This is a genomic window from Leptotrichia sp. OH3620_COT-345, assembly GCF_003932895.1.
GTDB lineage: Bacteria > Fusobacteriota > Fusobacteriia > Fusobacteriales > Leptotrichiaceae > Pseudoleptotrichia.
Window position 1 is genome coordinate 1 of sequence record NZ_RQYW01000005.1, and the last position, 57,671, is coordinate 57,671.

Here is a 57,671-nt window from a genome sequence, read left to right on the forward strand (position 1 = left end):
AAACAGAAGAAAATATCAGTCTGTAAATATAAGGTGATAAAAATGAAATATATTAATATTATAGAGTCATTTTATCCTTCTTTAAGTAAACAGGAAAAAAAAGTGGCTGACTACATTTTTGAAAAAAAAGGTCAAATAAGTTATCAATCTTTACAGGAAATTGCAAAACAGATAAAAGTAGGAGAAGCTACCATTGTAAGATTTGTAAAAAAAATAGGATTTAACGGATTTCAAGATTTAAAACTGCATATTGCAAAAGAAGATTTTCCTATAATAGAAACAGGATATGAGGATTATATTGACAATATTCAGGCTAATATAAATAATACAATAACAAATACAAAATCTCTGATTAACAGAAAACAATTGGATAAATCAATATCTGTCATAGGGAAATGTGAAAGATTATTTTTTTACGGAGTGGGAGCTTCAGGAATTGTTGCAAGAGAATTACAGAATAAATTTTTAAGATTCGGAAAAGCCGGAACAGCTTATACGGATAGTCATTTTCAAATAATGAATGCAGCGATAACTACATCGAAAGATGTAATAATAGCAATCAGCTTATCAGGTTCAACAAATGATATTATAGAATCTCTGGAAATAGCTAAAAAAAATAAGGTGAAAATAATTGCAATTACAAACCATATTCTATCTCCAATAGCTCAACTTGCAGATTATGTTCTTCTTACTGCAGGAAGGGAAACATTGTTGGACGGGGGTTCTCTTATTGCTAAAATATCACAGCTTTATGTTGCTGATATACTTTGTACAGGTTATGCTTTGAAAAATAAGGAAGAAGCTTTAAAAATGAAGCATAATACCGCACAGGCAGTATTGTCAAAAAATAAATAAGGGAATGTCTCCAATCTTTTTTGTAAAAAAGCGGTTAGATAAAAAAATTTAACTTAAATTTTATATATATATTCAAAAAACATCTATTTATTGTAAAAATAAAAAGAATGTTTTTTCGGTATTTATTTTTGTATTTTTTCATATTGAAAAATTTGAATGTCGAAAGTCAGATAGAAAAATTGTAATAATTAATTGAAATAATTCTTTATGGGAAAAAATAAACTGAATCAAACAGTTTTATTAAATTAATAAATTCGGATTAAGTAAATAATAAAATTATGAGGGTAATATAAGCCCTCATAAATTTTTATAAAATTTTTTATTTTCCTCTCACTCTTTTAAAAAAAGAAAAGAAGTTTTTATAAGCTATGTTTTCGATTTCTTCTTTTGAATATCCACGCTTTTCCAAAGCAGATTTTACATTTTTAATTTGAGTTACATCGTAGATTCCATTTAATCCTTCATCTTCGTCATCAGGGGTATTGTAGTATTCGGCGAAATCAAAACCGAATCCAACTTTATCGAGACCTATTTTCTCTGCAATATATTCCATATGATTTAAAAGCATATCCAGATTTTTTTCATTTTCATTTTTACTGACAAATCCATGATAACTGTTTAATCCAATCATTCCGTTTCTTTCTCCGATACATAAAATCTGCTCATCATTTAAATTTCTCATCGAAGAACAAAGAGTTCTGGAATTGGAATGGGAAGCAAAAAATGGTTTTTTTGAGTATTTTGCAATGTCCCAGAAAGTTTTATCATTAGCATGAGAGACATCAAGTAGAATACCTAAGTTCTCAATAATTTCAACAGCTTTTATTCCTAAGTTTGTCAATCCTCTATTTTCATCGCCGCGCTGACCTGTAGCAAAAGCGTTTTGTTCATTCCATGTCATACCGATATGTCTTACACCTAATCTTTCCAAAAGATATAAATAATCAAGATTTGAACCTATACCGGGCAGTCCTTCTATTCCTAAAATAATTCCGAATTTATTTAAAGTTTGGGCTTTTTCAAAATCTTCTGTATTTTTTATAATATGAACAATATCCTTTGAATAATAAAGTTCTTCACTCATTGAACATAGGTTTTGAAAAAAAAGTTCTTCAGGATCAGAGGTTTTAAAGACATCTATATAAATAACGAAAATTCCGCCTGAGAGACCTCCTTTTATAAATCTGTTCTTATATTTTTTTCTTATTATGTCCTTATTTCCTTTTATATATTCCCGATGATTATCAGTCCATACATCAGCGTGCATATCAAAAAACATTGTATATCACCTTTCTTTTTTAAATTTTTTCAAAAAATATTTCTTTAGTTTGAGTATTTATAGTACATACAGAGCCTAAAGGTAATGTCGCCATAAAAGGCTTACCGTGTCCTGACTCTATTCCGTAAATAACAGGTTTGTCATAATCTTTAAAAAAATCATTAAATAATTCATTCAGTTCGTATATTTCATCATTTGAAGTTTTGTAGGTATTGCTACAGTCAGCAAAATTTCCGAGTATAATTCCATGGCAATCGTCTAATTTTCCGGAATATTTCAAATGTGTCAACATCCTATCAATAGAGCCTGTTTTTTCATCAACATCTTCAAGAAAGAGAATTTTCCCTTTAGTATCTATCTCATACGGGGTTCCTAAAGTGGAAACGGAAATAGCCAAATTTCCTCCAATAAGTGGACCTTTTACTGTTAATGATGAATTAGTCAGATTGTTTTCATTCAGTAAATGAAGTTTTTTGTTTTCAGGTTCTTTATATTTCCACTTTTCTTTTTCTAAGGCTTCAAAAAGAGAAATTTCAGTGTAACTGTTAAAATCATTGAACATATTTGATTTTACCATAGGGCCGTGGTATGTCCCCAAGTTGCATTTCTGATTAAAAACAATATGTAAATTTGTAATATCGCTGTATCCTACAAATACTTTCGGATTGTTTTTTATAAGATTGTAATCAATTTTATCTAAAAGCTGTGAAGCTGAATAGCCGCCTTTTACACAAAAAATACCTTTAATATCGTTTCTTGAAAATGCTTCATGTAAATCTTGTACACGAACTTCAGGATTTCCGGCCATATAGCCTCCATAATTTTCATAGAGACTTTTTCCCATTATAGGAAAAAATCCTAATTTTTCGATTACTTTACAGCATTTTTTTATATCTTCATCAGCAATTATAGGTGAAGAAGGGCAAAGTAGGAATACTTTATCTCCTTTTTTTAAAGAATTCGGGAAATTCATATGTTTTTTCTCCTTTTTGTACATTTTCAGTAATCATAATAAATCATTTTATTATACATTATTTTAAGTGAGTTTTAAATATGTAAAATATTTTTCTTTTATAAAAATTATTACTGTACCTAGAATCTTATTATCAATTGTAAAATTTTTTTTTAAAAAAAATATAAAAAATGAAATTTTTTTCTGTTTTTCTATTTACAAAATCAAAAAATGAGGTAAAATAATGGTATATAAAGTGAAAGGTGTAAAAGGTGCGAAATGAGTAAAAAAGAAATATTTCAAAAAATAAAAAGAAAATTGATAGTTTCCTGTCAAGCATTACCTGAAGAACCGTTATATATTGAAAATGGAACAATTATGCCTTTAATGGCACTTGCAGCAAAACAGGCGGGAGCGGCAGGAATAAGGACAAATGGAAAAAGAGATGTGGAAGAAATAAAAAAACTTGTAGATTTACCAATTATAGGATTGATAAAAAAGAAATATGAGGGATTTGAACAATATATAACCGTTACAATGAAAGAAATAGAAGATTTAATAGAAGCTAAATCCGATATAATTGCTTTAGATTGTACTATGAGAAAGAGAGTTGACCGAAAAACGATAAATGAATTTATAGCGGAAATAAAAGAAAAGTATCCTGAAATAATATTAATGGCTGATATATCCACTTTTGAAGAAGGGATAAACGCTGAAAAAGCGGGAGCTGACTTAATCGGAACTACATTGAGCGGGTATACTCCATATAGTAAAAAAATTGAGGGACCGGATTTTGAACTGGTGGAAAGATTAGTAAAGGAAGTAAAAATCCCTGTGATAGCGGAAGGAAGAATACATGAACCAAAACAGGCAAAGCAAATGCTAGATATAGGGGCTTATGCAGTAGTAGTAGGAGGAGCTATAACGAGACCTTTTGAAATAGCATCAAGATTTGTTGCGGAAATAGAAAAATAAAAAATTTCTGAAAATATCTCATAAATTATAAAATAGATTTATTTTATAATTATACTTTTAAAAAAATTTCAATGTAGGAAAATAATAAAATGATAAATAAGCGAAATAAATACAAAATTAAAATATTGAATAAAAATCTGATATTAAAATTATTTTAATAGAAAAGACACAAAAGAAGCATTAAAAAATTGTTGCCCGGATGAAAAAAATCTTTGATTTTTTAACTAAGTAAAATATTTTTAAGTATAAGACAGTTTATATTGAATAGTGAAAAATAAAGAAAATAATAAAATTTCATAAAAATTAAAAATAAGTTTGCAAAGAAAGGAGAAAAGATTATTTTATAAAAATTGTAAAAAATAAGTACAATAAAAGTTTTTAAAAATAATCTTAAATGTAGGAAATTATGAAAAATAATTTTTTTTCAGTATTACAGAAGATAGGGAGAGCTTTTATGTTGCCTATAGCTGTATTACCAATGGCGGGAATACTTTTAGGGGTGGGAGGTTCATTCACAAATCCTGTACTGATACAGACATATAATCTTACTTTTTTAAAAGAAGGAACCATTTTAAACTATATAATGCAATTATTTTCCAATACGGGATTATTTGTATTTGCAAATCTTCCTTTGCTGTTTGCAGTGGGCGTAGCTATAGGTCTTGCCAACAAAAACAAAGAAACAGCGGCTTTATCAGCAGTTCTCGGATTTTTACTTTTCCATACAATAATAGGAACTATTTTAACATTTCAGGGAATAACTCCTGAAGCAATGACTTATGAGACCCTTATATCTAAAGGACTTAGTGAAGCTGCAGCAAGAGGAACGGCGGCACTTTATTCAAGAGAACTGGGAATATTTACATTACAGACGGGAGTATTTGGAGGAATAATCTGCGGTATAGTTGCAGCAGGAATTACAAATAAATTTTCAGGTAAAGTATTACCCGACTATTTGGCATTTTTTAGCGGAAACAGACTTGTTCCTGTTATGACAATCATACTATTTATACCTGTGGCGGCAATATTTCCGTTTATATGGCCGACTGTATTTATGGGAATTGTAAAAGCCGGAGAAATATTTGCGGCAACAGGAGCTGTAGGAACATTCTTTTACGGATTTACAATGAGAATACTCAATGTATTCGGATTACATCATGCCATATATCCATTATTCTGGTATACACAGCTTGGAGGATATGAGGAAGTTGCAGGTAAAATGGTTGCAGGAGGACAGAATATATTTTTTGCCCAACTTGCCGATCCTACAATAAAACACTTCAGTGCAGCAGCCACAAAAACAATGACGGGAGGATTTTTACCTATGATGTTCGGACTGCCTGCTGCAGCTCTGGCAATGTACAAAACAGCAGAAAATAAAAATAAGGCTGCAATAAAAGGTATACTTATATCAGCAGCATTAACATCATTTCTGACAGGTATAACAGAACCTATAGAATTCACATTTTTATTTGTTGCTCCGATATTATATGTGATTCATGCATTACTTGAAGGATTGGCATATATGCTGATGTATGTGTTGAACGTTGCTGTGGGAATTACATTTTCAAGGGGAATAATAGACTTTACGTTTTTTGGGCTTTTGCAGGGGACTGCTAAGACCTCTTATTACTGGATTCTTATATTAGGTCCTGTGTATGCGGTTATTTATTATTTTGTATTTAAAGTTTTAATATTGAAATTTAATATTTCGACTCCCGGAAGAGGCGAAGGAGAAAATAAGCTTTATACAAGAAAAGATTATGATGCTTCCAAAGAAAAAAATGAATTTATAGATGAGATTGTACTATCACTGGGAGGAGTCGAAAATATAGAAAATATAGATGCCTGTATTACAAGACTGAGGGTTACTGTAAAGGATTCTGATAAAGTGTCGGAGGATATCAGATGGAAAGAGTTGAATGCCAAAGGAGTTATAAGATCAGGGAATGGAATACAGATAGTATATGGAACACAGGCTGAAATATATAAAAATAAAATAAGGGAGAAATATAAAATATGATTTTTACAAATTTAAAAGACAGTCTTCAAAATGAAAGTCTTTCAAAAGAAATAAAAAAATGTATTGAATTTACAAATAAAAATAAAATTGAAGAGTATGAAGCAGGAGTTTATGAGGTTCCCGGAACTGATATGAAAATGAATGTAGGACATTATACTACAAAAGCGGAAAGTGAATGTTTTTGGGAAACTCATCTGAAATATATTGATGTTCAGGTCATGCTTAAAGGAGAAGAATATATAGCCTTTAATAATGTCCATAATCTCAAAAAAATTAAGACGGATGAGAAAAATGACCTTATAGAACACGAAGGAGATGAACTATTCAGAGTTTTAATGAAGGAAGGAGATGTTCTTATTCTTTATCCTGAAGATGCACATATGCCCGGAGTAAAAGTCAATGAGCCTATTTCTGTTAAAAAAGTTGTATTTAAAATAAAAGCGGAAAAAATTTAAGATTTAAAAAAGTTATTTCATTAAAAATAAAAATAGAAATATAAAAAGAGGCAATTTTTTGATAAGTTAAATTATCATTTTAAAATTGTCTCTTTCTTTCTTGAATGTTTTTATAAAAAATATTATTTTTAGTCTTGACTTTTTGAAATTTTAGGGTATAATCTAATTAAATATAAATTTTCAAAAAAATGAAAATTAAAAAAAATAAGGAAAAGGTGGAATTATGAAAAAAGAAAAAGAGAAAAAAGAAAAAAAAATGAGCAAAAATAATCGCGCCATTTTATCAATCGCAAGAGAACTTTTATTTTCCAAAGTAGGGGAAAGAATTCCGTCAGTAATTGATTATTCACAAAAGTATGAAATTTCTGTGGGACTTATTCAGAAAGCATTTGTCTATTTACAGGATGAAGGAGCTGTAGAATTTGAAAAAAGAGGGGTTCTAGGTTCATTTGTAAAAAAAATAAACAATGATATTCTTTTAGAAAAGAGTGACCTTGATATCCTTGTAGGAGTTATGCCGTTACCTTATTCAAAAAGATATGAAGGGCTTGCAACAGGTATAAAGAATAATTTCCAGAACAATAATCTGGATTATTACTTTGCATATATGAGCGGTTCAAAAATAAGAATGGATTTACTTAGAAAAGGAGTTTATGATTTTGCTGTAGTATCTAAACTTGCATACAAGCTTGAAAGAGAGAAAAATAAGGATATTGAAGCTATATTTGAATTCGGAGAAAACAGCTATGCTTCAAAACATGTTCTTTTTAAAGCACCGGGCGTAAAAAAAATACAAAAAGTGGGAATAGATAGAAACTCTGAGGATCAGAAATATTTAACTAAAAAATGTCTTGAAGGTTCTGACTACATTTATGTAGAAATAGATTATAATGAAACTGCAAAATTACTTAAAAATAAAGTTGTAGATGCAATTATATGGAATTTTGACAAAATTGAAGAAAAACAGATTGACATAGACTATGAAGAACTCCCTCAAAATAAAATGTTAAGACATGCAAGTGAAGCGGTACTCATAGTAAACAGCAATAATGAAAATCTGAAAAGATTGGCAAAAAAAATAATAGACATGAACTATATTAAAGAAATACAGAAAAGTGTAATGGATAATAGAATGTTACCTACTTACTAATTTTTAGTACTTTTAAAAATTTAGAAAAACGTATAAAGAGGTTTCATAGAGAATGGAAAAATTAAAATTTAGACTGGAAATATTGAAAAATTCCGGTGTAATAGATGAAGAAATATACAGAACAGTGACAGATTTAATAATATATTTGAATGAAAAATGGGGAATCATACTAACTGAAGATAATGGGGCAATGTTTATAACTCACTTGTCAATGGCGTTAAAAAGAATAAAGAAAGGTGAAAGTGTAAATAATGTTGATTATGAAGTGTTTCAGGAAATATTAATGTCAGATAAAATTACGGAAATTGAAAAAATTTATGAAGATATTGAAAAAAATATTTTTAATAAAAAATTACCTGAAGAAGAGAAAAAATATATTCTGATAAATTTGCTGCTGATTGAAGAGAATAAATAACTTAAGTCAGGAGGAATAAATGAAAATAACAGTAGGAGGGCAAATAGATAAGGAAAATGTTGCGGAATTGCTGAAAAAGTATTTTCCCGAAGGGGAAATAACTATAAAAAGTGATATCGATGCAGCAATGGATATAAAACTGGGAAATGCTGATTATTACTTTGGAGCATGTAATACAGGAGGGGGAGGAGCACTGGCAATGGCTATTGCACTTATAGGAGCAGATAAGTGTGCGACTCTTGCAATGCCCGGAAATGTACTGTCCGAAGAAAAAATAAAAGAAGAAGTGGACAAAGGAAAAATTGCTTTTGGATTTACTCCTCAATCAGCGGAAGAAATTATAAAAACTGTTGCAAGTTTTTTAAAAATAAAAAGCTGATAAATATTCAAAAATGAAGGAGGATAAAAATGGAGAGATTTTTAATAAGTGGAATATTGAGCGGTTTTGCTTCAGTATTGGCGAATTTGGGGGTAGCAGTATTTAACGACGGGCTTAGACCTATGGTTCCGGAATTTTTAGAAGGCAGAATAGACAGAAAAGCATTGGCTGCAACAAGCTTTGCATTGTCATTCGGTCTTGTAATTGGATTTGGGATTCCTTTTTCAATAGGTTCTGCAATTATACTTATACACAGTATTTTACTTGGAACTGATATAATAGGCGTATCTACTCCAAGAAATAAAACAGGCACGGTAATGGCGGGGATAATAGGTGCTTTATACGGAATAGGATTAGTATTCGGACTTGAGAAAATAGTGGAACTGTTCAGTAAAATGCCTATTGATTTTTTGCCGAGTCTGGCTAAAGTAGGAGCTCCGATAATAGTCGGATTTTCCGTATTCCCTGCATTAGTAGTAGGATATCAGTACGGAGCTAAAAAGGGAGCATTTACACTTATAACTGCATTACTTGTAAGACAGATTACAACAGTTTTCGGTAAAATACCTGTTTCTCAAAATGTGAATATTACTTTAAATTCTGACGGAATGGCTCTTCTTATAAGTGTCATTATAATGCTTGTTTTTGCAATAAGTGATAAAGAAACTGAAAAAACGGATTCTAATAAAATGTTAGTTGGGATTTTTTCAGCAAGAGTCGCCAGAGTCAAAAAAAATATAATTCCTCTTTCAATAATGGGTGGACTTATAGCAGCTGCATGTAGTCTGAGAATTGTCGCAGGAGATCCCATATCTCTAAAACTATTAACGGAAACATTGAAAGGTATGGCAGCAGGAGATATCCGGAACTTTGAAGCAGGTCTTGTAGCTTTAGCAAGGAGTATAGGATTTGTACCGTTAGTGGCTACTACTGCGATAACGACAGGAGTATATGGGCCGGCAGGAATGACCCTTGTTTTTGCAGTAGGAATATTTATTAAAAATCCGATTATTGCTTTTTTTGTAGGAACATTAATTCTTGCATTGGAAATATTTCTTCTTGAGTTTATAGCTAAAACTCTTGATAAATTTCCGGGAGTAAAAGCTTGTGGAGACCATATAAGAACATCAATGACGAAAGTTCTCGAAATTTCTTTATTGGTGGGAGGAATGATTGCTGCAAATGAAATGGCAGGAGGAAACGGATTAGGTTTTCTTTTTGTCAGCGGATTCTATTTATTAAACAAAACTTCAAAAAAACCTCTTGTAGATATGGCTGTAGGTCCTGTTGCTACTATACTTTTCGGAATAATATTAAATATACTGTATGTGCTTCAGTTATACGTACCTGTTGCAGTGAAATAGTAAATATAAAAATATTGACAAAAGGAGCGGAAATATGTTGAAAGACGGTTATACTCTGATGCATGAACATATTTTTATAGATTTGTCGGGGATAAAAAAACTTGATGATTGCAGATTGGACTGTAAAAATGAGACAATAGACGAATTTAAAGAGCTATATAAAAACGGAGTAAGAAATATAGTAGATGTGACTAATATAGGAATGGGAAGAAATATAGATTATATAAAAGAAGTTTCTGAAAAGTCTGGGATAAACATAATATGTGCAACAGGATTTTATAAAGAGCCTTTTTATCCTGATTTTGTTTATGAAAAAAGTGAGAAAGAACTGTCTGAGATAATGAAAAAGGAAATTTTGGAAGGAATAGATGAAACAGACGTTAAAGCGGGAATAATCGGGGAAATAGGTTCAAGTAAAGATAAAATAACAGATACGGAATTAAAAGTTTTTAAAGCTGCGATAATTACTCATTTGGAAACGGGAATCCCAATAACTACTCATACTTCTTTAGGTACAATGGGACATGAACAGATTAAATTGTTTAAAGAATACAATGTAAATCTTGATAAAGTTGTAATAGGACATACAGATTTGAGCGGAAATATCGAATATGTTTTAAAAATGTTATATGAAGGAGCATATATAGAATTTGACACAATAGGTAAAAATAATTATATGTCTGATGATATGCGGGTTGAAATTTTAAAAGAAATAGAAAAAAGAGATTTGGAAGATAGAGTTTTCTTATCGTTGGATATTACAAGAAAGTCGAATATGAAGTATAATGGAGGAATAGGTTATAATTATATATTTGATGTATTTATTCCTAAACTGAAAAAAAATGGAATAAAAGACAATTCTATTGAAAAAATGCTGAAAACTAATCCGGAAAAATTTTTTGAATAAATTTAAAATCTAAAAAAGAAATTATAAATTAAGAAAAGTTTATAAAAATCGGACTATAAAAACAATCAGGAGAAAATAAAATGAAAATGTATCCGTTAAATTCTCTTTCAGTTTTAGAAGCTCAAGAAAAGCAGTTCAGATTAGTAGATATTATTACCAAACATATGACAGGAAGTGAATTTCTGGAATTAGGGGATTTAGGGCTGAACAAAGAAATAAATAAACCTGTGAAAACGGAAAAAGTGGAAAAAATCATTGCTAGCTTTTTTAATGCTGAAGATTGTATACTTACAAGAGGGGCAGGAACTCAGGCAATAAGGTGGGGAATTTTATCATCTGTTAAACCGAATGGAAAAATTTTGGTCCATGATGCTCCGATTTATCCCACAACTGAAGTAAATATAAAAAGTATGAACTTAAGTATTATAAAATATAACTTTAATAATTTAAAAGGACTTTCAGAAATTTTAGATGATAAAGAACTGACATTTTGTCTTTTACAACATACTAGACAGAAGCCGGATGACAGCTATGATTTAGGAGAAATTATAAAAAAAATAAAAGAAATAAGAAAAAATATAATAATTCTTACAGATGACAATTATGCAGTAATGAAAGTGGATAAAATAGGCTGTGAGTTAGGAGCAGATCTTTCAGCTTTTTCAACTTTTAAGTTATTAGGTCCTGTAGGGATAGGATGCTTGACAGGAAAAAAAGAGTTTATTGAAAAAGTAAAAAAGATGAATTATTCAGGAGGAGTACAGGTACAAGGATACGAAGCTATGGAAGTACTGAGAGGACTTGTGTATGCACCTGTAAGCCTGGCAATACAGGCACAGGAAAATGAGACATTAGTTAAAGAACTCACTGATAGGAAAAAATATCCTTATATAAAAAATGTATTTCTGGGAAATGCACAATCAAAAGTAGTGTTAGTGGAATTTAAAGAAAATATAGCTGAAAAACTGATAAAATATGCTGAAGAGTTAGGAGCATTACCGAATCCTGTAGGAGCAGAGTCAAAATATGAAATTCCTCCTTTATTTTACAAGGTTTCAGGCACATTCTTAAAAAATGATCCGACTTTAAAAGAAAAAATGATAAGAATAAATCCAAATAGAAGCGGTTCAAAAACTGTTATAAGAATATTGGAACAAGCATACACTAAAATAATGAAGGAGTGATACAACTTGTTTTTGGATGTATTAAGTGAGAAGAATGAGAAACTTATAAATGCGGCATTTGAATTGCATCAGAAAGGATATGTTATGCCTGATAGCTATATAATTGATGTGGATGTATTTTTGGAAAATGCCGGAAAAATACTTAGAGAAGCTGAAAAGTATGATATTAAACTTTATTATATGACAAAACAGATAGGAAGAAATCCTTATCTGGCACGTAAGCTTGAAGAAATGGGATATGCGGGAGCAGTTGTTGTTGATTTTAAAGAAGCTGAATTGTTTATAAATAACGGCTTAAAAATAGGGAATGTCGGACATTTGGTACAGATACCTAAAAGTATGATGAGAAAAATTGTCGAAAATAATCCTGAAATAATAACAGTGTACTCTTATGAAAAAATAAGAGAAGTTTCTGAAACTGCTTTAGAATTGGGAAAAGTTCAGGATGTTATGCTGAGAGTGATAGATAGCAATTCTAAAATTTATCCGGGACAGGAAGCAGGTTTTGAAATAAACGATATAGAGAAAAGTATAGAAAAAATACAAAAATTGAAAGGAATAAATATAAATGGATTGACTTCATTTCCATGCTTTCTCTATGATAATGAAAGTAAAAAAATAAAATATACTGAAAATTTAAAAACAGTAATGAAAGTAAAAAATATTTTAAAGGAGAAATTTAATCAGGAAGTAAAGGAAATTAATATTCCGTCAGCCACATCAATAGAGAATATAAAGCTGATTGCTGAAGCGGGGGGAACACACGGAGAACCCGGACATGCACTGACAGGAACGATTCCTATGGGAGAAAATGGACAAACTATTGAAATACCCGCTTATGTCTATGTATCTGAAATTTCTCATAATTTCAGAGGAAAGGGATATTTTTATGGAGGAGGATACTATAGGCGTTCCAATATAAAGAATGTTTTAGTAGGTAGGAATTTTTCAGAAAGTCATAAAATAGGTGTAAATAAAATAGAACCCGACAATATCGACTATTATTTGGAAATGGAAAAAGAAGGAATCATAAATGATACTGTTTTGAGTTGTTTCAGAACTCAAATGTTTGTGACAAGGTCAACAGTAGTTCTTGTTAACGGTATTCAGAACGGAAAAATTGAAATTATAGGGAAATATACATCTCTCGGAGAAAAAATACAATAATTACAATGTATACAGATAAAGAGTAAAGAGGTGGAAAAATGGAACAGGGACGATTTATAGTAATAGTATTGGACAGTTACGGGATTGGATATATGGAGGATGTATCTGAAGTAAGACCGGCAGATTTAGGTGCAAATACTTGTAAACACATAATAGATAGTATACCTGAGCTGAAACTTGAAAATCTTGAAAAATTAGGTCTGATGAATGCACTTGGAGAAAACTATGGAAAAATGAAGATAAATCCCAAAGCTGTGTTTGGAAAATCTGAACTTATGCACTATGGAGGAGATACTTTTTTAGGTCATCAGGAAATAATGGGGACATATCCTGTGAAACCGTTAACAGCCCCTTTCAGTTATTATATAGATACTGTTTATGAAGCCCTTGTAAAGGAAGATTATAAAGTTGAAAAAATAGGAGAAAAACTTCAATACTTATGGGTGAATGACTGTGTAGCTATTGGGGATAATCTGGAAACGGATTTAGGTCAAGTTTATAATGTGACAGCAACTTTTCAGAATATTTCTTTTGAAGAAGAGCTGAAAATAGGTCAAATTGTAAGAAAAATTGTAGAAACTGAAAGAGTGATAGTGTTTGGAGGAACTGAGGCTACAGTGGAAAGCATAAAAGCTGCAAAAGAGGAAAAAAAAGGAAAGTATATAGGAATAAATGCTCCAAAATCAAAAGTTTATGAAAAAGGATATATGGTTCGGCATTTAGGTTATGGAATAAACCCTGAAACACAGGTTCCAACAATTCTAGGAAAAGAAAATATACCTGTAATACTTGTAGGAAAAGTTGCCGACATTGTATTCAATGAGCAGGGGAAAAATTTTATGAACCTTGTAGATACTGATGAAATATTTAGTATTACCCTTTCGGAAATAGATAAACTTAAAAAAGGTTTTATATGTGTCAATATTCAGGAAACAGACCTTGCAGGACATGCTGAAAATCCCCGAAAATATGCCGAAGTACTTAAAATAAGTGACGAATATATAGGAAAAATAATTGAAAAATTAAATGAAAATGATATATTGATAATCACAGCAGATCACGGAAATGATCCGACAATAGGTCATTCCCAACATACAAGGGAAAATGTACCTATACTTATTTATAAAAAAGGTTTGGAAAATGTGAATATCGGTCATAGGAAAACTATGTCCGATATAGGAGCAACAGTAGCGGAATATTTTAAAACGGAAAATCCTGAAAATGGAAAAAGCTTTTTGAATATATTAAAATAAATGGTAAAATAGAATTAAAAATCAAATCTGTCCTTAGTTATTGTTAAATAAGGACAGATTTTTATTTATTAAAGAAATAAATCTGAAGTTAATAATAAATATAATTAAAATTCCATAAAAATTTTAGAATTTATTACAAACAAGAAAAATAAATTAATTTATAAATATTGGGACTATTATTTTAAATTTAATGTATACTTTACATATTCCTATGCACTTTTTTTAATTTCTTTATCACTTAATTCGTATTCCGCTCTGAACAAAGCAAAGTGAGGAAGTAGTTTGAAATGTGCTAAAGTTACGGAAGGTCCCAAAATTTTTTTCTATTTTCTTAGAACAGATATTCTTTTTTTAATATTATTGCCTTTTTCGATTTCATCAAGCATAGCTGAAGCATAATCATTATAGCTTATCTGGCTTTCGCCTTTGTCGTTAACAGTAAATTCTTCTCCTGCTATAATATATTTTCCTGTTTTTTTACCATTTTCGTTAAAATCAGCTGCAGGGCTTATATATGTCCACTGAACGTTATTTCTTTTTCTTAGTTCTGCCAGTCCCTCTGCCATGGCATTTGCTACAGGCTTGTACTCTTCAGGGAAATCAGGAGTATTCAATAATTGGAGTTTATGTTCCTTGTCCATGTATAGACTTCCTGCTCCACCTACTACCAGTAAACGTGTATTTTTTCCTGACAGAAGATTACTTAAATGTTGTAGAGATGTAGTGTGCTGAACCAGCATTTCAAGAGTCCATGCTGAAAATGCCGTAATTACTATATCAAAATTTTCTAAATCCTTTTCTGTAAGGTGAAATAAATCTTTAAGAATAGCATCTCCTGCCACACTTTTATTTTCGTTACGAACTATTGCCGTTACTTTATGTCCTCTATTTACCGCTTCTTTAACAATACGGCTTCCTACTTTTCCATTAGCACCTATAACTGCTATTTTCATATAATTTTATCCTCTCTATTTTTTTATATAAATAAATTATATATTGTTCAGTTTCAAATGTAAAGTATGCACTTTTTAGTAGTATAGTTTCATTTAAGAAACTTTTAAGTAAAAATAGTATTTATAGAGAAAAAATATTTATTATAGTATTTATATTTATAATTTATTTAGAAAATTTATTATTTATAAAGTTAAAAAATATAGTATAATATCTATAAGTATCTTTTTGTAAGTTAGTATATTTATAAAAGATACAGAAATTTTAAAATAGAAAGAAGGAATATATATGGATAAAAAAGCATTCCCTTTATGCCCTGTTGAAATAACACTGATGATGATTTCAAATAAATGGAAAGCACTTATTATAAGAGAGTTGCTTGGAGGGACAAAGAGATTCAATGAACTGAAAAAAAATATAAATAATATTTCTCAGAAAGTTTTGACTTCAAATTTAAGGGAAATGGAAAAAAGCGGATTACTGACAAGAAAAGTATATCCTGAAGTACCTCCGAAAGTGGAATATACATTGACGGAAATAGGAAAAAGTCTAAACTCCGTGTTGGGAGAAATGTACAAATGGGGAGAGAATTATAAAAGTGACCAAAGTCAGTGAAAATGACTAAAATACTTTGAAATGTATAAACGAAATAAAAACGGCAAGTAGTATTGAAAAAGTAGAAATAATGTAGTATACAATAGTAATTAATATAAATAGGGAGGAGATTTTAATGGAAAAAGGAAAAATTTCTGAAGAAGTACAAAGATTTGGAAGATTACTGTTACTGCCTATTGCGGTCATGGCACCTGTAGGGATGTTACTGGGAATTGTCAATGTTTTTACTCAATCTTACCTGATTTCCAAGATCCCCATATTAGGAACTCTCGGAATCAAACTGTTTCTATCATCTATAAAAGATTCTCTGGGAATAATTTTCAGTAATATCCCTGTCCTGTTTGCAATGGGAGCGACTTACGGTGTTTCAAGAAAAGAAAAAGGAATAGCTGTATTTTCTATGGTAATTTCTTATTTTGTATTAATTGCAAGAACAAATGTATACTTGAAAGTCAGCGGAACTTTAGTCGAAGATAAGAGTTTAATGGAAAGAGCGGGTCAGACAATAGTGTTAGGGATACAGGCAGTCAGAATGGATGTTTTCGGAGGAATCCTGAGCGGACTTACCGCAGCCATACTTACTGACAGATTTTATAAAACTCAGTTGCCTACTGCCTTTGCTTTTTTTCCGGGAAAAAATTAGTACCGATATTATCAATATTCATATCTGCAATATTATCACTCATAATAACTCCTGTTTGGGGACTGTTCAATAAACTTCTGGCAGGAATGTCAGTCGTTCTGCTTAATCCTTTAGGTTCTTTTATAAATATAATAATGGTAAGACTGATGATTCCGTTCAGTCTACATCATACATGGAGTTCTCTCCTCAGACTTACCGAGGCGGGGGGGAGTATATGAAATTGGAGGAAAAACATATATCGGAGTACTTCCTGCCGCAAATAAAATCATATTCAAACTGGGACCTAACAGTGCTGAATGGGCAATGATGCCTCAATTGTCAAGATTTTTGGCACAGAATCAGATGATAGTCACATTATTTATGTTTCCGGGGATAGCTTATGCAATGTATAAGACAGCCTATGTAAAAAACCGGCCTTTTGTGAAAGGAATATTGACAACAATGGTATTGACGGCTTTTTTAGGAAATATCACCGAACCAATGGAATTTTCATTTTTATTTATATCGCCTGTTTTATATATAATATATATTCTGATAGGAGCGACAGGCTCATTAGCTCTATACTTTATGGGGACGGCAGTAGGATATATAAGAGGAACCACATTTGACTTTATAATATTTGGAGTTATGTATGAAAATAGCAAATTTTACAATGTCATAATAGTCGGTTTGATAACAATGTTTTTAAGCTACTTCATCTTTAAATGGTATATAGAAAAAAGAAATCTTGCAACTCTGGGAAGAGAAGAGGAAATAAGTGACAGTAAACTTTTGAGTGAAAAAAAATATAAGGAAATAGCGGAAATAGTAATTGAAGCATTGGGGGGAAGAGATAACATAGTACATGTGGATAACTGTATATCAAGATTAAGAATAGATTTGAAAAGTATGGATGTGATAAATAGAGAAAAGTTGAAAAAAAGTGGAACTTTAGGAATATTTTCTCCAAGTAAGAATCACATACATGTAGTATTTGGATCACATGTGGAATTTGTAAGAAATGAAATAGATGAATTAATATAAGAGATTAAAAATGAATAATGTATTCAGAAATTATGACAAACTGAATGCAACTGATATAAAAATTTTGCAATACATAATTAAAAATACTGAGGAAATTCAAAAAACGACCGTTAAGGAGCTGTCATAGAAATTATATGTTTCAAAAATTACAATAATAAATCTTGCAAAAAAAATTAGGATACGAAGGTTATTCCGAATTAAGGTTCTCCTTAAAGAGAATTTCAGAAAAAATTATTGAAAGGGAAGAAAGAGAGTGTAAAACAGATGAGAACAATGACCCTTTTGAAGAAATTTCTCACGAAGTAAACAGGACATTGATGATACAAGACAGAGAGAAAATCAGAGAAGTTGTAAATAAAATATTGAAATCAAAAATTGTTTATGTAGTCTCAAGAGTTTCGTCAATACATGCTGGAGAATATTTAACTTCAAGATTAAGAATTTGTAAAATAAAAACTATATTCATTTCTGATGTAAATTTATTGGATACGATAATTGAACATATGACTTCAGAAGAAGTAATAATTTTTCTGTCCCAATCAGGGGGGAGACGAAAATAATAGTCAAAACGGCTAAGAAAGCTAATCTGTTAAGTCTTGAAACAATAGCCGTTACTTCATTCGGAGAAAACGAACTTCATAAACATTGTGTAAACAACTTGTATTTTATGCCAATAAAATTAACACGAAAAATGACGACTTAGTTTGAGAATAGGAATGAATATAGTAACTTAGCTTTTAATTGAATATATTAAAAAGGAAGTGTTTAAAAATGGATAGAAAATCTATGAAAGTGGTTATTGTAGGGGCAGGAAGTACAAGAACACCCGCACTGATAGGAAGTATCATAAAATTGAAAGATAGATTTCCGTTGAAAAAGCTTGGATTTTATGATATTGATATGAACAGGGTAGAGAAAATACGAGTTTATATGGAGCTAATGATGAAAACTTACTCTCCTGAAACAGAACTTTTATTTACAGTAAATAAAGCTGAAGCATATTAAAGATATTGATTTTGTATTTTGTCAGATAAGGTCGGGAGGAAGCGAATATAGAAGCTACGATGAAAAGATACCTTTAAAATACGGAGTTATAGGTCAGGAAACTTGCGGACCGGGAGGATTTGCTTATGGAATGAGGTCCATAAACGATATGATAGAAATGGTAAAAGATGTGAGAAAACATTCTGAAAAGGCATGGATTCTGGACTATACCAATCCCGCCGCAATAGTGGGTCTTGCTTTGCAAACTGTTTTTCCCGATGACACAAGAATGATGAGTATATGTGATCAACCTTATTCCATGCTGAAAACTTTTGCCAAAATTTTAGAAGTACCTCAGAAAGAGCTGAAGCCCAGATACTTCGGACTTAATCATTTTGGATGGTTTACAAATCTTTATTACAGGGAAAAGGACTTACTGCCTAAATTGAAGGAGGATATAAAAGTTCACAATTTTAAGCCTTATAATGCTGAATAGAGAGATAAATCATGGCTTGAGACTTATCTGAATGTAAATAAAATGATGAAGTATTTTGATGATTATATCCCGAATACATATTTACAATATTATTTTTTCGGAAATGAACTTGCAAAAAAAGAAAATCCTGAATATACAAGAGTAGACGAAGCTAAAAACGGACGTGAAAAGAAAGTTTATGAAATATGCAGAAAAGCTGAAGAACAGGGAACATTGGGAAATCTCCCGTTTTTAATAGGTGAAATTCATGGAAATATGATGGTAGAAATAGCTGAAAGCATTGCTTATGATTTAAATAACGAATTTGTACTTATGATGAAAAACGAAGGAATAATAAAAAATCTTGACAGAAATATGCTTGTAGAAGTGGGAGCGAAGCTTGGAAAAGACGGAGCAGCTCCTTATGGCTATGATAAAATCGGAGATTTTTACAAAGCTCTTATAGACAATCAGTATATGTATGAAAAACTTACAGTTGAGGCATGTTTTGAAAATAACTATAAAAAAGCTTTGCAGGCACTTACATTAAACAGAACTGTCATAAATCCCGAAACAGCAGAGCTGATACTAAATGATTTAACGGAAGTCAATAAAAAATACTGGAATTTAAAATAGAAAAGTATTCTGTAGGAAATATTAATTTAAGGAGACGAACTTATAATGTTTATATATTCTGAAAATATTTATACTCCTGAAGGAATAAGAAAAGGGTATATTAAGATAAAAGATAAAAAGATTACGAGTATTCAGGAAAAAATAAACATAAACGAAAATATCGGTGAAGAAATCCTTGATTATAAAGACTGTTATGTTATTCCCGGCTTTATAGACAATCATATACACGGCTGGGGAACCGGTTCGTTCTGGAAAGACGGAACGGTAGAAGCAATCTATAATATGAAAAAGGATCTTGTAAAAGAAGGAACGACTTCCTTTTTAGGAACAACGGGAGCCAGTTCCATTCAAAAAATAAGTAACACACTGAGAGCGGCTAAGGAAGTTTTGGACAGGGAAAATTTGAAAATAATCGGAGCGGAACTCATAGGAGTTCATCTTAAAGGGCCTTTTATAGGAAAAGAGTACAAAGGAATGCAGAAAGAGGAATGTTGCATAGAGCCGGATATTAATATTTTAAAGGAATTTTCAGATATTATAGGAGAAGAAAATATAAGACTTATTACCCTTGCACCTGAATTAAAAGGTGCTGAAGAAATGATAAGATATTGTAGGAGAAAAAATATTGCCTTGCAGGCAGGACATACTTCAGCTACTTTTGATGATATGAATAAAGCGGTAGAGGCGGGGATTAACGGTGTTACCCATACATATTCGGCAATGAGGGGATTTCATCATAGGGAGTTTGGAGTGGTCGGAGCAGCTATGTATTTTGATGAACTGTATACGGAATTTTCAAAGTAGACAGGATTGACAGTAAAGCCCGAAGCTTTTGATATTATGTATAAATTAAAAGGTGCTGATAAAATGTTGCTTACGACAGATGCAGTAGGGCTTTCAAGAGGTGAAAAGGAATTTTACCATTATATAAGAAAGGTCAAATTCATACCCGAAAGAGAAAATATAAGAATAATGTATGATGACGGCTGGGAAGAAGTAAGAAGCAGAACCGATTATGAAAGTATAAAAGACTTGGAATTGGGATTTTTAGGTTCAGTAAAAAATATTTTGAAAAGAAAAAAGTATTCCCTTGAAGAAATAGTCAAAATGTCTTCCTACAATGCTTCAAAATATATAGGAATATATGACAGAAAAGGAAGTATAGAAATAGGAAAAGATGTAGACATTGTAGTTTTGGATGAAAATTATGATTTGGAATGTACTGTATGCAGAGGAAAAATAGAATTCAAAAAGTAAATGTTATTATTAAATTTTGTAAAAATAACAAAGGTCATTGGAGAAATCCGTATGACCTTTTGTTGAATTTTTGTCTTTTATTTTTATGACTTATAAAAAGTGTATCATAAGTTACATTTTTCAATTGAAAAATATGGTATAATTAGATTAAAATAAAACTTTTATAATCAAATAATTTTATTGTTAAATGATATTGTTGATTATAAAAAAATAATAAAGGCGGTGCATTTTAAATGGCAAGGGATATGAAAGAACATTTGAATATTGATTTTGAAATGATCAAAAAAATGACTGAAATAAAAAAAAATTATATTGAAGGAAAAACTGATTATGAAACAACAAAAAGACTTATAAAACAGAATTTTACAAAAATTACTCCTGAAGAGTTTGCTTATTCTGAACAGAAGATAAAAGATCTTGGATTTGATGATAATACCGTGCATGATAAAATGAATGATGTTCTAGGTTTATTTGAAGAAGTAATGGTAAGGGAAACTCCGGACTTACCTGAAGGTCATCCGATAAATACTTATCTTATGGAAAATTTTGTCATAAAAGAACTAATTGCTGAAATGAAAGATGAAGCCGATAATAAATTTATAAAAAATAAATGGCTTGAATTTTATGAAAAGCTTTACGAATTCAATAAACATCTTTCAAGAAAACAACACCAGCTATTTTCAATGCTTGAAAAAAAAGGATTTGATAGACCGTCAAGAATAATGTGGAGCTTTGATAATGCAGTAAGAGATAGCATAAGTGAAGCGAGAAGGCTTTTAAATGAAGACAGAGTGGAAGAGTTTATGGAGCAACAGAAACTTGTATGGGAACTCACACTTGATATAATGAATAAAGAAGAGGAAGTTCTTTACCCGACATCATTAAAGCTGATTACTGAAGATGAGTTTAAGGAAATGAGGATAGGTGACGATGAGATCGGATATTGTTTAATTGATAAGCCCAAAGGATTTTATCCTGAAAGTAAAGAAATCAAAATTGAAAATCTGAACATGGAAGAAAATAAATCCAAGTTTATGAATGATTTGGTAAATCTTCTTTCTAAATATAATGTGGGAGAAACCGATAATTCAAAAAATGCGAATGAAGTTTTTGATGTGAGACAGGGTAAATTGACATTGGAACAGATAAATTTGATTTTCCGTCATATGCCTGTGGATCTATCCTTTGTAGATGAAAATGAAATAGTAAAATTTTATACTGATACAAAACATAGAGTGTTTCCAAGAAGTGCAGGAGTTATAGGACGAGATGTAAAAAACTGCCATCCGAGGGAGAGTGTATCTACTGTACAGGAAATAATAGAAGCATTCAAAAATGGGGAACAGGATGAAACTGATTTCTGGTTGGAAATAAACGGGAAATTCATATATATTACTTATGTAGCAGTAAGAAATGAAAAGGGAGAATTTAAAGGTGTTCTTGAAATGATGCAGGATGTTACAAAAATAAGAAGTCTGACAGGAAATCGAAAACTTCTTACGTGGGAAAATCCTGTAAAGAAAACAAAGGAAGAAGATAGCGGCATACAGTCTGTAAAAATAGAAAATATCAGTAAGTTTGGCTTTGATGAAAATTCTGTAATAGGTGACATAATAGACAGATATCCATATATAAAGGAATTCATGCCTACATTGGCACCTGAATATACAAAACTTCTTGATCCTGTCCAGTATATGATAATGTCCAAAGTAGCAACTCTCGATATGATAGCTGAGCGTGGGGGCTTTAAAGTTTCCGAGCTGATAGGGAAAATAGAAGAAAGAATAAAAAGAGAAAACGATAAATCCGAAGAAAAGTCTGTTAATAAAGGAAAATATGGATTTACGGAAAAAACTGTAATAAGTGACATAATAGACAGATATCCATATATAAAAGAGTTTATGCCCACACTGTCTCCTGTTTATAAAAGACTTCTGAATCCTGTCCAGTATATGATAATGTCCAAAGTAGCGACCCTTGATATGATAGCTGCACGCGGAGGTTTTGAAGTTTCTGAATTTATTGAAAAAATAGAAGGAAAAATAATCGAAGAAGAAAATAAGTAAATATGTTATAATAAATAACTGAATCATATAAACGATATTCGGAAAAATATTATAAAACCTGAAAACAAGGGGAATTTACATATGAAAGTCTATACTAAATATGGAGACGAGACAAAGGATTTACAAGACTGTATGGAGGATCGTGTCAGTTAGACACATGTACGTGTGGAAGCATACGGAACTATGGACGAAGTTTCTTCCATGCTAGGCTTGGTTATTGCCAAAATGCGGAATTATCTTGAATTAAAAGACATTAAGGAAGAATGTGAACATATACAGCAGCAGCTTTTTGACTGTGGAAGCGATCCGGCCATTCCCTGTGAGTTAAGCCCTTATAAGCAGACCGAAGAAGATACCCGATGGTTGGAAGAATGTATGGATAAACATATTCCTTTATTACCTAAACTGGAATATTTTATTATATCCGGAGAAAGTAAAATTTCAGCCGAATTTCATATGCTGAGGACTGCCGTAAGAAGACTGGAGTGAGAATGGTAGCGGTAATAGAAGCCGATGAGGCTGTGAATGAAACGGGACTGATATATATAAACAGACTTTCAGATTATTTCTTTGTAACTGCATGCTTAATAAATCTCAGATTGGGAGTAAATGAAACCGTGTATAAACGAAGTGGGAAAGTATTTAAAAATAAATAAAAGTTTCTGCTTAAGTGTTTTTATAAGATTGTTTTGTATAAAATTTATAAAATTAACGAAAAATAGTTGAAAAATAGGGGATTGTTATTACCCCTATTTTTTGTGGTGAAATCATAAACAGATACAAAAAAATTTTTAATCATCAGTTTACCGTTATATTAAAAAATTAATAACGAAAATAAAATTATTTTATAAGTTGGAGACAGTTTTTAAATTAGAATTTATATTTTTATCAGTTTTATAAAAAATAGATTGTATATTAGAGAATTTTTATTAGATTTAATAGATATTAAATCTAATATTTTAATGTAATATAAATTTTCATAATTTCCTTGACAAAATTAATTCTATATAGTAATATTCTATATAGAATTATATTGTAGAAAATTATAAAAATAAGTTTATCAAAATAGGAAGGAGTATCAAATGAATAAAAATTATGAAAAATTATTTGAAACTTATAAGTTCAAATCAGGAGCAACTCTTGAAAACAGAATTTTAATTGCTCCGATGACAACTACATCAGGATTTGAAAACGGAATGACAACCATAGATGAACTGAATTATTACAGTAGACGCTCAGGAGGTGTGGGAGGATTTATAACCGCTTGTGCTTATGTTGAACGTATAGGAAAATGTTTTCCCGGAGGAATTGCAGCTGATGATGATGCCTACATTTTAAGTCTTGAAAAAATAGCAAATACAATAAAATCAAAAGGAAGTAAAGCTATATTGCAAATTTTTCATGGAGGAAGAATGGTACGCCAAGATACAATCGGAAATAAACAACCTGTAAGTGCAAGCAATATACCGGCAGAATATTTGCCGGATGTTATACCGAGGGAAATGACAGAGATAGAAGTTGAAAATGCTGTTAAAGCCTTTGGAAAAGCCACAAAACGTGCTATTCAGGCAGGCTTTGACGGAATTGAAATTCATGGAGCAAATACTTATCTACTTCAGCAATTTTTTTCACCGCATTCAAACAGACGTCAGGATAAATGGGGCGGAACTTTGGAAAAGCGTATGGAATTTCCGTTAGCTGTGACGGACAAAGTTTTGAAGACTGTAAAAAAATATGCGGATAAGCCATTTATTACGGGATATCGTTTTTCTCCTGAAGAAAATGAAAATCCGGGAATTACCTTAAAGGATACATTTGAACTTATTGACAATCTTGCAAATACAGAATTGGATTATTTACATGTTTCTCTACAAAACTATCGTCAAGGTTCAATACGCAATTCCGAAGACAGTAAACCGGTACTTTTGAGAATAAACAATATAGTTAAAAATCGTATTGCTGTAATAGGAGTAGGAGGGGTAAAAACTCCTGAAGATGCATTGGATATGCTTTCAATGGGGATTCCTCTTGTAGCTTTGGGCAGAGAAATAATTGTAGAACCTGAATGGGTACAGAAAATAAAAAACGGACATGAAAGTGAACTGAAATATTTCCTTGATTTAAACAGAAAAGAAGAACTGTCTATTCCTGATCCTATGTGGAACTACATTCTCAGACGTCAGGGATGGATACCTGTAAAATAAAGAGAAGATATTAAAATTACTAAAAATAGGAAAGGAGAGAATATCCGGATGAAATATAACGGAGGTTTTCTAATAAGTAGAATTAAACAAGTACACGGAAGACTACTTAATAATTTTCTTTCCTGTAAAAATGTAAGAGCATTTAATGCCGAACAGGGCAGAATTTTACATATTTTGTGGGCAAAAGAAAATATAAGTATAAAAGAATTGTCGGTACAAACAGGATTAGCAATTAATACTTTGACTGTTATGCTTGAAAGAATGGAACAAACAGGTCTCATTTATAAAAAGTCCGATGAAAGGGACAGGCGTAAAACTTTGATAAATCTGACAGAATACGCCTACTCTCTGAAAAAAGAGTATAGTTTAATTTCAGAGGAGATAACAGAGATATTTTATAAAGACTTTTCAGATAATGAAGTGGAACAGTTTGAAATATATCTTATGAGAATTTTGAAAAATCTTGAAAATGTAAATAATTGTAAAAAATAAATTTAAGGAAAAGAGATATTGAAATGATAGAATTTTTAAATATAGAAAAAGTTTATCCTAATGGTAATAAAGCTATAAAGAATATGAATCTTTCCATAGAAGAAGGAAAATTTGTCGTTTTCATAGGGCCTAGCGGAAGCGGAAAAACGACAGCCCTTAAAATGATAAACAGACTGGAAGACTCAACATCAGGAGAAATAAAAATATTTGGGAAAAATATTATGGAATATAATATTCATGAGTTACGATGGGATATGGGGTATGTTCTTCAGCAGGTAGCACTGTTTCCTCATATGAATGTGGAAAAAAATATTTCAATAGTACCGGAATTGAAAGGCTGGTCTAAAGAAAGGATAAATAAAAAAATAGACGAGTTACTTAATATGGTAGGGCTTCAACCTGAAAAATATAGAAAAAGAATGCCTGAAGAGCTTTCAGGAGGAGAGGCACAGAGGATAGGAATTGCAAGAGCATTGGCAGCTAATCCTAAATTCATACTTATGGACGAACCTTTCAGTGCATTGGATCCTGTTACAAGGGTCGGATTACAGACTGATATAAAAAAGTTACAGGAAAAAATAAGTAAAACTGTAGTTTTTGTAACTCATGATATAGAGGAAGCACTTCTATTGGGGGATAAAATATGTATTATAAAAGATGGTGAAATAATCCAGTATGGTACTAAAGAAGATCTTCTGTATAGACCCGTAAATAATTTTGTGAGAGAATTTATAAGCTCAAGGACAAGTCACGACTCTAAAAAGGAAAGTGAATATGTTCGTGTTATTAAAGATGACGGAGAAGAATTTGTTATAAAGAGAAAAAATATTTATCCTTACTATGAAAATAAGGAGGGGAGTTTCAATGAATAAAATATTAATGACTTTTTTTGAAAGAAGGGAAGAACTTTTTAAAGCTCTAGGAGAACATATTCAGATTTCATTTTTGTCTCTTGTTATTGCACTTATAATAGCTGTACCGTTGGGAATATATTTAAGTTATCATAAAAAAGTTGCGGAAATAGTAATAGGGATAACGGCGGTTTTGCAGACTGTCCCTTCTCTTGCATTACTGGGATTATTAATTCCTTTTGTAGGGATAGGAACTACGCCTGCAATTATAGCTCTTGTAATTTACGCTTTACTCCCCATACTGAGAAATACTTATACGGGAATAGGCGGAGTGGACCCTGTATACCTTCTTGCTTCAAAAGCAATGGGAATGAATAAGTTTCAGCAACTTTTCAAAGTACAGCTGCCACTTGCAATGCCGGTAATAATGGCGGGGATACGTACAGCGACGGTACTTATTATCGGCACTGCCACATTAGCATCATTGATAGGTGCGGGAGGATTAGGAAACCTTATTTTACTTGGTCTTGATAGAAATAATAACAGTCTGATACTTTTGGGAGCGATTCCTGCTGCATTTTTGGCAGTTCTGTTTGACTATATTTTAAAAAAGATGGAAAAACAGAATTGGAAAAAAATATTGATTTGCTTTTTTGTAATTATAGGACTGTTTTTCGGAATAGATGCGGGAAAAGATAAGATAATGAGAAAAGACAAACTTGTAATAGCTGGAAAACTTGGAACTGAACCTGAAATACTTATAAATATATACAAAATACTTATACAGGAAAATATGAATATAGATGTGGAACTGAAGTCAGGTTTCGGTAAAACGAGTTTTGTATTTAATGCTTTGAAAGCCGGAGAAATAGATATATATCCTGAATTTACAGGAACAGCGGTATTTACTTTTCTTGAAGAACAACCTGTAAGTAACGGTGCAAAAGCTGTTTATAATCAGGCAAAAGAAGGTCTGATGAAAAAATACGGTATGGTGTTTTTAAGTTCAATGAAATTTAATAATACTTATGCTCTTGCAGTACCGAGAAAATTTGCAGAAGAGAATAATTTAATGAAAATTTCGGATCTTGAAAAGGTAAAAGATAAGATAAAGGCAGGATTTACAAGAGAATTTAACGACAGAGAAGACGGATATAAGGGGATGAAAAAATTATACGGATTTGAATTACCTGATATAAAGGAACTTGAGCCGAAATTAAGATATATTGCAGTTCAAAGTGGAGATATTAACTTAATAGATGCATATTCTACAGACAGCGAACTTGAAAAATATGATTTATCTGTATTGGAAGATGACAGAAATTTATTTCCGCCATATCAGGGAGCACCGCTGCTCAAAGAAAAAACTTTGAAAAAATACCCTCAACTTGAAGAAGTTTTAGGAAAACTTAAAGATAGAATAACCGATGCCGAAATGAGGAAAATGAATTATGAAGTAGGAGTAAATAATAAAAGAGCTGAAGATGTTGCAAAAGAATATTTGAAAAAAAGCGGATTAATAAAGTAAAAATATTTAGGTCAATTAATTTTGGAATTTTAGATTTAAAATCGAAACAAAAAAGATTTTTAAGTCATTAAAATAAAAGAAAATATGATTAAATGTATTTATATAAAATAAATTAAAATATTAAAATAATGAATGTTTTTTAAAAAATCTTAAATCTGATATTGACTTTGAATGAAAGTAGAGTATAATACTATTGGGATTATAATTGTAATATAAAAATATTAAATTGATTATAAAAAGTCAAGGTATCAGATAAATTATACTAAAATGAAAATAACAGAAAAAGAGCCTTGAAAAGGGCTCTTTTTTTGAAGTTTGAGTAAAGTGAAAACATACTAAATATAAAATCAGTTGTATATTTTTCAAAGTTTTCAAAAAATATATAAATTAGGAACTGTTTTATAAATTAAAAATAGCACATATTTAAAAAATTTCAAAGATATTACTTTCGTCGAAGATTATATAAAAAACAGAAATATGTAAAATTTATGATTTAGCACATTTTTGTGTTTTATAAGACAAAGTTAAAAGATTCAAATGAAATTCAATAACTACATTTCTTACAATATGGTTTATAACAGAACAGAGTTAAAATTTTTTTAACTTTAGTTTGTATAGAACTTCTATCTTTTAAGTTAAATAAATAATTACTTTATAAGATAAAATTACATAGAATAAAATAAAAAATATCATATCATCTAAAAAATAATAATAATTTAATATAAATAATTTGGAAATAATAAAAATAAATATAGTAAAATATTTTGTTAAAAAAATGAGGAAAAGAAAAAATTATAGGAGGTTAAAAAAACTTACATATTATTTCTGAATTAATATAAATAAACTATATAAAGGAGGATTAAGAAAAGTGTATAAGTTTGAAAATATGGAACAAGTTGTCAGTTTAGCAGGATTACTTCATGACTTGTACAAATCTGTAGATATGAACTGGAATTTTACTCACGTAGGTATAGAACAAAATAATAAAAATTCTGCTTCATCTGAAAAAATTATTTCTTTTTTAGAAAAAAAGATAGAGCCTTCAGATTTTCTTGAAAAGTTAAAAATAATTGTTTCGGACTATTATGAAGACATTGGTTTTAAAAATAAAAATTTAAAACAAATAAAAGGTATAATTTTAAAAGCAAGTGAATATTCTGCAAATGAAAGAAAAAAAGAACAGATGAAAGAAACTGATTTAAGAAGTAAACAGTTAAATTCTATCTTTGAATCAATTTCAATAAGGGATAATAAAAGAAAAACAGCATCAGAAATGAAATACATGTATAAATTAGGAATAATATCTCCTGAAAACATATTTCCTGAAGAAGTAAAAAATGAAGGAAATATGAACTTTGAAGAAGATTTACATAAGCATATAGAAAACTTTTTTAAGGAAATGGAGGAAATTAAAGTAGAGAACTACTCCGCTTTTTATTCACAAATTTATACATTACTTGAAAAATATACATGGTGCATAGCTTTAGATACTCAGAATAAATCGTCAGATATTTCTTTATTTGATCATTTAAGAAATACTTCCGCATTAGCTCTTGCATCATATAAATATTATAAAGAGAAAGGATTACTCGATAAAGAAGAATGTTCTGAAGAAGAAAATCAATTTTTAGTAATAATAGGAGATATAAACGGAATACAGGACTTTATTTACGATGAAATGGAAATAGACGGAGCTGCAAAACTTTTAAGAGGAAGATCATTTTTTGTTAAAATATTAAGTGACGTAATTTCATTATATTTAATTAAAGAACTGGAGCTTAACATTTCAAATATAGTGTTGACAGCGGGAGGCAAATTTTATGTAATAGCCCCTAATACTCAAGAAACAAATGAGAAAATAAAAAAAATAAAGAAAAAATTAAATGATTATCTCTATAGAAGATTTTTCGGACAGTTATTCGTAAATATAGTGACAGTTGAGTCAAACGGAAATGAAATATCTAAAAATTTTAATAAAATAATAGAATATTCAAATATTTTATTAGATGAAAATAAAAGTACAAAATTTTCAGAACAGATAATGGAAAATCCGGTATTTAATGTTGATTATTATGAGAGTGACGGAAGAAAAAGTACTGCAATAGACAGGTTAAATGAAGAATTGAAAAAAATGGGAGAAAAAATACCTAAATCTGAGTATATCGGTGTTATCTTTGACTCAGAAAAACTCAGTGAAGAAAGAAAAGAAACTTTTGAGATAATAGAAAATCTAAATATTAAATTCTTTAATAGAATAGAAATTAAAGAATACAAAGAAAAAGAGAAAATTGATATGTTGCTTTCATTGAATAACACTGAAATAATAAAGGGATATCCTATGATTTTCAGATTTACAAATAATTATACTCCAATGGAAAATAAAGTAATAAAAAGTTTTGATGATATATCCAAATCAGCAAAAGGGAATCAAAAAATAGCTGTTTATAAAGCTGATGTGGATAATTTGGGTATGATTTTCAGTATAGGACTGAAAGGGAATACTGAGTTAGACAAAGAATATAATAAAAAAGTGAATTCTGAAAAAAAAGGAAAAACTGATTACAATTCACTTTCCAGAATAGCTACATTAAGCAGAAATATGGAATATTTTTTCTCGTATTGGCTAAATCAGGAGTTATCTAAACAAAATGAAGAAATTAAAATTAACGGGACTGAATATCTATTAGATTTTAAAGACATTTATGTTCTGTATTCAGGCGGAGACGATTTGATATTAATCGGATCTTGGGATAAAATTATATTTACAGCTTATTACATAAGAAAAAAATTTGAAGAGTATACTACAGAAAACGATAATATAACTATTTCAGGAGGAATAGCGATAGTTCATCCTAAAATACAGATATCCCGTGGAGTTGATATTGCAAATGAACTTGAAGAAAAAGCCAAAGAAAGTAATGAAGATAAAGATTCATTGGCAATCTTCAATAAAGCTTTTAAATGGGAAAAATTTGAGGAGATATTCGGTTTTGCAGAACAATTGTTTAATATTGCAGTAAAAGAAGAAAATAATGCTCAGGAAAGTGATGTCCAGAATAAAAAAATATTAAGTCAGGGATTTCTATATAGAAATTATAGATATGTTAAAATGGCAGAAAAATTTTGGGAACAGTCAGAAAAAGGTAATCCGGATTTCAGATTACTGACATATATTTCAAAATTTGAATATGATTACGGAAGAAATATAAGAGAAAAATTGGAAAAATTAAAAAAAGAAGAAATAAAAGAATTGATGAAAGTATACAAAGAACATTTTAATGAAGAAATAACAGAAAAAGCATTTATTAATAATTATATGGGTATAGTGCTTAATTACGTATTAAATGCTAATCGGAAAAATAATAATAGAGAGGTGGAATAATGGATTTAAAAGGAAAAGGGAAAATAGATTTTAGAACTTTAAACATTGAGAACTCTAATAATCAGAAAAATTTTCAACAAAATAAAAATAAACAACAACATTCAAATAATTCTGATAAAATTAGGAAAGAAATAGAAAATATAATACAAAAAATAAAAAAAGGGGGTTACAGAGATAAAGAAAAAGATATACTAAGAAAAGAATTGGTTTCAGAATATGCAAAAGAAATTGCTGAAAATTTGAAAATATCTACAAGCCAATTAAGAATATTTTTCAATGAATTAAAAAGGATAGAACTAAAATGTGAAACTAAAAATTCAGAAAATGATGAAAATCTTAAAATTGATAAATTACATATAGAGTTATATATACTGAAGTCGAAATTAAAATATAAGGAAGGGACCAGAGAGAAAAAAGATGAAAAAAACTTTAAAGACTTTTCTTATTTTATTCAGGAAAATATAGAAATAATAATAAAAGAAGAAGATATACAAAGTTTCAAAGATTTTATGGTTTTTTTTGAAACTGTAATTGGATATATATACGGATTATCAAATAATCCCAAAAATAAACAAAAAAATTAGGAGGAAATATGTCAGAATATAAATTAGAATCAATATATAAATTAAACGGAAAAATAAAGTTATTATCAGGGCTTCATATAGGAGGAAATGAAGCGGTAATAGAAATAGGAGGAAATGATAATCCTATTATAAGGGATATTTCAACAGGCGATCCTTATATTCCGGGAAGCAGTTTAAAAGGAAAAATAAGATATCTGTTAGAATGGTATACAGGAAATATTAATTCTGACGGTTCGGTATTTTCTTCATTAAAAGAAGGAGAAAATATTAATATACTTTTAAACGTATTTGGAGGAACAGCAGGAGGAAATGGGAAAAATGGGCCTACAAGAATAACAGTTAAGGACAGCTTTCTATCCAATGAAGCACAAGGAAAATTAAAAGAAATAAAAGAAAGAACAGGGACTGATACTGAATTAAAAACAGAAAATAGTATAAATCGACTTAACTCATCTGCAGTACCGAGATCTTTGGAAAGAGTTCCAAGAAATCTTGAGTTTGATTTTGAAATAGTTTATAAAGTTTTAAATATTGATGATAAAGAAAAAGTGAAAGAGTTGATTCTTAAAGGATTGAAACTTTTAGAAATTGAAGGAATAGGCGGCTCTGTTTCAAGGGGAAGCGGACAGATAGAAATAAAAGAGTTAAAAGTTACAAATCTATATGAAGGAACAGATGAAAAAATATCATTAAACAATATAAAGCTTGGAAAGTGAGAGAGAGATGACATATAAAATATGGAAAATAACGATAGAGCCGAAAAGTTCCTTTGTTACTCCCTTACAGTCTGATACTTTGTTTGGAAGCATGATTTGGTCATTGAAAATACTATTCGGAAATGAAGTTGCTGAAAAAGCTGTTGCAGACACTAAAAATTATAATCCTCCATTTATATTTTCAAATGCTATTATAAATAATCAGTTTCCAATTTTTGGAAAATTAAGTGAAGAATTTTATAGGAAAATTGATAATGAAATATTAAATGGTTATGATGTTGAAAAAATAGAATTTTATAAAGTAATTAGGAAGAAAAGTACGGTAGATAAAAAAGTATTCGGAGAACTTTTAAACGGAGTAAAACTGGAACAAATGTATTTTGATGTTTTAGAAGGAAAGAGAAAACTTTCTACATTGGAAAAAACTGATAAAAAAATTTCAGAGGGACAATATAGAAAATTTTTAAAAGAGATGTTTAAAGAAAATAAAGAAGAAGATTCAGTTAATAGACTTTTTGTAAAAACTTCAAGACTGAGAAACAGTATAAACAGATTAGGTAAATTGGATGAAGTAGAAAATGATACGAGACTGTTTGAACAAACAGAAATAGAGTATGGAAAAGAAACCAAAATTACTATTTATGTAAAAATTAATGAAGAGTTTAATATGGACTATTTTGAAAAAGCTTTAGAATACATTGAACTTAATGGATATGGAGGAAAATCAAGCATAGGAAAAGGTCAGTTTAAAATAATTGAATTTAAAGAAGAAAAAGATTTTGAAGCAAGTAAAAATTCAAATGAATTTGTTGTTTTGTCCAATTATATACCGAATATTGAAGATAAAGTAAAAGTTTTAAATTCAAATATTTTTACAAAAAAGCCTAAAGCTTATATGACGGAAAATCCTTTTAAAGATTATTTTATATGTTACAAGGAAGGTTCTTATTTTGAAGGAAATTCTGAGAATATAAAAGGAAGAGTTTTAGATAATTTAAAAAAGGATGATAAAAAAAATATACAGTGTCTGATTCCATTTGTACTGGGGGTGAAAAATCAATGAGAAATGTAGCAGCAAGATATAATATTACACTGTATCCTCTAACTGATATATATATCGGAAGTGGAGAAGATATAGAAGCATATGAATATACAGTAAAAAACGGATATTTATATAAGTTTGATATGTACAGCATTTATGATAAAATGTCCTCAGAAGAACAAAAAAATTTTATTAATACAATAAAAAAAGAAAATTTTGTTCATATAAGAAGCTGGATTTATAAAAATTATGATGAAAAATGGGGATATATATATAAAGAAAAAGTATCGGAAGATTTTAAAAAGCTCTATTGCGAGAAAGTAACAGGAAAAGTTAAACAGAATGAAGGAAATCAGTTAAAAATAGCAAAATTTATCGAAGAACAAAGTGGAAAATATATTCCGGGAAGCAGTATAAAAGGTGCATTAAGGACAGCTTATATTTATGAAGAAATATTGAAATTATATAAAAATCAGAGATTAGAAAAAATTTATGAAGAATACAATAGTACGATTAAAAATATTGAATATGAAGAATTTACAGAAATTACAGAAAATTTTATAAAAAGGGTAACTGAAAATGATAAGGAATTAAAAAAATATGAGAATATTTTTAGGGTACTTTTGTTATTATTCAAAGAAAATGAATATTTAAAAGAAATAGAAAAATTAAAAAAGGAAAAAGAAACTAAACTAGAAGAAATACAGAATGAAAAAGATTTCAAAAATAGAAAATTGAAAATAGAAGAAATAAAAAATAAATTTACAGAAAAGGAAAAAGAAATAAAGAAAAAAATTTTAAATCTCAATTTAAAAAAATCGAAAAAATTATTTGAAGCTGAAATTCTAAAAGCCCGAAAAAAAGACGGGAAATTAGGATTAGAACCTAAAAAAGACCCATTTAGAATGTTAAAAATTACAGATTCGAATACAATTGATTTAGAAAATTTTAAAGTTGTAATAGAAAAAGCAAACTTAAAACAGAATGAAAGTAGTAATGATACTATAAATATTGCATTGGAAATCTTAAACGGTAAAATGAGTATTTTATTCAATAGAGAATATGAATTAGTTAAAGATGATAAATTCATTGAAATAATAAATGATAAAACTGTTTTATTTAGTATGGTTTTATCCAATTATTTATTTAAACCGGAAGATAAAGCAAAAAACAAAATTGAAAAAAATATAAATAAAAATAATTTGTTTCGTTCTTTAAGAAGAAAGTATGTTCAGTTTATTTCAAAAATAATAGAAGAAATTAAAGATGATGATTTAAAAAAATTTTATTTAAAATTACAGAAAATACAGGAAAAAATAGAAAAATTCGAAAATATTTATTTAATAAGATTAGGAAAGTATACAAAATACAATGATAAAACAATAAATTTTTTAACGAATAATCCGTTAATAAAGTTAGGAGAGACTAAAGACAGCAATGGTTGTCCTATGGGTTGGGCATTAATAAAAGTGGAAGAGGTTAAAGATGAATAGCTTTTTAATATCTTTATCTCCAATACAGGATATCTATATAAAAGAAGAAGTATACGGTAAAAAGATATATCAGGCTTTAAATGATATTTTTCCTGATATACACGGAGTTTTCAGAGTTTCTTCTTTTTTCGGATATTTTTTTGAAAATGAATTTATGCTTGAAAAAGAAAAAAGTTATAAAATAATGATGACAATAAAAGCTCCGGAATATTTTCCTTCTTTAATTCAGAAATTGTTTAGAAAAGCTTTGAATAAGGAAACAATTATTATTGGTGAAAATGAATTTATAATTAAAGGAATAGTTTCAAGTGACAAAACATGGACAGGACATTATAATTTTAAAAATATTATGGAACAGGAAACAGAAGATTTAAAAGATAATCTTAAAATAAAAATATTGACTCCGATACTTTCAGAAAAAAAAATTGAAAATAAATTTGTATTCGGGTTTGATGAAATATTTTTTGAAATTTTAAGTAATTTTGAAAAATACAGTAGTGAGAATTTTAATTATTTGAAAAATGAAAAAAATGAAATATTTTTAGTAAAGCAGGAAAAATATTATACGAAAAAAATAATAATTGAAAACGTATTGAAAAATTCTTATTTAGGAGAAATTGATATTTTTATTCAGGAAAATGAGTATAAAAATTTAATACATTCTATTTTTCAATTTTCAAGATTTAATGGGATAGGAAAAATGGCAGAATACGGATTTGGTCAGATATTACTGTTATAATTTAATGGTATAACAGATTTAGGAACATAAAATCGCTATAGAGGAAAAAGTAAATTTAATGTACAAAGAATTAGGGTGTGTCTGAAAACTGTCAAAATAAGGAATTTTAACGAATATTCTAGAATTTTTAAATAACAGGGTAGCAGTTTTATTATAATTCTGCTAATTTAAAAAGTAAAAAAATATTGAAAATATCGCAAATTTTAACTTTTCAGACGTATTTTAATTAAAAACTTTAAAAAGCGGCAGTTGCGGCAGTTTTATAAATTAAAAATAAATCTTTGACCATAATGAAATACATATTTTTAAAAATTATAAGATGCTATTTTTATTGGTTTTATAAAAAAGAAAATATTTAAAATTTATGTTTTTTCCTATTTTAATTAAGAGAATACAGCTATAAAACAGGAGTTAAAATGAAATATTCTATTTTGAAGTTTAAAGGAAACAAAAAATATAAAATAAAAGATTTGGAGAAACTGAAAGAATTTTTATCCTTAAAATATAAGGAAAAAGCAGAAATTTATAATTATCTGTCAGAAAAATCTGAAGTTTCGCATGATAAATTACAGTATAAACTGATAAAAAATAATTTGTCGGTTATGACTGTTGGAGAAGCAGTTAAAATAAATATGAAACTATTTGAAGAAGCTGAATATCCGGATATTGACGGAAATATTTACTCTGATGCGGAAAAGGAAATTCAGATAATAAATGAAGAAATTTCATATTCTCAGGATATAATGTATAATTATAAATTTGTTACTCCGTATCTGCCTTTAAACGAAGATAATTTTAGAAAATATTTGAGAGGAGAATATACTTTAAATGAAGTTATCAGAGAAAATATAACGGAAGTTTTAAAAGAGTTTGCAATAAATCTTGAAGAAAATCAGAAAATATACATTGAACAGAGTCTCTGGATAACTTCGGAAAATTTAAGAAATTTTGATATGATAACTTTTTTGGGAGAATTTTCGACCAATGTAAAACTTCCTGATTATTTTTCATTGGGAAGAAAGAAAGACATAGGATATGGGACATTTATAAACATTATATAATATTGAATTAAATAATATATACCAAACATACCAAAACTATGTAAAACTTCAATATGAAAAGGAGCTGTCTTAATATTTAAGTAAAAATAAATAAGTGAAAACAACTCTTAAAACTAAAAACAATATATTTTTATTAGGGTGTGTCTGACAACTTAAAATTTATGATATTTTAAATATTTTTTTACTTTTTAAAATTAACGGAGCTATGATAAAACTAATATTCTGTTATTTATAACTTTTAAGATGTTTTTTTAAATTTATCATTTTGAGAGTTTTCAGACACACCCCAGCTTTATTAAAATAATAAAACTATATAAATTTATTTTAATATACTTTTTATTTTATAGGCAGCTTCGATATTAATATTTAAATGTTGAATTTTAAAAGATAAAACAACAGTTTTAAACTATACGATATGTCAAACTTGATAACAGGCAATATTTATATAATATATTGTAAAAGTCCTTTAAAAATGCTATAATCATTAAAGATTTCAGGGAGGTATCAGAGTAAGTAATTGTAAAGATTTTTATTTATATCAGTTAAAAATTGAGTAGAAGTTTTTACTATTATTTGCTCCCTTCCTGAAATAGTCAAAAGAAAACTTTAGGAGGAGAAAATGTTTAATGAAAGAACTTACGGGTTCAATTTAGGAACACAGCAGGTTAAATTAAGTACGGGAAAAATAGCAAGACAGGCAGGAGGTTCTGTAATAGTAAGATGCGGTGGTACCGTATTGCTAGTTACTGCCACAAGAAGTAAAGATGTAAAAGAAGGTCAGGACTTTTTTCCGCTGACTGTAGATTATATTGAAAAATTTTATGCTTCGGGAAAATTTCCGGGAGGATTTATAAAGAGAGAATCAAGACCTTCAACAGACGAAATTTTAATATCAAGACTGGTAGACAGACCGATAAGACCTTTATTTCCGGAAGGATTTTTAAATGCCGTTCATATTGTTATTACCGTAGTTTCATATGATGAAATAAATCAGCCTGAAAATCTGGCAACAATAGGAGTTTCGACTGCATTGGGATTATCTGATATTCCTTTTGCGGGGACAGTGGCAGGAGTGACTGTGGGGTACATTGACGGAAAGTATATTTTAAATCCAACTGCCGAAGAACTGGAAAAAAGTGAAATACATTTGTCAGTTGCAGGGACCAAAGATGCAGTTACAATGGTTGAAGCAGGGGCAAAGGAAGTATCCGAAGAAATTATGCTTGAAGGGATAATGTTCGGTCATGAGAAAATAAAGGAAATATGTGCTGAACAGGATAAATTCCTGTCTCAGTTTGATGTCCAGAAATATGAGTTTGAGAAAAAGGAAGTGGATACCGAAATCAAATCATTTATAGATGAATTTGAAAAAACAGTGGAAGAAGCGGTTATGACTCCGGGGAAATTGGAAAAATATGAAGCTATTGATAATCTTGAAACGGAGCTTTTGGAAAAATATATTGTCAAACTTGAAAGTGAAGGAAAAGAAACAGATGAAAGCCTGGAAAAGGAATTTAAAAATTATTATAGGGAAATAGAGAAAAAAGTTGTAAGAGATGCCATTCTATATAAAAAATACAGAGTTGACGGAAGAAATACAACAGAAATAAGACCTCTTGATGTGGAAATAGACACTTTGCCTATACCTCACGGTTCGGCACTATTTACAAGGGGAGAAACACAGGCGTTAGTAACGGTGACCCTAGGAAGTAAGACAGATGAGCAGATTGTAGATGGTATGGAAGATGAATCCAGAAAAAAATTCTTTTTACATTATAATTTTCCTCCTTATTCAGTAGGAGAAGCAGGATTTTTAAGAGCTCCGGGAAGAAGAGAATTGGGACATGGGAATCTTGCCGAAAGAGCATTAAAGTATGTAATGCCTGATCAGGAAGTGTTTCCTTATACTGTCAGACTGGTTTCGGAAATTACCGAGTCAAACGGTTCATCTTCTCAAGCAAGTATATGTGGCGGCTCTCTTGCACTTATGGCGGCGGGAGTCCCTATAAAATCCACGGTAGCAGGAATTGCTATGGGATTAATAAAAGAAGGGGATACATTTACAGTATTGACTGATATTCAAGGGCTTGAAGACCATCTGGGGGATATGGACTTCAAGGTTGCAGGGACAAAAAAAGGGATAACTGCTATCCAGATGGATATTAAAATAGAAGGAATTACAAAGGATATAATGGAAGTAGCTTTAAAACAGGCATTACAGGGAAGATATTTTATAATTGAAAAAATGGAAGAAGTGATAAGTGAACCGAGACCTGAAGTTGCAGAAAATGCACCGAAAATTGAATTGATGAAAATAGATCCTTCAAAAATAGCAGGATTGATAGGTCCTGCAGGAAAAGTTATAAAAGCAATAATTGAAGAAACAGGAGTTTCCATTGATATAGAAGATGATGGAAGCGTGTCAATATTCGGAAAAGATCCTGAAATGATGAGAAAAGCTATAGAGCTTGTAAAAAGACAGACACAATCTGTTGAAATGAATGAAACATATAACGGGAAAGTTACAAAACTGACTAAATTCGGAGCATTTGTGGAAGTTCTTCCGGGGAAAGAAGGACTGCTTCATATTTCTGAAATAAGTCATAAAAGAGTAGGAAAAGTAGAAGATGTGCTAAAAGAGGGTCAGGAGGTAAAAGTAAAAGTAATATCAATGGAAGACGAAAATAAGTTTAACCTCAGTATGAAAGCTTTAATTTCCAAAGAAGAAGGTGTTAAAAATGAATCTACCAAATAAACTTGCTATGTTAAGAATGATATTGGTAATTCCGTTTGTCATTATACTTGGAATTGCTTTATCCACTGAAAATACAGTTTTATCGGTATTAATGAGAATATCCGCTTTTCTCATATTTGCGGGAGCTTCGATAACTGATTATTTTGACGGTCAGATTGCGAGAAAATACAATCTTGTAACAAACTTGGGGAAATTAATTGATCCTTTAGCTGATAAAATTTTAGTTATATCAGCTTTAACAGTATTGACAAAATACGATCAGATAAGTTTATGGATAGTTCTTGTAATAATATTCAGAGAACTTATGATAACGGGACTTAGAGCAATAGTTTCTTCTGAAGGAACTATTATTGTTGCTGAAACTCTCGGGAAATGGAAAACGGTTACGCAGATGGCAGCACTGTCAATAATTATACTTTTTCCTTTAGGTTATATAATGAATAATATTTTGCTGGTAATACCTCTTATTTTAACAGTAATATCAGGTTTGGAATATATCCTGAAATCGAAAGATGTTTTAAATAAATAAATTTTAGAGGAGAAAAGATGTTTATAACAGTTTTATTATCTACAATAGATAGATTAATACATTTGTGTTATCTTATTTTATTAATAAATATTTTAGGTTCATGGCTTGATCCGTTTAGACGTTCACCTTTTTTTAACTTTATAAGAAGGATGACGGATCCTTTTTTAAGTAAACTTAGAATAATTATACCTTTAGGAGGAATGTCTCTTGATATTTCTCCCATAATAGCGATGATGCTTTTAAGATTAATAAGAGAAATATTGTTCGGAATAATATATTTATTTGTTCCGTTCATATAAATATGAAGGGCTGTCCTGTAAGTTCGAGAAATACTCTAGTCTATAAATTTCAGATGTTCAATCATTTTTGTAAAGTCAATAAAGACAATAACTTATAATTTTGAAGAATAAATTTATAGTTTACAGATTATTTTTTAGCTTATGAGACAGCTTCTTTTTCATGTAATCTCAAAAGGAGAAAAAATATGCCAAAATATAAAATGAATTGGAAAAATTTACTATCGGTAAATAGTCAAAGACCAAGAAGTAGTAAAAATTTTAAGGGACAGGAGCCTGAAGAAGATTTTACAAAAAGTGGAAAAAAAAAGTACAGTGATTTAAGAAGTGATTTTGAAAGAGATTATCATAGAATACTAAGTAGCGCTTCTTTTAGGCGTTTGCAAGATAAAACACAGGTTTTTCCACTCGAAAAAAATGACTTTATACGTACGAGACTTACTCATTCAATAGAAGTTTCATCTTTTGCCAGATCTCTTGCACAGTCTGTCGCCAATGAAATCATAAGAAGGGAATTGGATGAAGATTTCGGTCATGAAGAAGCGACAGGAATAACTAATATATTAGCAAGCTCAGGACTTTTACATGATATAGGCAATCCTCCGTTCGGACATTTTGGGGAAGATACTATAAGAGCATGGTTTATAAAACATCTGGAAGAAATAAAGCTGAAGGATGTTACAGGAAAAGAAAAAAAATTAAATGAGATATTAAATAAACAGATGTGTAATGATTTTATAAATTTTGAAGGAAATGCCCAAGCCATAAGGGTAGCTTCAAAACTTCATTTTTTAGTAGATGAAAATGGAATGAACCTTACTTTCGCATTATTGAATACACTAATAAAATATCCTGTAGATTCACTGCACATTAATAAAAACAGCGGTGATATAAAAACAAAAAAGATGGGCTATTATTATTCGGAAAAAGAGTTATTTGAAAATATAGTGAACAGTACGGGAACTTATAATAATGAAACAGGAGAAATATACAGACATCCTCTGACTTTTCTTCTTGAAGCCGCTGATGACATAGCTTACTGTACTGCAGATATTGAAGATGGAATGAAGAAGGGGTTTATTTCATTTGAAAATTTAATAGAAAATTTGAAGGAAAATGTTCCTGAAGATGAGAGATTATATAAAAATCTTATAAAATATAAAGAAGATGCTAAAAGAAAAAAGTATGACAGTCCTGAATTATATGCGGTACAAAGATGGATAGTTTCCATACAAGGAATATTTATAAGTTCTGTTGTAAATTCATTTATTGAAAATTATAATTTAATAATGAACGGAGAATTGAAAAATGACTTGTTTAAAGGAACGGAAGCTGAAAAACTGTTGAAAGTTCTTAAAAAAATAGCTTTTAAGGAAGTATTCGAGTCGAAAGCTATTTTGAAAATGGAAATAGCTGCAAATAATATAATAAATTATTTTTTAACGAACTTTGTAAATTCAGTTTTATACTGGGATACTCCTTATGAGAAGAAAATGGCAGGAATTGATATGAAATATATCGCAATTATATCTGAAAATCAGAGACATATTTATAAATATTATAGTGAATTGTTTGAAAAAAATATAAAACAGAAAAACTTAGATAAAAATACTGAAAAGGAAGAAATTTTCAGATATAAACTGTATTTGAGATTAATGCTTGTAACCGACTACATCTCAGGAATGACTGACAGCTTTATAAAAACATTGTATCAGGAATTGATAGGAATTAATTAGAAAGGAAAAGTTATGGATATAATATCAGAGTTACAACAATTCGGTTTTTCAAAAATTGAAGCGAAAGTTTATATGGAAGTTTTAAATGCTCCCATGTCAAACGGTACTCAGATTTCAAAAAAAAGAGATATTTCAAGAAGTGCCGTTTATAATGCTCTCGAAAAATTATGTGATAACGGTTATATTTATATAGTTCCTACTGAAGAAGACAAAAAAAATTATATAGCAGCCGATCCGATGGAGATAATTTCAAAGTTAAAGGAAGAGTGGGACAGTAAAGCTGAATTTCTTGAAAAAGAATTTTTAAAAATAAGAGGTAAGATGGAAAAAACAAGAAGTTATGAACTGTACACTGAAAAAAGTCTTATTTTAAAAATAAAGGAAATGATAGAACATACTTCCGGTGAAATATATATAAGTACAAATATTGACCTTTATTTACTTAGAGAAGAAATTTTAAAAGCAATAAAAACAGGGATAAAAATATTTATTTTTAATCATGGCGAAATAGTAGTCGATTTTAATAAGGAAATAAGCAAATCCGGAAATATATTTGAAAACTACAATATGTATAACCTTAAAATATATAATGCAAATAGCAAATTTTATCCAAAAAATGAACAAAAAGAAATAATTATAGTGTCCGATATGGTAACAGGATTTTCTTGTGAAGAAACAGGAGAAAATTTTGCAGGACTGTTTACAGAAAATAAATTTCTCGTAAAAATAATGGCGGAAAACATTCATGATAATATATATATCAATAAAATAGAAAGAATATATGGAGATGAAATATTTGATGAAACGGTTCTGGATACGTTTTTTGAAAAGTATAGAAGGAATAAGAAAGAACAGTAAGAATATTCAAAATGGAAAAAGTTTCCATTACACTGTAAATTAATGATAAAAACATAATAATTTTAATTGAAAAAATTAAAATTTAGCAATATAATAATATATAAAATCTATATTTATTAAGGAGTTGATTTTTATGTCTGAAACAAGATACGAATTAAACAAAAATCTTGCACAAATGCTGAAAGGTGGGGTTATTATGGATGTTTCCACACCGGAACAGGCTAAGATTGCTGAAAGTGCAGGAGCAGCAGCAGTAATGGCATTAGAAAGGATTCCGGCAGATATAAGGGCAGCAGGAGGAGTTTCAAGAATGAGTGATCCTAAAATGATTAAAAGTATACAGGAAGTTGTTTCAATTCCTGTAATGGCAAAAGTGAGAATAGGACACTTTGTAGAAGCCCAGATTTTGGAGGCTATTGAAATAGATTATATTGATGAAAGTGAAGTTCTGTCTCCTGCTGACGACAGGTTTCATATTGATAAGAAAAAATTTAAAGTACCTTTCGTATGCGGTGCAAAAGATTTGGGAGAAGCATTAAGACGTATAGCTGAAGGGGCTTCGATGATAAGAACAAAGGGAGAACCGGGAACAGGGGATATTGTTCAGGCTGTCAGACATATGCGGATGATGAATCAGGAAATTAGAAGGATACAGAATATGAGAGAAGATGAACTTTATTTTACTGCAAAGGAACTACAGATATCCCTTGATTTAATCCTTTTTGTACATGAAAACGGCAAACTTCCTGTAGTAAATTTTGCTGCGGGAGGTGTGGCAACTCCTGCTGATGCTGCATTAATGATGCAACTTGGAGCTGAAGGTGTTTTTGTGGGTTCAGGTATTTTTAAATCAGGAGATCCTGAAAAAAGAGCTCAGGCTATTGTAAAAGCCGTGACAAATTATAATGATCCGAAAATACTGGCTGAAATTTCCGAAAATTTAGGAGAAGCTATGGTCGGTATTAATGAAAGTGAAATTCAATTACTGATGGCTGAAAGAGGGAAATAATGAAAATAGGGATTTTGGCTTTACAGGGAGCTTTTATTGAGCATGAAAAAATTCTTAGAAGCTTAAATGTTGAAACAGTACAGATTAGGAAAAGAAAAGATTTGGAAGATAATAAAATCGACGGTCTTATTTTACCCGGAGGAGAAAGTACGGTTATGGGAAAACTTCTCCATGATCTGAACTTATTTGAAAGTCTTAAAAAAATGATTGCAGAAGGACTGCCTGTTTTTGGGACTTGTGCAGGTATGATATTACTTGCCCGTGAAATTGAAAATGATACTGCAAGATATTTCGGACTGATGAATATTAAAGTAAAGAGAAATGCGTATGGCAGACAACTCGGAAGTTTTTTTACTGAAAATGAATTTAAACATGTAGGTATTGTACCTATGACTTTTATTCGTGCCCCGTTTATTTCAGATGTAGGAGAAAATGTGGAAATTCTTTCTAAAGTTGATGGAAATATAGTAGCTGCAAGACAAAGTAGTATTTTAGTAACATCTTATCATCCTGAATTAAACAGCAACACAAAGATTCATGAATATTTTCTTGAAATATGTAAAAGTTATGTATTGAAATAGTTAAAAGAAAATCTTGAGTTTTGTGGATAAAAATATGGAAAAAATTATGAAAAATGTGTATAATAACACGATAACAAAAAATATGTACAGAGGAAAGAAAAAATTTTAGGAGGAAAAGATGAAGATTGATAAATCTCAATTAAAAGACAGTATTCTCAGAAAATTAAGGCGGCAGTACGGTAAAACAATAGAGGAAGCTCATGAATACGAGATATACTATGCAGTGTCAAGAGCTATTCTCGACTATATAGTTGAAAACTGGTACAATACAAAAAAAACTTATGCAAAAAAGCAAGTGAAACAAATGTATTATTTTTCTGCTGAATTTCTTATGGGGAGATATTTGGGGAATAATCTGATTAATTTGCAGATAAATGATGCAGTAAGGGAAACACTCGAAGAGTTGGGAGTTGACATTAACAAAATAGAAGATCAGGAAACTGATGCGGGACTGGGAAATGGAGGATTAGGAAGATTGGCAGCATGTTTTCTCGATTCTCTTGCGACTCTTGAGCTTCCGGGAAATGGATACGGTCTGAGATATAAGTATGGAATGTTTGATCAGAGAATAGAAAACGGATTTCAGGTGGAATATCCCGATGACTGGACAAAATTCGGAGATCCATGGTCAATAAAAAGAATGGATAGGGTTTTTGAAGTTAAATTCGGAGGTCAGATAGAAGTACATAGAGATGAAGTGGGAAAAGAATACTTTAAAAGAGTCAATACTGAAAATGTAAATGCTGTAGCTTATGACGTACCGATTATAGGTTACGGAAATGACACGGTAAATACATTAAGACTGTGGGAAGCAAGATCTCCTGAAGGTTTTGATTTGAAACTTTTCAATGATCAGAAATATCTGCTTGCATCTGAAAATGCGGTTCAAGCAGAAGATATATCCAGAGTTTTATACCCGAATGATACTGAAAAGGACGGTAAGCTGTTAAGACTGAAGCAGCAGTTTTTCTTTACTTCGGCTTCATTACAGGATATAGTAAGAAGATACAAGTCACTTTATGGAAATGATTTTTCAAAGTTTCATGAAAAAGTGGCAATACAGCTGAATGATACTCATCCTGTGGTATCAATACCTGAATTAATGAGAATTTTCCTTGATTATGAAAAGTTAAATTGGGTAGAGGCATGGAATATCTGTAAGAATGTATTCTCATATACAAACCACACAATTTTATCTGAAGCATTGGAGAAATGGGAGATTTCATTATTCCAGCCTTTATTACCGAGAATATACCAGATTGTAGAAGAAATAAACAGAAGATTTATGGAAGAATTAAATGAAAAATATCCTGAAGATTGGCAGAAAAAACAGAATATGTCCATTATAGGAAACGGGCAAATAAGAATGGCATGGCTTGCAATAGTAGGTTCTCATACTGTAAACGGAGTGGCAGCTCTTCATACTGAAATTCTTAAAAATTCAGAGCTTAAAGAATGGTACGAGCTTTACCCTGAAAAATTTCAGAATAAGACAAACGGAATTACTCAGAGAAGATGGTTATTAAAATCAAATCCTGAACTGGCTGATTTAATTACAGGTCTTATAGGAGATAAATGGACTACTGATTTATACGAGCTAAAAAAATTGGAACAGTATATGGAAGATGACAGTGTGTTGAACAGGTTAAGTGAAATAAAACTGCATAATAAGCAAAAATTAGCTAAATATATAAAAGAGACAATGGGAATTGATGTAAATCCCGATTCGATATTCGATGTACAGGTAAAAAGACTTCACGAATACAAAAGACAGCTGCTTAATATTTTGCACATAATGGATTTATACAATAAACTGAAAGAAAATCCTTTACTTGATGTAGAGCCCAGAACATTTATCTTCGGTGCAAAAGCGGCGGCAGGATATAGAAGAGCAAAAGGAATAATAAAATTAATCAATTCAGTTGCAGAAAAGGTGAATAACGACTCGGATATTAACGGAAAGATAAAAGTGATATTTCTTGAAAATTACAGAGTATCTCTTGCTGAAAAAATATTCCCTGCTGCAGATGTTTCGGAGCAAATTTCTACTGCAAGTAAGGAAGCATCGGGTACTGGAAATATGAAGTTTATGTTGAACGGTGCGATAACTTTAGGAACTTTAGACGGTGCAAATGTAGAAATTGTCGAAGAAGCCGGAGAAGAGAATGCGTTTATATTCGGACTTAAGGCGGATGAAGTGGCAAGACTGGAAGTATACGGAAAGTATAATCCTCTGGAAGAATACAATGTAGTTGAAGGATTACAAAAAATTATAGATCAGCTTTCAGACGGAACGTATGATGATAATCATACAGGGATATTCAGAGAACTTCAGTCATCCTTATTATATGGAGCTGACGGAGGAAGACCTGATGTATATTTTGTGTTAAGAGACTTCTCATCATACAGAAATGCACAGGTAGAATTACAGAAAGCATACAAAGATAAAAGAAAATGGGCACAAAAAATGCTTAAAAATATAGCAAATGCAGGTAAATTCAGCTCCGACAGAACAATAACGGAATATGCAAAAGATATATGGAATATACATCCTGTCAAAGTTGAAGATTATATAGACTAACAATATGAGGGCTCGTTATGCCCTCATATTATTTATACCAACTTTTTTCAAAAAAATTTGATAAAAATTTTTTTATTCTTTTTAAAGAAGATTTGATCAAAAAACCATTCAATTCAAATTTTACTGAAGCTCAAAAATGACTACGCTCACTTTATGCATTCTTCATGCAGTAAAATTTGAATGTTGAGGAGGAATTGAAAGATAAAGAGAGTGCTTTTAAATAAAAGCGCAGTTAAATTGTAACGGTAGTAGAAATATATACTTGAATTGTAATTAAAAATCCAACATTCGAATTATTTCAACGAAAAAATACGGGAATAAACGTAAAGAAAAATCACTGTCTGAGCATAGCGAGTTTGTGATTTTTCAGTAAATGGAGTATTTTTGAGTTTGGAAATAATTTGAGTTGGGAGTTTTTTGTCAAACTTTTTTACAAAAAAGTTTGGATTATTCCAAGTGTGAAGTGTGAAGGCAACTATGGAGCTCACACGGCTTTCAAAAAGTGTAGAAAAAAGTTTTGGCTCATTTTTTAATAAAATTTTAAAAGAGCTATTTCAATTTGTTATTTTTTGAAATAGCTCTTATTTTTATCTTCCGTACATTTTAGTAATTTTAGCAATTTTTTCGGCAAGTTCATCAGTCAGCATATTTTCCTCCAGTCTCCATTGCCAATTTCCGGAAGCTATACCCGGAGTATTTATTCTCGCTTCACTTCCCAATCCGAGAAAATCCTGAATAGGAGCTATTGCCATATCGGCAACTGAACGCCATGCGCCTTTTATCATTCCCCAGTTCATTTGGGAATTATCACTTATATTCAAGTATTCCTTTGCAAAATTTCTGTCATTTTCATTTGCTTTGTCAAACCATCCTGCCAATGTGTCGTTATCATGTGTTCCTGTATAAACTACACAGTTTTTTACATACGTATGAGGCAAATAATCATTTTCTTCTCCCGAATCAAAAGCAAAACCTAAAATTTTCATTCCGGGAAATCCTGTTTCTTCTCTAAGGTTAATTACTTCAGGAGTCATAAAACCCAAATCTTCAGCAATAATCGGTAATTCCCCCAATTGATTTTTAATAGCACTAAAAAGAGAAATTCCCGGTCCTTTCTGCCATTCTCCGTTTTGAGCTGTATCATCACCGAAAGGCACAGCCCAGTATGATTCAAAACCTCTGAAATGATCAATTCTGATAATGTCGCATATTGATAAATTTGCTCTGACTCTCTCTATCCACCATTTGTAATTTGTTTCTGCAAGCTTATCCCAGTTATATAAAGGATTTCCCCAGAGCTGTCCCGTTTCACTGAAATAATCAGGTGGAACACCTGCTACTTTTACAGGGTTTAAATTATGGTCAAACAGAAAAATTTCCGGATTTGCCCATGTATCGGCACTGTCAGCCGCCACAAATATAGGAATGTCTCCTATAATTTTTATTCCGTTTTCATTGGCATATTTTTTTATTTCAAACCATTGTTTGAAAAACAGATATTGAATAAATTTCTGAAATTCAATTTCGTCATAAAGCTCTTCCCTGTATTTATTTATTGCTTCAATATTTCTCAGCTTAATATCTTCAGGCCATTGTCCCCATTGCAGTCCGTTAAAACGGTTTTTTAAAGAAATGAACATTGAATAATCTTCAAGCCATGAGCTGTTTTCTTCCTTGAATTTATGAAATTCATTTTTCAATTCAGTGAAATCTCCTAACTTAAAGTTGTTAAAAGCTTTTTTGAGTAATGGAAATTTCTGATTATATATTGCTCCGTAATCAATATATTCAGGATTTTCTCCCCAGAATGTATTGTCAAAATCTTCGTTTGGTAACAATCCGTACGAAATTAACGTATCAAAATCAATCAAATAAGGATTTCCTGCAAAAGATGAAAATGACTGATAAGGAGAATCTCCGTACCCCGTAGGACCTAAAGGAAATATCTGCCATAATTTCTGATTTGATTTTTTCAGAAAATCAATAAATTTCATTGCTTCGTGTCCTAAAGTTCCTATCCCGTATTTTCCGGGCAAAGATCCAGGATGAAGCAGAATTCCCGAACTTCGTTCAAACATATTTTTCCTCCTTAATTAAAAATTATTTTATAACTATAATATACATTATATTTCTCAAAAAGTCTAATTAAGTTTTTAATTAAAAGCCGAATAATTTTATATAAGCAAATCAGTATTATGAAAATTTGACAAGCCTTCGTACTTGTTGTAAAATATATAATAAATGAAAAATTTGGGAGTTGATGTCGATGTCAAATAAGCCGACTTGGAAAGAAGTTTTGAAAGAGTATCATTCCATAAAAAAGCGGAAATTGAAAAAATAAATAACAAAAATCTTAGCCGAAATCCTAATTACAAAGGGGAAAGAGATAATTTCAAATCGGAAGGCTACAAGTTCTACAATCCTAATAATTTTACAACAAAGCCTCAGGAAATTTATAGAAATCTCGATGAAAAAGAAAGATTAAAAGAGATAAACCGGAGAAGAAAAGGTTGGACTATGGATGAAAAAAAAGAGGAATATAAAGTACTTCCTTTAAATGCCACTATTACTATAGGACAAGCTACTGAAAGCCGGAAAAGCTTGGATGACAGAACAGTAAAAGCGGAAGTGAGAAAGAGAACGGAAAACGGAAAAAATATCAATATGGCTATAAAGACATTAAAAAATTTCAATATTGACGATATGAAAAGTAAAATCGAAGTAATACAGGCATTTAACAGTGACACATATGTTTTAGAAAATTTTAATAACCTAAGAAATGGAATAATTAATAAAAGAAACGGAATGTTTGAAAAATTTCTGGAACGGTATGAAATACTTGAGTAACTTCATATTGATTTAGAAGCGGGAATGTCCGCATTGGTAATAGGAAACAGAAAAACAAAAACTGTGGAAATAATATTCGGTGCAAGTCAGGATCCGAGCAATATATTCAGAAAAGATGAACCGAGAAAGCTAAAAAACTTTAAAGGGAGTGAAAAACTGAAAAGATATATAGAAAGAGGAGAGAATGCCAAATATGCCACTATGGATTGGGCTGGAAATAATTTGAAATCCCCCGTTGTAACGCCGCCCAATCAAAAAGCGGCTTTAAAGTTTGCTGAAGAAATACAGGGAAAATATAAAAACGGATATAACGGCTATATAACATTGACAGATACAAACGGACACTCGGAAGGAGGAGGAGAGTCGGTATATACAGCTTCCGGACTTAATTTAAGGTGTTTTACGATAGATTCTACACCTGTCATTAATCCCGGAAGATATATAAATAATAATGAATTTTTAACTATAGTGCCTAATATGGGAAACGGAACATTAACTGCAACTGAAAAAGTGAAAGGAACGGCATTTCACATTGCAAAATTTAAAATAGGAACAAGCGGAAAAAGAGAATATAAATTTTTAAATACCCTTGCAATTCCTGTAGAATATGATCGTGAAAGAGAACAAAGGATAAAAGAAATATTTAAAGACAATAAAACGGCACTGATATTTTTGGATAGTTTTAAACAGCATTGTCCCGATAATGAACTGGATATAGAAAGGATTGAAGAGTTACAAAGATATGCAGAAAAAATAGCACCAGAATTTTATGAAAAATATAAAGCCGGTGGATATATTGACAGAAAAGAGCCTGAAAATGTATTTGTAAGATAAATAAAAATTTTAATTTTTTTTTCTCCTGATTAGTTTTTTGTAGATGAAATATTGACTTGAAATATTTTATCTGTTATACTTAAAATAGATGTTCGGGAGGTGTAGATATAATGGCAAAAGTAGATAAAGATATGAATATAATGGAAGCTGTTGAAAGATATCCTATAATTGCACAAGTTTTAATGAGATATGGATTAGGTTGTGTAGGATGTATAATTTCAAGTGCTGAAACATTAGGTGAAGGTATTGCGGCACATGGACTAAATCCTGATATTATAATTGAAGAAGTAAATATGATATTGGAAAAACAGGAAGGATAAATCTAATAACGACTGTTTTGAAGAAACTATAAAGTTTCTATTAAAACAGTTGTTTTTTTATGTTTCTTTGAATTAAAGAAATTTAATTAAATTATTCAGTTTTTTAAATTGGTAAAATTTATAGAAAATAATAATTAAAATATTTAAGAATAACATTTAATAAAAATTCTATTTTATTAAAGAGGATATATAAAAAAAATTTCAGAATTAAAATTGACAAATAAAAAAACTGGTGTTATATTATAATGTGATCAACATCAAGTTATTATAAAATGAAATATAAAGTAAAAGTAAAGGAGAAATATGAAATTAAAAATAGCTATTATGTCATTATTGGCAAGTACGATTTTAAGTGCGGCAAGTATTGATTACTTGTCAAATAATTCCGCCTCATTTTTTCAAAATCCATCACAGACGGGGAAAATAACTGTAGAAGGAGTATTTTATAACCCGGCGGGAACGGTATTTTTAGAGGATGGGATATATCTCAATGCAAATATGCAAAATTCTTTAATTGAAGAATCGATGATATTAAAAGGAAAGAAATACGGTTCAAAAACTTATGCAGGTGCACCATCCTTCAATGTTTTATATAAAAAGGATAATTTTTCAATATTTGGAAATGCAAGTGTTATAGCCGGTGGGGCTACATTAAAATATAAAGAAGGTGTAGCAGGAGTACAACTTGCCGGAGATGCTTTCAATCAACTTACAGGAGGACGTCTCGGAGCTAAACTTATTGAAAATAATTTCAAAGGACAAAACAGATATTACCAATTAATGACAGGAGGAGCTTATAGAATAAATGATAAGTTTTCAATAGCCGGAGGGCTGAAATATGTACTGGGAGTTAGAAAACTTAAAGGGAATGCATCATACAGCTACAATCCTCTTGTAGGAAGGGTGATAGGACTTAGCGGAAATGAGCTGCACCTTGATTCGGAAAGGACAGCGAGCGGTATAGGCGGAGTAATAGGATTTGATTATAAACCTACTGATACATTGAATTTCGGATTAAAATACGAAACTCCGGTAAAATTGAAGTTCAAGGCTAAGGCAAGTGAAGTAAAGGGAATGTCCGTAGCAGGAAAGCCTCTGGGAATTTCATTTTTTTATCCTGAGTATGCAGATGGAGCAAAATACAGAAGAGATTTACCGGGAGTATTATCATTAGGAGTTTCTAAGGATATGGGGAAATTTACATATTCGGCAGGATATATCCATTATTTCAATAAAGCTGCAAAAATGGACAGATTTAAATATAAAAACGGTCATGAACTAAATTTGGGTCTGGATTACAGAATAAACGATAAATTTATATGGCATGCAGGGTTTAACTATGCGGATACGGGAGCACCAAGAAATACATTTAATGATGTTGAATATGGAGTTAACTCTCAAATATATGCTACAGGGCTTACATATAAGCCTACTGAAAATTCTGAATGGAAATTCGGTATAGCACATGTTTCATATAATTCGGCAAACGGAGAAAAAGAAAAAACTTTACTTCCGGGAGTGTCTCTTGATAAATCCCAAGTAAAATATGATAAATCTATAAATGTATTTACTGTAGGATATACACATAAATTTTAATAATATTTCAGAGGGACTTTTTAAATAAAGTCCCTTCTTTAAAAAAAACAAGAAATGGGGAATAGTCAATTGGAAAGAAATTCGGAAGAAATGAAAAATAAAGAAAAAATAAAAAATGGAATAGTTTTCGGGAAATTTTATCCTCTACACATCGGACATGTGGATTTTATCCAAAAAGCAGTCGGCATGGTAGATAATTTGTATGTAACAGTGTGTACAGATAAAGAACGTGATATAAATTTGTTTAAAGAATCAAAAATGAAAAAAATGCCTACAGCTCAGGATAGGATAAAATTTTTGGAACAAACTTTTAAATATCAGGACAATATTAAAATTCTTCATTTGAATGAAGAAGGAATACCTTCTTATCCTAATGGATGGAAAGGATGGAGTGACAGGGTAAGAGAACTTCTTTTAAAGAATAATATAAAGATAGATACGATTTTCACTAATGAAACACAGGATGTAGAAAATTATAGAAAAAATTTTATAAACTTAAATGATGTCAAAGAGATTTTTAACAATGAACTTGAAATTATTACAACCGATATCGCGAGGAATAATTTTAGGATAAGTGCAACGGAAATAAGAAGAAATCCATATGAAAATTGGATTTTTATACCGAAATATGTAAGAAGATTTTTTGCTTTGAAAGTAGCGATAATAGGTTCTGAAAATGCGGGAAAAACTAATTTGACACATAAGTTGGCAAATTATTTTAACACTTCTTTTGCAAGAGAACACAGAAAAGAGTTTATAAAAAATCATTCTAAAATTTTAGGATACGAGGATTACAATCAAATAGTGCATAAACAAAATCAGGAAATAATAAATTCAGTAAAAAATTCAAATAAAATATCTATTATGGATACTGAATACCTGACATTACAAACATATTCTTTAATAGATACGGGAAAAGAAAATAAAGAGATACAAAAATTTATAAAAAACAGTAATTTTGATATAATAATTTATATAGATAAAAATAATAACAGCAGATTTGACAATCAATTAAAAAAATTACTTGAGAAATACAATATAAAATATTTTATTCTTCCTTTTAATAAGAAAAAAAATAATTTTACAGAAGTTTATAACAAAAGTACAGAAATAATAGAAAATTATATTGGAAAATAAATTTAAGATTTTACTTTTTAATTTACGCAGTGATAAATATGTACTAAACGTCAGGTAAATGATTTCGGCTTAAAGCTGTAGAGATATTTAAAAAATAAATATTGACAATGATAGATAATTTTAAAAAAAGAGAAAGTGGGAGTATAATAAAACTATCAGAAAAAATACTTGACAATGAAATATTCTTATGATAGAATGATCAAGCTAGTTTATTCTGGTAATACCAATAATTTATTGGGAGGGATAGAAAACATGAGAGTACAAGTTATTTTAGAATGCACGGAAACAAAATTAAGACATTATGTTACAACTAAAAACAAAAAGACTCATCCTGAAAGACTGGAAATGAGAAAATATAATCCGGTGCTGAAAAGACATTCTCTATACAGAGAAGTTAAATAATAATTTAGAAATACACTAATATGAAATAGGTCAGTAGCTCAATTGGTAGAGCATCGGTCTCCAAAACCGAGGGTTACGGGTTCGATTCCTGTCTGACCTGCCATTTTAATTTTATGGAGATGTTTTTATGAGTAAATTTAATATATCGGAAACATTTAAAAACCTAATCACTGAATACAAAAAAATATACTGGCCAAATAAAAATGAAATTTTTCATGTAACTATAATAGTTCTGCTTATAACTTTGTTTGTTGCTTTATGTATATTGTTTTTCGATAATTCATTTGATTTTATACTTAATAGGTTGACTGCTATTTTAAAAAGTTTTTTAGGAGGCAGATAAAGTGAGTAATAAAATAAATGAAGAAGTTATGAATGAAGAGGTTATATATGAAAAAAAGTGGTATATAATCCACACTTATTCCGGTTATGAAAAAAAAGTGGCGACTGACCTGGAAAAAAGAATTGAGTCGCTAAATCTCACAGACAGAGTTTTCAGAATACTTGTTCCTGAAGAAGAAGTCCTTGAAGAAAAAAGAGGAAAGATGGTAAAAGTTCCCAGAAAGCTTTTTCCAAGTTATGTAATGGTAGAAATGCTGTCAATCAAGGAAGAAAATGAATTGGGATTAGGATATCGTGTAGATAGTGAAGCGTGGTACATTATAAGAAATACAAACGGTGTTACGGGATTTGTAGGGGTAGGAAGTGATCCTATACCGTTATCAGATGAGGAAGCTGAAGAACTTCTGTCAAAAATAGGAATTACCGATGAAAATAAAGTGAAGTATAATATTGACTTTGAAATCGGTGAAAAAGTAATAGTAAAAAAAGATTCATTCTTAGATCAGGAAGGAGAAGTGTCCGAAATAGATTATGAGCATGGAAGAGTAAAAGTTATGCTTGAAGTTTTTGGAAGGCTGACTCCTGTAGAATTTGAATATAATGAAATTGAAAAGAAATAACAAACCAAGAGTATTTAAAGAATAATGTTAGCAAAACTTTAATTTTAAAGAAAAGTGGGAGATTTAAAAAATTCAATTACCACAGAGGAGGAAAAATGGCTAAAGAAGTAATCGGAAAGATTAAATTACAATTGGAAGCAGGGAAAGCAAATCCTGCACCACCTGTAGGACCTGCATTAGGACAGCACGGAGTAAATATTCCTGAATTTTGTAAAGCATTTAATGCTCAAACTCAAGATAAAATCGGATTTGTAATTCCGGTGGAAATATCAGTTTATGCAGATAGAAGTTTTACATTTGTATTGAAAACACCACCTGCATCGGATCTTTTGAAAAAAGCTGCTAAAACTCAAAAAGGAGCTGCTAATTCAAAAAAAGATACAGCAGGAAAAATTACAAAGGAACAATTGAAAGAAATTGCTGAAACAAAGATGCCTGACTTAAATGCGGGAAGTCTAGAAGCAGCTATGAACATAATTGCCGGGACTGCAAGAAGTATGGGAATAAAAATAGAAGAATAAGATTATATAGATTAAATATATAAATATATTCGAAAAGTTTTATATAAAATTAAAATATGAAACGGAATTGAAATCAAATAAATCAAATTTATTGTAAATATGTGAATAATTATTATATTAAGTGGAAGGTTTTTGAAAACCAATGACCACAGAGGAGGAAATAATAAATGGCAAAAAGAGGAAAAAGATATAATGATATCTCTCAAAAAGTGGATAAAATGAAGGTTTATACTCCGGAGGAAGCACTTGAACTGGTTTTTGACACTAAAAGTGCTAAATTTACAGAAACTGTTGAACTGGCAATCAGACTTGGAGTAGATCCGAGACATGCTGATCAACAAGTAAGAGGTACAGTAGTATTACCGCATGGAACAGGAAAAACAATCAAAATACTTGTAATTACTTCAGGTGATAACATCCAGAAAGCATTGAATGCAGGAGCGGATTATGCCGGAGATGATGAATATATATCAAAAATTCAAGGCGGATGGATGGACTTTGACTTAGTAATAGCGACTCCCGATATGATGCCTAAATTGGGGAAATTAGGGAAAACATTAGGGACTAAAGGATTAATGCCTAATCCTAAATCAGGAACGGTTACAACTGATGTTGAGAAAACAGTAGAAGAATTTAAAAAAGGTAAAGTAGCATTTAAAGTGGATAAATTAGGATCAATTCACCTTCCAATAGGAAAAGTAAATTTTGATAAGCAGGCTATAGTTGATAATTTTAAAGTAGCTTTAGATCAGATAATAAAATTAAAACCTGCAGCTTCAAAAGGACAATATTTAAGAACAGTTGCCATATCATTGACTATGGGGCCGGGAATTAAAATTGATCCGCTATTGGCTGGGACTTTTGCTACAAAGTAATTAAAAAAATCTTGACTTTTAAAAGAAAAAAAGTTATAATTCTTTGTCAGGAAAATTTAAAGTAGTTTCAAATTTTTTTGAATAAATAACCAAAGACAGTAGGTAGACATGTTCTATAAACCCTACCGAGGTAATAATCATATACAGAATTTAAATATAATTTTATTGTATTATACATTCGTTTTAGATATATACCTCTGGGCTTATTGTTTTTGTTTCAGAGGTTTTTAATATGAGGAGGTGAATAAATTGCCGGCACAATCAAAATTAGAAGCAGTTGAAAAGCTGACTGCCAAATTGAAAGATGCTAAAGCAATGGTTTTTGTTGATTATAGAGGAATCAGCGTAAATGAAGATACTGAACTGAGAAAACAAGCAAGAGAATCAGGAGTTGAATATTTTGTAGCTAAAAACAGACTTATGAAAATAGCTTTGAAATCAGTAGGTATTGACACGAACTTTGATGATTTATTAGAAGGTACAACATCATTTGCAATAGGTTATGAAGATGGAGTTGCACCATCCAAGTTGGTATTTAATTTCGGTAAAAAACTGAAAGATAAATTGATTATCAAAGGCGGAATGTTAAGTGGAGACAGAGTTGATACTGATACTGTTGAAGCATTGGCTAAACTGCCGTCAAGAGAAGAGTTACTCGGTCAGATTGCGTATGGACTACTTTCTCCTGTCAGAATGTTAGCTGTAGGATTATCAAACTTAGCTGAAAAAATA

Annotated in this window: 55 protein-coding genes, 1 tRNA gene, 2 pseudogenes and 1 other annotated feature (1 of these 59 running past the window's edge); of the genes and pseudogenes, 54 read left to right on the forward strand and 4 right to left on the reverse strand. The window is 30.1% G+C overall.

Annotated features, from left to right (window positions below; translation table 11 throughout):
- The coding region (locus EII29_RS04055; RefSeq protein ID WP_368665476.1) for a MurR/RpiR family transcriptional regulator at positions 1-855 on the forward strand (855 nt) is incomplete at its 5' end.
- Between the two features lie 319 nt (positions 856-1,174).
- Here EII29_RS04055 and EII29_RS04060 read toward each other — a convergent pair.
- Positions 1,175-2,134 carry a dipeptidase gene (locus tag EII29_RS04060; protein ID WP_125236267.1) on the reverse strand — a complete coding sequence of 320 codons (960 nt, stop codon included), beginning with the start codon at positions 2,132-2,134 and terminating at the stop codon, positions 1,175-1,177.
- A 19-nt stretch (positions 2,135-2,153) separates the two neighbouring features.
- Positions 2,154-3,107, reverse strand: a complete 954-nt coding sequence (locus tag EII29_RS04065; protein WP_125236268.1) for an LD-carboxypeptidase — start codon at positions 3,105-3,107, stop codon at positions 2,154-2,156.
- A 258-nt stretch (positions 3,108-3,365) separates the two neighbouring features.
- Between EII29_RS04065 and EII29_RS04070 the strand changes: the two genes are divergently transcribed.
- The 11 genes from EII29_RS04070 to EII29_RS04120 all read left to right on the forward strand — a co-directional run bounded on the left by EII29_RS04070 (position 3,366) and on the right by EII29_RS04120 (position 14,358).
- Positions 3,366-4,061, forward strand: coding sequence for an N-acetylmannosamine-6-phosphate 2-epimerase (locus EII29_RS04070; protein ID WP_125236269.1), 696 nt, complete (start codon positions 3,366-3,368; stop codon positions 4,059-4,061).
- A gap of 406 nt (positions 4,062-4,467) precedes the next feature.
- Positions 4,468-6,084 (forward strand): PTS transporter subunit EIIC, encoded by a 1,617-nt coding sequence (locus EII29_RS04075; protein WP_125236270.1) that lies wholly within the window; start codon positions 4,468-4,470, stop codon positions 6,082-6,084.
- Positions 6,081-6,539 carry a YhcH/YjgK/YiaL family protein gene (locus EII29_RS04080; RefSeq protein ID WP_125236271.1) on the forward strand — a complete coding sequence of 153 codons (459 nt, stop codon included), beginning with the start codon at positions 6,081-6,083 and terminating at the stop codon, positions 6,537-6,539. The genes EII29_RS04075 and EII29_RS04080 overlap by 4 nt, the downstream gene beginning before the upstream one ends.
- Positions 6,540-6,762: 223 nt before the next feature.
- Positions 6,763-7,689, forward strand: a complete 927-nt coding sequence (gene yhfZ, locus EII29_RS04085) for a GntR family transcriptional regulator YhfZ (RefSeq protein ID WP_125236272.1) — start codon at positions 6,763-6,765, stop codon at positions 7,687-7,689.
- Between the two features lie 52 nt (positions 7,690-7,741).
- Entirely contained in the window at positions 7,742-8,104 is a 363-nt protein-coding gene (locus EII29_RS04090) for a PRD domain-containing protein (RefSeq protein WP_125236273.1), read from the forward strand.
- A 19-nt stretch (positions 8,105-8,123) separates the two neighbouring features.
- Positions 8,124-8,483, forward strand: coding sequence for a DUF2620 domain-containing protein (locus EII29_RS04095; RefSeq protein WP_125236274.1), 360 nt, complete (start codon positions 8,124-8,126; stop codon positions 8,481-8,483).
- Positions 8,484-8,512: 29 nt separating this feature from the next.
- On the forward strand, positions 8,513-9,847 hold the full coding sequence (locus tag EII29_RS04100) for a YhfT family protein (RefSeq protein WP_125236275.1): 1,335 nt from the start codon (positions 8,513-8,515) through the stop codon (positions 9,845-9,847).
- Between the two features lie 34 nt (positions 9,848-9,881).
- Positions 9,882-10,754: a phosphotriesterase gene (locus EII29_RS04105; RefSeq protein ID WP_125236276.1), complete on the forward strand. Its 873-nt coding sequence runs from the start codon at positions 9,882-9,884 to the stop codon at positions 10,752-10,754.
- 80 nt (positions 10,755-10,834) lie between these two features.
- A complete protein-coding gene (locus EII29_RS04110) occupies positions 10,835-11,938 on the forward strand; it encodes an aminotransferase class V-fold PLP-dependent enzyme (protein WP_125236277.1) in 1,104 nt (367 codons plus the stop codon).
- Positions 11,939-11,944: 6 nt separating this feature from the next.
- Positions 11,945-13,105, forward strand: coding sequence for an alanine racemase (locus EII29_RS04115; protein ID WP_125236278.1), 1,161 nt, complete (start codon positions 11,945-11,947; stop codon positions 13,103-13,105).
- A gap of 38 nt (positions 13,106-13,143) precedes the next feature.
- On the forward strand, positions 13,144-14,358 hold the full coding sequence (locus tag EII29_RS04120) for a phosphopentomutase (RefSeq protein ID WP_125236279.1): 1,215 nt from the start codon (positions 13,144-13,146) through the stop codon (positions 14,356-14,358).
- A 323-nt stretch (positions 14,359-14,681) separates the two neighbouring features.
- On the opposite strand, the gene EII29_RS04125 is transcribed toward EII29_RS04120, so the two are convergent.
- Positions 14,682-15,311, reverse strand: a complete 630-nt coding sequence (locus EII29_RS04125; RefSeq protein WP_125236280.1) for an NAD(P)-dependent oxidoreductase — start codon at positions 15,309-15,311, stop codon at positions 14,682-14,684.
- A 286-nt stretch (positions 15,312-15,597) separates the two neighbouring features.
- On the opposite strand from EII29_RS04125, the gene EII29_RS04130 reads away from it, so the two are divergent.
- The 30 genes and pseudogenes from EII29_RS04130 (at position 15,598) to EII29_RS04260 (ending at position 47,445) form a co-directional block, all read left to right on the forward strand.
- Positions 15,598-15,924, forward strand: coding sequence for a helix-turn-helix domain-containing protein (locus EII29_RS04130; protein ID WP_125236281.1), 327 nt, complete (start codon positions 15,598-15,600; stop codon positions 15,922-15,924).
- Between the two features lie 199 nt (positions 15,925-16,123).
- Positions 16,124-16,785 (forward strand): annotated as a pseudogene (locus EII29_RS12785) (PTS transporter subunit EIIC).
- A 19-nt stretch (positions 16,786-16,804) separates the two neighbouring features.
- Positions 16,805-17,590: a glucose PTS transporter subunit EIIB gene (locus EII29_RS13000; RefSeq protein ID WP_255411015.1), complete on the forward strand. Its 786-nt coding sequence runs from the start codon at positions 16,805-16,807 to the stop codon at positions 17,588-17,590.
- A 161-nt stretch (positions 17,591-17,751) separates the two neighbouring features.
- Complete coding sequence (locus tag EII29_RS04140; RefSeq protein ID WP_125236282.1) at positions 17,752-18,150, forward strand: MurR/RpiR family transcriptional regulator; 399 nt, start codon at positions 17,752-17,754, stop codon at positions 18,148-18,150.
- Between the two features lie 211 nt (positions 18,151-18,361).
- Positions 18,362-18,595: a hypothetical protein gene (locus EII29_RS13005; RefSeq protein ID WP_255411009.1), complete on the forward strand. Its 234-nt coding sequence runs from the start codon at positions 18,362-18,364 to the stop codon at positions 18,593-18,595.
- 25 nt (positions 18,596-18,620) lie between these two features.
- Positions 18,621-19,685 (forward strand): annotated as a pseudogene (locus tag EII29_RS04145) (6-phospho-alpha-glucosidase).
- A gap of 45 nt (positions 19,686-19,730) precedes the next feature.
- Positions 19,731-20,489 (forward strand): N-acetylglucosamine-6-phosphate deacetylase, encoded by a 759-nt coding sequence (locus EII29_RS04150; protein WP_125236283.1) that lies wholly within the window; start codon positions 19,731-19,733, stop codon positions 20,487-20,489.
- Positions 20,490-20,525: 36 nt separating this feature from the next.
- Positions 20,526-20,942, forward strand: coding sequence for an amidohydrolase family protein (locus tag EII29_RS04155; RefSeq protein ID WP_148096403.1), 417 nt, complete (start codon positions 20,526-20,528; stop codon positions 20,940-20,942).
- A 233-nt stretch (positions 20,943-21,175) separates the two neighbouring features.
- Positions 21,176-23,008, forward strand: a complete 1,833-nt coding sequence (locus EII29_RS04160) for a PAS domain-containing protein (RefSeq protein ID WP_125236285.1) — start codon at positions 21,176-21,178, stop codon at positions 23,006-23,008.
- Between the two features lie 165 nt (positions 23,009-23,173).
- A complete protein-coding gene (locus EII29_RS13010; RefSeq protein WP_255411010.1) occupies positions 23,174-23,497 on the forward strand; it encodes an ATP:cob(I)alamin adenosyltransferase in 324 nt (107 codons plus the stop codon).
- 2 nt (positions 23,498-23,499) lie between these two features.
- The gene (locus EII29_RS13015; protein WP_255411011.1) at positions 23,500-23,664 is read left to right on the forward strand and encodes an ATP:cob(I)alamin adenosyltransferase; all 165 of its coding nucleotides are present in this window, start codon (positions 23,500-23,502) and stop codon (positions 23,662-23,664) included.
- Between the two features lie 426 nt (positions 23,665-24,090).
- The gene (locus tag EII29_RS04170) at positions 24,091-25,212 is read left to right on the forward strand and encodes an NADH-dependent flavin oxidoreductase (RefSeq protein WP_125236286.1); all 1,122 of its coding nucleotides are present in this window, start codon (positions 24,091-24,093) and stop codon (positions 25,210-25,212) included.
- A 48-nt stretch (positions 25,213-25,260) separates the two neighbouring features.
- Positions 25,261-25,704 carry a MarR family winged helix-turn-helix transcriptional regulator gene (locus EII29_RS04175; RefSeq protein ID WP_125236287.1) on the forward strand — a complete coding sequence of 148 codons (444 nt, stop codon included), beginning with the start codon at positions 25,261-25,263 and terminating at the stop codon, positions 25,702-25,704.
- Positions 25,705-25,727: 23 nt separating this feature from the next.
- Entirely contained in the window at positions 25,728-26,576 is an 849-nt protein-coding gene (locus EII29_RS04180; protein ID WP_125236288.1) for an ABC transporter ATP-binding protein, read from the forward strand.
- Positions 26,569-28,083 (forward strand): ABC transporter permease/substrate-binding protein, encoded by a 1,515-nt coding sequence (locus EII29_RS04185; RefSeq protein WP_125236289.1) that lies wholly within the window; start codon positions 26,569-26,571, stop codon positions 28,081-28,083. Before EII29_RS04180 ends, EII29_RS04185 begins: the two co-directional genes overlap by 8 nt.
- 868 nt (positions 28,084-28,951) lie before the next feature.
- The gene (gene cas10 / locus EII29_RS04190) at positions 28,952-31,465 is read left to right on the forward strand and encodes a type III-A CRISPR-associated protein Cas10/Csm1 (RefSeq protein WP_125236290.1); all 2,514 of its coding nucleotides are present in this window, start codon (positions 28,952-28,954) and stop codon (positions 31,463-31,465) included.
- Positions 31,465-32,049: a type III-A CRISPR-associated protein Csm2 gene (gene csm2 / locus EII29_RS04195; RefSeq protein WP_125236291.1), complete on the forward strand. Its 585-nt coding sequence runs from the start codon at positions 31,465-31,467 to the stop codon at positions 32,047-32,049. The genes cas10 and csm2 overlap by 1 nt, the downstream gene beginning before the upstream one ends.
- A gap of 8 nt (positions 32,050-32,057) precedes the next feature.
- Complete coding sequence (csm3, locus tag EII29_RS04200) at positions 32,058-32,765, forward strand: type III-A CRISPR-associated RAMP protein Csm3 (protein ID WP_125236292.1); 708 nt, start codon at positions 32,058-32,060, stop codon at positions 32,763-32,765.
- Positions 32,766-32,772: 7 nt separating this feature from the next.
- Positions 32,773-33,828 (forward strand): hypothetical protein, encoded by a 1,056-nt coding sequence (locus EII29_RS04205; RefSeq protein WP_125236293.1) that lies wholly within the window; start codon positions 32,773-32,775, stop codon positions 33,826-33,828.
- The gene (locus EII29_RS04210; protein ID WP_125236294.1) at positions 33,825-35,300 is read left to right on the forward strand and encodes an RAMP superfamily CRISPR-associated protein; all 1,476 of its coding nucleotides are present in this window, start codon (positions 33,825-33,827) and stop codon (positions 35,298-35,300) included. The genes EII29_RS04205 and EII29_RS04210 overlap by 4 nt, the downstream gene beginning before the upstream one ends.
- Positions 35,293-36,039, forward strand: a complete 747-nt coding sequence (locus tag EII29_RS04215) for a hypothetical protein (protein WP_125236295.1) — start codon at positions 35,293-35,295, stop codon at positions 36,037-36,039. The genes EII29_RS04210 and EII29_RS04215 overlap by 8 nt, the downstream gene beginning before the upstream one ends.
- A gap of 416 nt (positions 36,040-36,455) precedes the next feature.
- Entirely contained in the window at positions 36,456-37,100 is a 645-nt protein-coding gene (locus EII29_RS04220; protein ID WP_125236296.1) for a CRISPR-associated endonuclease Cas6, read from the forward strand.
- A gap of 619 nt (positions 37,101-37,719) precedes the next feature.
- Positions 37,720-39,855 carry a polyribonucleotide nucleotidyltransferase gene (gene pnp / locus EII29_RS04225; RefSeq protein WP_125236297.1) on the forward strand — a complete coding sequence of 712 codons (2,136 nt, stop codon included), beginning with the start codon at positions 37,720-37,722 and terminating at the stop codon, positions 39,853-39,855.
- Positions 39,839-40,384: a CDP-diacylglycerol--glycerol-3-phosphate 3-phosphatidyltransferase gene (gene pgsA / locus EII29_RS04230; RefSeq protein ID WP_125236298.1), complete on the forward strand. Its 546-nt coding sequence runs from the start codon at positions 39,839-39,841 to the stop codon at positions 40,382-40,384. Before pnp ends, pgsA begins: the two co-directional genes overlap by 17 nt.
- Before the next feature lie 17 nt (positions 40,385-40,401).
- Complete coding sequence (locus EII29_RS04235) at positions 40,402-40,683, forward strand: YggT family protein (RefSeq protein WP_125236299.1); 282 nt, start codon at positions 40,402-40,404, stop codon at positions 40,681-40,683.
- 185 nt (positions 40,684-40,868) lie between these two features.
- Entirely contained in the window at positions 40,869-42,416 is a 1,548-nt protein-coding gene (locus EII29_RS04240; RefSeq protein ID WP_233573253.1) for a deoxyguanosinetriphosphate triphosphohydrolase, read from the forward strand.
- Positions 42,417-42,428: 12 nt separating this feature from the next.
- Positions 42,429-43,274, forward strand: a complete 846-nt coding sequence (locus tag EII29_RS04245) for a TrmB family transcriptional regulator (RefSeq protein WP_125236300.1) — start codon at positions 42,429-42,431, stop codon at positions 43,272-43,274.
- Between the two features lie 133 nt (positions 43,275-43,407).
- The gene (pdxS, locus tag EII29_RS04250) at positions 43,408-44,283 is read left to right on the forward strand and encodes a pyridoxal 5'-phosphate synthase lyase subunit PdxS (protein WP_125236301.1); all 876 of its coding nucleotides are present in this window, start codon (positions 43,408-43,410) and stop codon (positions 44,281-44,283) included.
- Complete coding sequence (gene pdxT, locus EII29_RS04255; protein ID WP_125236302.1) at positions 44,283-44,864, forward strand: pyridoxal 5'-phosphate synthase glutaminase subunit PdxT; 582 nt, start codon at positions 44,283-44,285, stop codon at positions 44,862-44,864. The genes pdxS and pdxT overlap by 1 nt, the downstream gene beginning before the upstream one ends.
- Positions 44,865-44,982: 118 nt before the next feature.
- A complete protein-coding gene (locus EII29_RS04260) occupies positions 44,983-47,445 on the forward strand; it encodes a glycogen/starch/alpha-glucan phosphorylase (protein WP_125236303.1) in 2,463 nt (820 codons plus the stop codon).
- Between the two features lie 587 nt (positions 47,446-48,032).
- Here EII29_RS04260 and malQ read toward each other — a convergent pair.
- Positions 48,033-49,523 carry a 4-alpha-glucanotransferase gene (malQ, locus tag EII29_RS04265; protein WP_125236304.1) on the reverse strand — a complete coding sequence of 497 codons (1,491 nt, stop codon included), beginning with the start codon at positions 49,521-49,523 and terminating at the stop codon, positions 48,033-48,035.
- Between the two features lie 205 nt (positions 49,524-49,728).
- Here malQ and EII29_RS04270 point away from each other — a divergent pair, with 205 nt between their 5' ends.
- From EII29_RS04270 to rplJ, 12 genes are all read left to right on the forward strand, one after another.
- Positions 49,729-50,292, forward strand: a complete 564-nt coding sequence (locus tag EII29_RS04270) for a hypothetical protein (protein WP_125236305.1) — start codon at positions 49,729-49,731, stop codon at positions 50,290-50,292.
- 24 nt (positions 50,293-50,316) lie between these two features.
- Complete coding sequence (locus EII29_RS04275; RefSeq protein WP_125236306.1) at positions 50,317-51,126, forward strand: hypothetical protein; 810 nt, start codon at positions 50,317-50,319, stop codon at positions 51,124-51,126.
- A gap of 110 nt (positions 51,127-51,236) precedes the next feature.
- Positions 51,237-51,446, forward strand: a complete 210-nt coding sequence (locus EII29_RS04280) for a DUF1858 domain-containing protein (RefSeq protein WP_125236307.1) — start codon at positions 51,237-51,239, stop codon at positions 51,444-51,446.
- A gap of 303 nt (positions 51,447-51,749) precedes the next feature.
- Complete coding sequence (locus EII29_RS04285; RefSeq protein WP_125236308.1) at positions 51,750-53,042, forward strand: OmpP1/FadL family transporter; 1,293 nt, start codon at positions 51,750-51,752, stop codon at positions 53,040-53,042.
- 69 nt (positions 53,043-53,111) lie between these two features.
- The gene (gene nadR, locus EII29_RS04290; RefSeq protein WP_233573254.1) at positions 53,112-54,179 is read left to right on the forward strand and encodes a multifunctional transcriptional regulator/nicotinamide-nucleotide adenylyltransferase/ribosylnicotinamide kinase NadR; all 1,068 of its coding nucleotides are present in this window, start codon (positions 53,112-53,114) and stop codon (positions 54,177-54,179) included.
- A 252-nt stretch (positions 54,180-54,431) separates the two neighbouring features.
- Entirely contained in the window at positions 54,432-54,581 is a 150-nt protein-coding gene (gene rpmG, locus EII29_RS04295) for a 50S ribosomal protein L33 (protein ID WP_006807173.1), read from the forward strand.
- 27 nt (positions 54,582-54,608) lie between these two features.
- A tRNA-Trp gene (locus tag EII29_RS04300) sits at positions 54,609-54,684 on the forward strand.
- Between the two features lie 24 nt (positions 54,685-54,708).
- Positions 54,709-54,924: a preprotein translocase subunit SecE gene (gene secE / locus EII29_RS04305; protein ID WP_125236309.1), complete on the forward strand. Its 216-nt coding sequence runs from the start codon at positions 54,709-54,711 to the stop codon at positions 54,922-54,924.
- A gap of 28 nt (positions 54,925-54,952) precedes the next feature.
- A complete protein-coding gene (nusG, locus tag EII29_RS04310; RefSeq protein ID WP_125236391.1) occupies positions 54,953-55,543 on the forward strand; it encodes a transcription termination/antitermination protein NusG in 591 nt (196 codons plus the stop codon).
- Positions 55,544-55,638: 95 nt separating this feature from the next.
- On the forward strand, positions 55,639-56,064 hold the full coding sequence (rplK, locus tag EII29_RS04315; protein ID WP_125236310.1) for a 50S ribosomal protein L11: 426 nt from the start codon (positions 55,639-55,641) through the stop codon (positions 56,062-56,064).
- A gap of 167 nt (positions 56,065-56,231) precedes the next feature.
- A complete protein-coding gene (rplA, locus tag EII29_RS04320; RefSeq protein ID WP_125236311.1) occupies positions 56,232-56,939 on the forward strand; it encodes a 50S ribosomal protein L1 in 708 nt (235 codons plus the stop codon).
- A 71-nt stretch (positions 56,940-57,010) separates the two neighbouring features.
- Positions 57,011-57,178, forward strand: a sequence feature (ribosomal protein L10 leader region).
- Positions 57,179-57,188: 10 nt separating this feature from the next.
- Positions 57,189-57,671: the 5' portion of a 50S ribosomal protein L10 gene (rplJ, locus tag EII29_RS04325; protein ID WP_125236312.1), read on the forward strand. It continues 60 nt past the right edge of the window; 483 of the gene's 543 nt are visible here — the first part of the coding sequence; it begins with the start codon at positions 57,189-57,191; its stop codon lies off the right edge, out of view.

Excerpts from the sequence above, each read along its gene's own strand:
- EII29_RS04065 (WP_125236268.1), bottom strand. The coding sequence starts at position 3,107 with ATGAATTTCCCGAATTCTTTAAAAAAAGGAGATAAAGTATTCCTACTT.
- EII29_RS04075 (WP_125236270.1), top strand. The coding sequence starts at position 4,468 with ATGAAAAATAATTTTTTTTCAGTATTACAGAAGATAGGGAGAGCTTTT.
- rpmG (WP_006807173.1), top strand. The coding sequence starts at position 54,432 with ATGAGAGTACAAGTTATTTTAGAATGCACGGAAACAAAATTAAGACAT.
- pnp (WP_125236297.1), top strand. The coding sequence starts at position 37,720 with ATGTTTAATGAAAGAACTTACGGGTTCAATTTAGGAACACAGCAGGTT.
- rplA (WP_125236311.1), top strand. The coding sequence starts at position 56,232 with ATGGCAAAAAGAGGAAAAAGATATAATGATATCTCTCAAAAAGTGGAT.
- EII29_RS04215 (WP_125236295.1), top strand. The coding sequence starts at position 35,293 with ATGAATAGCTTTTTAATATCTTTATCTCCAATACAGGATATCTATATA.
- EII29_RS04205 (WP_125236293.1), top strand. The coding sequence starts at position 32,773 with ATGACATATAAAATATGGAAAATAACGATAGAGCCGAAAAGTTCCTTT.
- EII29_RS04160 (WP_125236285.1), top strand. The coding sequence starts at position 21,176 with ATGGCAAGGGATATGAAAGAACATTTGAATATTGATTTTGAAATGATC.
- EII29_RS04275 (WP_125236306.1), top strand. The coding sequence starts at position 50,317 with ATGTCCGCATTGGTAATAGGAAACAGAAAAACAAAAACTGTGGAAATA.
- rplK (WP_125236310.1), top strand. The coding sequence starts at position 55,639 with ATGGCTAAAGAAGTAATCGGAAAGATTAAATTACAATTGGAAGCAGGG.
- EII29_RS04105 (WP_125236276.1), top strand. The coding sequence starts at position 9,882 with ATGTTGAAAGACGGTTATACTCTGATGCATGAACATATTTTTATAGAT.
- nusG (WP_125236391.1), top strand. The coding sequence starts at position 54,953 with ATGAATGAAGAGGTTATATATGAAAAAAAGTGGTATATAATCCACACT.
- EII29_RS04285 (WP_125236308.1), top strand. The coding sequence starts at position 51,750 with ATGAAATTAAAAATAGCTATTATGTCATTATTGGCAAGTACGATTTTA.
- pdxS (WP_125236301.1), top strand. The coding sequence starts at position 43,408 with ATGTCTGAAACAAGATACGAATTAAACAAAAATCTTGCACAAATGCTG.
- EII29_RS04080 (WP_125236271.1), top strand. The coding sequence starts at position 6,081 with ATGATTTTTACAAATTTAAAAGACAGTCTTCAAAATGAAAGTCTTTCA.
- EII29_RS04185 (WP_125236289.1), top strand. The coding sequence starts at position 26,569 with ATGAATAAAATATTAATGACTTTTTTTGAAAGAAGGGAAGAACTTTTT.
- EII29_RS04090 (WP_125236273.1), top strand. The coding sequence starts at position 7,742 with ATGGAAAAATTAAAATTTAGACTGGAAATATTGAAAAATTCCGGTGTA.
- EII29_RS04280 (WP_125236307.1), top strand. The coding sequence starts at position 51,237 with ATGGCAAAAGTAGATAAAGATATGAATATAATGGAAGCTGTTGAAAGA.
- EII29_RS04150 (WP_125236283.1), top strand. The coding sequence starts at position 19,731 with ATGTTTATATATTCTGAAAATATTTATACTCCTGAAGGAATAAGAAAA.
- EII29_RS04180 (WP_125236288.1), top strand. The coding sequence starts at position 25,728 with ATGATAGAATTTTTAAATATAGAAAAAGTTTATCCTAATGGTAATAAA.
- EII29_RS04110 (WP_125236277.1), top strand. The coding sequence starts at position 10,835 with ATGAAAATGTATCCGTTAAATTCTCTTTCAGTTTTAGAAGCTCAAGAA.
- csm2 (WP_125236291.1), top strand. The coding sequence starts at position 31,465 with ATGGATTTAAAAGGAAAAGGGAAAATAGATTTTAGAACTTTAAACATT.
- EII29_RS04170 (WP_125236286.1), top strand. The coding sequence starts at position 24,091 with ATGAATAAAAATTATGAAAAATTATTTGAAACTTATAAGTTCAAATCA.
- EII29_RS04175 (WP_125236287.1), top strand. The coding sequence starts at position 25,261 with ATGAAATATAACGGAGGTTTTCTAATAAGTAGAATTAAACAAGTACAC.
- EII29_RS04260 (WP_125236303.1), top strand. The coding sequence starts at position 44,983 with ATGAAGATTGATAAATCTCAATTAAAAGACAGTATTCTCAGAAAATTA.
- EII29_RS13005 (WP_255411009.1), top strand. The coding sequence starts at position 18,362 with ATGGATAGAAAATCTATGAAAGTGGTTATTGTAGGGGCAGGAAGTACA.
- csm3 (WP_125236292.1), top strand. The coding sequence starts at position 32,058 with ATGTCAGAATATAAATTAGAATCAATATATAAATTAAACGGAAAAATA.
- EII29_RS04130 (WP_125236281.1), top strand. The coding sequence starts at position 15,598 with ATGGATAAAAAAGCATTCCCTTTATGCCCTGTTGAAATAACACTGATG.
- pdxT (WP_125236302.1), top strand. The coding sequence starts at position 44,283 with ATGAAAATAGGGATTTTGGCTTTACAGGGAGCTTTTATTGAGCATGAA.
- EII29_RS04155 (WP_148096403.1), top strand. The coding sequence starts at position 20,526 with ATGTATAAATTAAAAGGTGCTGATAAAATGTTGCTTACGACAGATGCA.
- EII29_RS04245 (WP_125236300.1), top strand. The coding sequence starts at position 42,429 with ATGGATATAATATCAGAGTTACAACAATTCGGTTTTTCAAAAATTGAA.
- EII29_RS04060 (WP_125236267.1), bottom strand. The coding sequence starts at position 2,134 with ATGTTTTTTGATATGCACGCTGATGTATGGACTGATAATCATCGGGAA.
- EII29_RS04120 (WP_125236279.1), top strand. The coding sequence starts at position 13,144 with ATGGAACAGGGACGATTTATAGTAATAGTATTGGACAGTTACGGGATT.
- EII29_RS04125 (WP_125236280.1), bottom strand. The coding sequence starts at position 15,311 with ATGAAAATAGCAGTTATAGGTGCTAATGGAAAAGTAGGAAGCCGTATT.
- EII29_RS04210 (WP_125236294.1), top strand. The coding sequence starts at position 33,825 with ATGAGAAATGTAGCAGCAAGATATAATATTACACTGTATCCTCTAACT.
- pgsA (WP_125236298.1), top strand. The coding sequence starts at position 39,839 with ATGAATCTACCAAATAAACTTGCTATGTTAAGAATGATATTGGTAATT.
- secE (WP_125236309.1), top strand. The coding sequence starts at position 54,709 with ATGAGTAAATTTAATATATCGGAAACATTTAAAAACCTAATCACTGAA.
- EII29_RS04070 (WP_125236269.1), top strand. The coding sequence starts at position 3,366 with ATGAGTAAAAAAGAAATATTTCAAAAAATAAAAAGAAAATTGATAGTT.
- EII29_RS04240 (WP_233573253.1), top strand. The coding sequence starts at position 40,869 with ATGCCAAAATATAAAATGAATTGGAAAAATTTACTATCGGTAAATAGT.
- EII29_RS04235 (WP_125236299.1), top strand. The coding sequence starts at position 40,402 with ATGTTTATAACAGTTTTATTATCTACAATAGATAGATTAATACATTTG.
- yhfZ (WP_125236272.1), top strand. The coding sequence starts at position 6,763 with ATGAAAAAAGAAAAAGAGAAAAAAGAAAAAAAAATGAGCAAAAATAAT.
- EII29_RS04095 (WP_125236274.1), top strand. The coding sequence starts at position 8,124 with ATGAAAATAACAGTAGGAGGGCAAATAGATAAGGAAAATGTTGCGGAA.
- EII29_RS04220 (WP_125236296.1), top strand. The coding sequence starts at position 36,456 with ATGAAATATTCTATTTTGAAGTTTAAAGGAAACAAAAAATATAAAATA.
- EII29_RS13015 (WP_255411011.1), top strand. The coding sequence starts at position 23,500 with ATGGTAGCGGTAATAGAAGCCGATGAGGCTGTGAATGAAACGGGACTG.
- EII29_RS04100 (WP_125236275.1), top strand. The coding sequence starts at position 8,513 with ATGGAGAGATTTTTAATAAGTGGAATATTGAGCGGTTTTGCTTCAGTA.
- malQ (WP_125236304.1), bottom strand. The coding sequence starts at position 49,523 with ATGTTTGAACGAAGTTCGGGAATTCTGCTTCATCCTGGATCTTTGCCC.